53 protein-coding genes, 3 pseudogenes and 1 riboswitch (2 of these 57 cut by a window edge) are annotated in these 57,098 nt (G+C 68.7%); of the genes and pseudogenes, 18 read left to right on the forward strand and 38 right to left on the reverse strand.

Annotated features, from left to right (window positions below; translation table 11 throughout):
* The 4 genes in view from SK803_RS21770 to SK803_RS21785 are tightly spaced (each overlapping or abutting the next) and all read right to left on the reverse strand, a layout consistent with a single transcriptional unit that may run on beyond the window.
* Positions 1-119: the start of a CbiQ family ECF transporter T component gene (locus SK803_RS21770; protein WP_319967882.1), read on the reverse strand. The gene continues 913 nt to the left of window position 1, outside the view; only the first 119 of its 1,032 coding nucleotides appear in the window; its start codon is at positions 117-119; its stop codon lies off the left edge, out of view.
* Positions 116-880, reverse strand: coding sequence for a hypothetical protein (locus SK803_RS21775; protein ID WP_319967883.1), 765 nt, complete (start codon positions 878-880; stop codon positions 116-118). Before SK803_RS21775 ends, SK803_RS21770 begins: the two co-directional genes overlap by 4 nt.
* Positions 877-1,293: a hypothetical protein gene (locus SK803_RS21780; protein ID WP_319967884.1), complete on the reverse strand. Its 417-nt coding sequence runs from the start codon at positions 1,291-1,293 to the stop codon at positions 877-879. Before SK803_RS21780 ends, SK803_RS21775 begins: the two co-directional genes overlap by 4 nt.
* Complete coding sequence (locus tag SK803_RS21785; RefSeq protein ID WP_319967885.1) at positions 1,293-2,465, reverse strand: prenyltransferase/squalene oxidase repeat-containing protein; 1,173 nt, start codon at positions 2,463-2,465, stop codon at positions 1,293-1,295. The genes SK803_RS21780 and SK803_RS21785 overlap by 1 nt, the downstream gene beginning before the upstream one ends.
* Positions 2,466-2,512: 47 nt before the next feature.
* A riboswitch (adenosylcobalamin-variant (AdoCbl-variant) riboswitch) is annotated at positions 2,513-2,584 on the reverse strand.
* Between the two features lie 1,328 nt (positions 2,585-3,912).
* On the opposite strand from SK803_RS21785, the gene SK803_RS21790 reads away from it, so the two are divergent.
* Entirely contained in the window at positions 3,913-4,236 is a 324-nt protein-coding gene (locus tag SK803_RS21790) for a DUF6461 domain-containing protein (protein WP_319967962.1), read from the forward strand.
* On the opposite strand, the gene SK803_RS21795 is transcribed toward SK803_RS21790, so the two are convergent.
* The 8 genes from SK803_RS21795 to SK803_RS21830 all read right to left on the reverse strand — a co-directional run bounded on the left by SK803_RS21795 (position 4,230) and on the right by SK803_RS21830 (position 20,052).
* Positions 4,230-5,318 (reverse strand): FAD-dependent monooxygenase, encoded by a 1,089-nt coding sequence (locus SK803_RS21795; protein ID WP_319967886.1) that lies wholly within the window; start codon positions 5,316-5,318, stop codon positions 4,230-4,232. The two genes, SK803_RS21790 and SK803_RS21795, sit on opposite strands and share 7 nt — an antisense overlap.
* A gap of 100 nt (positions 5,319-5,418) precedes the next feature.
* Positions 5,419-7,599 carry a terpene synthase family protein gene (locus SK803_RS21800; protein ID WP_319967887.1) on the reverse strand — a complete coding sequence of 727 codons (2,181 nt, stop codon included), beginning with the start codon at positions 7,597-7,599 and terminating at the stop codon, positions 5,419-5,421.
* A 144-nt stretch (positions 7,600-7,743) separates the two neighbouring features.
* Positions 7,744-8,292 (reverse strand): Uma2 family endonuclease, encoded by a 549-nt coding sequence (locus tag SK803_RS21805; protein WP_319967963.1) that lies wholly within the window; start codon positions 8,290-8,292, stop codon positions 7,744-7,746.
* 360 nt (positions 8,293-8,652) lie between these two features.
* Positions 8,653-10,683, reverse strand: coding sequence for a tetratricopeptide repeat protein (locus SK803_RS21810; protein WP_319967888.1), 2,031 nt, complete (start codon positions 10,681-10,683; stop codon positions 8,653-8,655).
* Between the two features lie 24 nt (positions 10,684-10,707).
* Complete coding sequence (locus SK803_RS21815; protein ID WP_319967889.1) at positions 10,708-13,608, reverse strand: AfsR/SARP family transcriptional regulator; 2,901 nt, start codon at positions 13,606-13,608, stop codon at positions 10,708-10,710.
* A 346-nt stretch (positions 13,609-13,954) separates the two neighbouring features.
* Entirely contained in the window at positions 13,955-16,888 is a 2,934-nt protein-coding gene (locus tag SK803_RS21820) for an AfsR/SARP family transcriptional regulator (protein ID WP_319967890.1), read from the reverse strand.
* Positions 16,879-17,466: a nitroreductase family protein gene (locus SK803_RS21825; RefSeq protein WP_319967891.1), complete on the reverse strand. Its 588-nt coding sequence runs from the start codon at positions 17,464-17,466 to the stop codon at positions 16,879-16,881. The genes SK803_RS21820 and SK803_RS21825 overlap by 10 nt, the downstream gene beginning before the upstream one ends.
* Positions 17,467-17,499: 33 nt before the next feature.
* Positions 17,500-20,052, reverse strand: a complete 2,553-nt coding sequence (locus tag SK803_RS21830) for an ATP-binding protein (RefSeq protein WP_319967892.1) — start codon at positions 20,050-20,052, stop codon at positions 17,500-17,502.
* Positions 20,053-20,124: 72 nt separating this feature from the next.
* On the opposite strand from SK803_RS21830, the gene SK803_RS21835 reads away from it, so the two are divergent.
* Positions 20,125-22,923 carry an AfsR/SARP family transcriptional regulator gene (locus tag SK803_RS21835; protein ID WP_319967893.1) on the forward strand — a complete coding sequence of 933 codons (2,799 nt, stop codon included), beginning with the start codon at positions 20,125-20,127 and terminating at the stop codon, positions 22,921-22,923.
* 181 nt (positions 22,924-23,104) lie between these two features.
* On the opposite strand, the gene SK803_RS21840 is transcribed toward SK803_RS21835, so the two are convergent.
* The 5 genes and pseudogenes from SK803_RS21840 to SK803_RS21860 form a co-directional block, all read right to left on the reverse strand.
* Positions 23,105-23,635 carry a DUF742 domain-containing protein gene (locus SK803_RS21840; RefSeq protein ID WP_319967894.1) on the reverse strand — a complete coding sequence of 177 codons (531 nt, stop codon included), beginning with the start codon at positions 23,633-23,635 and terminating at the stop codon, positions 23,105-23,107.
* Positions 23,632-24,030, reverse strand: a complete 399-nt coding sequence (locus tag SK803_RS21845; protein WP_319967895.1) for a roadblock/LC7 domain-containing protein — start codon at positions 24,028-24,030, stop codon at positions 23,632-23,634. The genes SK803_RS21840 and SK803_RS21845 overlap by 4 nt, the downstream gene beginning before the upstream one ends.
* A complete protein-coding gene (locus SK803_RS21850) occupies positions 24,027-26,138 on the reverse strand; it encodes a sensor histidine kinase (protein WP_319967896.1) in 2,112 nt (703 codons plus the stop codon). The genes SK803_RS21845 and SK803_RS21850 overlap by 4 nt, the downstream gene beginning before the upstream one ends.
* Positions 26,138-26,263: an MFS transporter small subunit gene (locus SK803_RS21855; RefSeq protein ID WP_319967897.1), complete on the reverse strand. Its 126-nt coding sequence runs from the start codon at positions 26,261-26,263 to the stop codon at positions 26,138-26,140. Before SK803_RS21855 ends, SK803_RS21850 begins: the two co-directional genes overlap by 1 nt.
* 125 nt (positions 26,264-26,388) lie before the next feature.
* A pseudogene (locus tag SK803_RS21860) lies at positions 26,389-27,714 on the reverse strand (OFA family MFS transporter); the annotation flags it as partial.
* A 299-nt stretch (positions 27,715-28,013) separates the two neighbouring features.
* On the opposite strand from SK803_RS21860, the gene SK803_RS21865 reads away from it, so the two are divergent.
* Complete coding sequence (locus tag SK803_RS21865; RefSeq protein ID WP_319967899.1) at positions 28,014-28,430, forward strand: DUF485 domain-containing protein; 417 nt, start codon at positions 28,014-28,016, stop codon at positions 28,428-28,430.
* Positions 28,431-28,433: 3 nt separating this feature from the next.
* Entirely contained in the window at positions 28,434-30,014 is a 1,581-nt protein-coding gene (locus SK803_RS21870; protein WP_319967900.1) for a solute symporter family protein, read from the forward strand.
* Positions 30,015-30,028: 14 nt separating this feature from the next.
* Here SK803_RS21870 and SK803_RS21875 read toward each other — a convergent pair whose 3' ends face one another.
* From SK803_RS21875 to SK803_RS21885, 3 genes are read right to left on the reverse strand one after another with little or no spacing between them, the layout of a single operon-like run.
* Positions 30,029-30,676, reverse strand: coding sequence for a response regulator transcription factor (locus tag SK803_RS21875; protein WP_319967901.1), 648 nt, complete (start codon positions 30,674-30,676; stop codon positions 30,029-30,031).
* Positions 30,673-32,142 (reverse strand): sensor histidine kinase, encoded by a 1,470-nt coding sequence (locus SK803_RS21880; RefSeq protein ID WP_319967902.1) that lies wholly within the window; start codon positions 32,140-32,142, stop codon positions 30,673-30,675. Before SK803_RS21880 ends, SK803_RS21875 begins: the two co-directional genes overlap by 4 nt.
* A gap of 8 nt (positions 32,143-32,150) precedes the next feature.
* The gene (locus tag SK803_RS21885) at positions 32,151-32,630 is read right to left on the reverse strand and encodes a phosphatase PAP2 family protein (protein WP_319967903.1); all 480 of its coding nucleotides are present in this window, start codon (positions 32,628-32,630) and stop codon (positions 32,151-32,153) included.
* A gap of 121 nt (positions 32,631-32,751) precedes the next feature.
* Here SK803_RS21885 and SK803_RS21890 point away from each other — a divergent pair.
* Positions 32,752-32,985, forward strand: a pseudogene (locus tag SK803_RS21890) (YeeE/YedE thiosulfate transporter family protein); the annotation flags it as partial.
* A 355-nt stretch (positions 32,986-33,340) separates the two neighbouring features.
* Here the strand turns inward: SK803_RS21890 and SK803_RS46560 are convergent.
* Positions 33,341-33,448 (reverse strand): annotated as a pseudogene (locus SK803_RS46560) (hypothetical protein); the annotation flags it as partial.
* A 39-nt stretch (positions 33,449-33,487) separates the two neighbouring features.
* Here SK803_RS46560 and SK803_RS21895 point away from each other — a divergent pair.
* Positions 33,488-34,615: an MFS transporter gene (locus SK803_RS21895; RefSeq protein WP_406601560.1), complete on the forward strand. Its 1,128-nt coding sequence runs from the start codon at positions 33,488-33,490 to the stop codon at positions 34,613-34,615.
* Here SK803_RS21895 and SK803_RS21900 read toward each other — a convergent pair.
* Both SK803_RS21900 and SK803_RS21905 read right to left on the reverse strand, forming a co-directional pair.
* Complete coding sequence (locus tag SK803_RS21900) at positions 34,546-35,115, reverse strand: DinB family protein (protein WP_319967905.1); 570 nt, start codon at positions 35,113-35,115, stop codon at positions 34,546-34,548. The two genes, SK803_RS21895 and SK803_RS21900, sit on opposite strands and share 70 nt — an antisense overlap.
* A 9-nt stretch (positions 35,116-35,124) precedes the next feature.
* Complete coding sequence (locus SK803_RS21905) at positions 35,125-35,844, reverse strand: hypothetical protein (RefSeq protein ID WP_319967906.1); 720 nt, start codon at positions 35,842-35,844, stop codon at positions 35,125-35,127.
* 57 nt (positions 35,845-35,901) lie between these two features.
* Here SK803_RS21905 and SK803_RS21910 point away from each other — a divergent pair, with 57 nt between their 5' ends.
* The gene (locus tag SK803_RS21910) at positions 35,902-36,819 is read left to right on the forward strand and encodes a prenyltransferase/squalene oxidase repeat-containing protein (protein WP_319967907.1); all 918 of its coding nucleotides are present in this window, start codon (positions 35,902-35,904) and stop codon (positions 36,817-36,819) included.
* 145 nt (positions 36,820-36,964) lie between these two features.
* On the forward strand, positions 36,965-37,477 hold the full coding sequence (locus SK803_RS21915; protein WP_319967908.1) for a DinB family protein: 513 nt from the start codon (positions 36,965-36,967) through the stop codon (positions 37,475-37,477).
* Here the strand turns inward: SK803_RS21915 and SK803_RS21920 are convergent.
* Entirely contained in the window at positions 37,474-39,048 is a 1,575-nt protein-coding gene (locus SK803_RS21920; protein WP_319967909.1) for an alkaline phosphatase family protein, read from the reverse strand. The genes SK803_RS21915 and SK803_RS21920 overlap by 4 nt on opposite strands.
* 83 nt (positions 39,049-39,131) lie before the next feature.
* On the opposite strand from SK803_RS21920, the gene SK803_RS21925 reads away from it, so the two are divergent.
* Positions 39,132-39,794: a RibD family protein gene (locus SK803_RS21925; RefSeq protein WP_319967910.1), complete on the forward strand. Its 663-nt coding sequence runs from the start codon at positions 39,132-39,134 to the stop codon at positions 39,792-39,794.
* On the opposite strand, the gene SK803_RS21930 is transcribed toward SK803_RS21925, so the two are convergent.
* Positions 39,775-40,179 (reverse strand): DoxX family protein, encoded by a 405-nt coding sequence (locus SK803_RS21930; protein ID WP_319967911.1) that lies wholly within the window; start codon positions 40,177-40,179, stop codon positions 39,775-39,777. The genes SK803_RS21925 and SK803_RS21930 overlap by 20 nt on opposite strands.
* Complete coding sequence (locus SK803_RS21935) at positions 40,172-40,906, reverse strand: CDP-alcohol phosphatidyltransferase family protein (RefSeq protein WP_319967912.1); 735 nt, start codon at positions 40,904-40,906, stop codon at positions 40,172-40,174. The genes SK803_RS21930 and SK803_RS21935 overlap by 8 nt, the downstream gene beginning before the upstream one ends.
* 41 nt (positions 40,907-40,947) lie before the next feature.
* Between SK803_RS21935 and SK803_RS21940 the strand changes: the two genes are divergently transcribed.
* Both SK803_RS21940 and SK803_RS21945 read left to right on the forward strand, forming a co-directional pair.
* Positions 40,948-41,943, forward strand: a complete 996-nt coding sequence (locus tag SK803_RS21940; protein ID WP_319967913.1) for a zinc-dependent alcohol dehydrogenase — start codon at positions 40,948-40,950, stop codon at positions 41,941-41,943.
* Positions 41,930-42,628 (forward strand): creatininase family protein, encoded by a 699-nt coding sequence (locus tag SK803_RS21945; protein ID WP_319967914.1) that lies wholly within the window; start codon positions 41,930-41,932, stop codon positions 42,626-42,628. The genes SK803_RS21940 and SK803_RS21945 overlap by 14 nt, the downstream gene beginning before the upstream one ends.
* Here the strand turns inward: SK803_RS21945 and SK803_RS21950 are convergent.
* From SK803_RS21950 to SK803_RS21965, 4 genes are read right to left on the reverse strand one after another with little or no spacing between them, the layout of a single operon-like run.
* Positions 42,536-43,504, reverse strand: a complete 969-nt coding sequence (locus SK803_RS21950) for a lysylphosphatidylglycerol synthase transmembrane domain-containing protein (protein ID WP_319967915.1) — start codon at positions 43,502-43,504, stop codon at positions 42,536-42,538. The genes SK803_RS21945 and SK803_RS21950 overlap by 93 nt on opposite strands.
* Positions 43,504-44,283 (reverse strand): class I SAM-dependent methyltransferase, encoded by a 780-nt coding sequence (locus SK803_RS21955; RefSeq protein WP_319967916.1) that lies wholly within the window; start codon positions 44,281-44,283, stop codon positions 43,504-43,506. The genes SK803_RS21950 and SK803_RS21955 overlap by 1 nt, the downstream gene beginning before the upstream one ends.
* Positions 44,280-45,251 (reverse strand): glycosyltransferase family 4 protein, encoded by a 972-nt coding sequence (locus tag SK803_RS21960; RefSeq protein WP_319967917.1) that lies wholly within the window; start codon positions 45,249-45,251, stop codon positions 44,280-44,282. Before SK803_RS21960 ends, SK803_RS21955 begins: the two co-directional genes overlap by 4 nt.
* Positions 45,229-45,639, reverse strand: coding sequence for a 6-pyruvoyl trahydropterin synthase family protein (locus SK803_RS21965; RefSeq protein WP_319967964.1), 411 nt, complete (start codon positions 45,637-45,639; stop codon positions 45,229-45,231). The genes SK803_RS21960 and SK803_RS21965 overlap by 23 nt, the downstream gene beginning before the upstream one ends.
* A 74-nt stretch (positions 45,640-45,713) precedes the next feature.
* Between SK803_RS21965 and ribA the strand changes: the two genes are divergently transcribed.
* The gene (gene ribA / locus SK803_RS21970) at positions 45,714-46,364 is read left to right on the forward strand and encodes a GTP cyclohydrolase II (RefSeq protein ID WP_319967918.1); all 651 of its coding nucleotides are present in this window, start codon (positions 45,714-45,716) and stop codon (positions 46,362-46,364) included.
* Between the two features lie 297 nt (positions 46,365-46,661).
* On the forward strand, positions 46,662-47,933 hold the full coding sequence (locus SK803_RS21975) for an amidohydrolase family protein (protein ID WP_319967919.1): 1,272 nt from the start codon (positions 46,662-46,664) through the stop codon (positions 47,931-47,933).
* Here SK803_RS21975 and SK803_RS21980 read toward each other — a convergent pair.
* From SK803_RS21980 to SK803_RS21990, 3 genes are read right to left on the reverse strand one after another with little or no spacing between them, the layout of a single operon-like run.
* Entirely contained in the window at positions 47,891-48,835 is a 945-nt protein-coding gene (locus tag SK803_RS21980) for an NAD(P)-dependent alcohol dehydrogenase (RefSeq protein ID WP_319967920.1), read from the reverse strand. The genes SK803_RS21975 and SK803_RS21980 overlap by 43 nt on opposite strands.
* On the reverse strand, positions 48,832-49,053 hold the full coding sequence (locus SK803_RS21985) for a helix-turn-helix transcriptional regulator (RefSeq protein WP_319967921.1): 222 nt from the start codon (positions 49,051-49,053) through the stop codon (positions 48,832-48,834). Before SK803_RS21985 ends, SK803_RS21980 begins: the two co-directional genes overlap by 4 nt.
* Entirely contained in the window at positions 49,050-49,472 is a 423-nt protein-coding gene (locus tag SK803_RS21990) for a hypothetical protein (RefSeq protein WP_319967922.1), read from the reverse strand. Before SK803_RS21990 ends, SK803_RS21985 begins: the two co-directional genes overlap by 4 nt.
* A 149-nt stretch (positions 49,473-49,621) precedes the next feature.
* Between SK803_RS21990 and SK803_RS21995 the strand changes: the two genes are divergently transcribed.
* Complete coding sequence (locus tag SK803_RS21995; RefSeq protein WP_319967923.1) at positions 49,622-50,500, forward strand: serine hydrolase; 879 nt, start codon at positions 49,622-49,624, stop codon at positions 50,498-50,500.
* A 104-nt stretch (positions 50,501-50,604) separates the two neighbouring features.
* The gene (locus tag SK803_RS22000) at positions 50,605-51,294 is read left to right on the forward strand and encodes an AfsR/SARP family transcriptional regulator (RefSeq protein WP_319967924.1); all 690 of its coding nucleotides are present in this window, start codon (positions 50,605-50,607) and stop codon (positions 51,292-51,294) included.
* Here the strand turns inward: SK803_RS22000 and SK803_RS22005 are convergent.
* The 5 genes from SK803_RS22005 to SK803_RS22025 all read right to left on the reverse strand — a co-directional run bounded on the left by SK803_RS22005 (position 51,291) and on the right by SK803_RS22025 (position 54,141).
* The gene (locus tag SK803_RS22005) at positions 51,291-51,695 is read right to left on the reverse strand and encodes a peptidase inhibitor family I36 protein (RefSeq protein ID WP_319967925.1); all 405 of its coding nucleotides are present in this window, start codon (positions 51,693-51,695) and stop codon (positions 51,291-51,293) included. The genes SK803_RS22000 and SK803_RS22005 overlap by 4 nt on opposite strands.
* 129 nt (positions 51,696-51,824) lie before the next feature.
* On the reverse strand, positions 51,825-52,184 hold the full coding sequence (locus SK803_RS22010) for a VOC family protein (RefSeq protein ID WP_319967926.1): 360 nt from the start codon (positions 52,182-52,184) through the stop codon (positions 51,825-51,827).
* On the reverse strand, positions 52,181-52,528 hold the full coding sequence (locus SK803_RS22015; RefSeq protein WP_319967927.1) for an MmcQ/YjbR family DNA-binding protein: 348 nt from the start codon (positions 52,526-52,528) through the stop codon (positions 52,181-52,183). The genes SK803_RS22010 and SK803_RS22015 overlap by 4 nt, the downstream gene beginning before the upstream one ends.
* 68 nt (positions 52,529-52,596) lie before the next feature.
* Positions 52,597-53,136 carry a DUF6939 family protein gene (locus SK803_RS22020; RefSeq protein WP_319967928.1) on the reverse strand — a complete coding sequence of 180 codons (540 nt, stop codon included), beginning with the start codon at positions 53,134-53,136 and terminating at the stop codon, positions 52,597-52,599.
* Positions 53,137-53,226: 90 nt separating this feature from the next.
* Positions 53,227-54,141, reverse strand: coding sequence for a DMT family transporter (locus SK803_RS22025; protein ID WP_319967929.1), 915 nt, complete (start codon positions 54,139-54,141; stop codon positions 53,227-53,229).
* Between SK803_RS22025 and SK803_RS22030 the strand changes: the two genes are divergently transcribed.
* From SK803_RS22030 to katG, 3 genes are all read left to right on the forward strand, one after another.
* Complete coding sequence (locus SK803_RS22030; protein ID WP_319967930.1) at positions 54,140-55,534, forward strand: aminotransferase-like domain-containing protein; 1,395 nt, start codon at positions 54,140-54,142, stop codon at positions 55,532-55,534. The two genes, SK803_RS22025 and SK803_RS22030, sit on opposite strands and share 2 nt — an antisense overlap.
* A 67-nt stretch (positions 55,535-55,601) precedes the next feature.
* Positions 55,602-56,036, forward strand: coding sequence for a Fur family transcriptional regulator (locus SK803_RS22035; protein WP_319967931.1), 435 nt, complete (start codon positions 55,602-55,604; stop codon positions 56,034-56,036).
* Positions 56,037-56,055: 19 nt separating this feature from the next.
* Positions 56,056-57,098, forward strand: the beginning of a protein-coding gene (gene katG / locus SK803_RS22040; RefSeq protein WP_319967932.1) for a catalase/peroxidase HPI. It continues 1,189 nt past the right edge of the window; only the first 1,043 of its 2,232 coding nucleotides appear in the window; it begins with the start codon at positions 56,056-56,058; the stop codon falls past the right edge of the window.

The raw sequence follows: 57,098 nt of genomic DNA on the forward strand, positions 1-57,098 counted from the left end.
ACGACGACCACTCCGGCCACGGCGAGGATCAGGCCCAGCATCAGCGGGTTGGTGGTGCGGCTGGCGGCGGTGGCCAGGCCCAGAGCCCAGAGCCACCACGCGCCGGAGTGAAGCCTCACTCGGCTTCCGCACCACGCCGACGGCGTGCGACCACCAGCCCTGCCACGACGAGCGCCGCGATCAGCACCACGCCGATCACCGTCCACAACCAGCCGGACCCGGACTTCTCCTCAGCCTGCTGCGCCTTCTCCTCAACAGCCGTCGACGTCTCCCCCACCGACGACGACACCGCCGACGAAGGCGTCGAAGAAGAAGCCACCACCGAGGACGACGTTGGAGCTGCCGAAGAGGTGGGCGGTGCGGTAGTCGTTGTCACCGCAGGCGGTTGCTGGGCCGGAGGTTGCCCCACCGGCGGCGGTTGCGGCGCGGGCGGCTGAGGCTGGGGTGCCGGAGCCGCGGGCGGGGCGATGCCGGGTTGTTCTCCAGCCCCGAACGCCCAGCCCTCAACGGTGCCGCGAGCGGGCACGTAGGTCGCGGCGCCCTGGTTGCTGTACGACCAGGCGCCACCGGCGGGTGCGTGCCAGTACGACCAGTAGGCCGTGGCGGGCGAGGTGTTGACGCACTTGTCCGCGTCCGCGCCCGGCTTTCCGTTGATGCGGCAGACAAAGCCCTGCTGCCGTGACGCGTAGGTGTAGCCGAACCCGGCCGCCGTCAGCGCCGCCACCCCCGACGACGGACTGCCCGGCGCGCACCCCTGCCGCACGCCTCCCCCGAGACCGCGGTAGTCCACGACGACCGTCACGCCGTCGCAACCGGCCGCGTGCGCCGGCACCGGTACGAACGCGGCTACCAGTGCCAGCGCGGCGAAAAGCCTTTTCACGGAGTGGCTGCCGGGGCCACGCCCGCGCCGAACGCCCAGCCCTCGACGGTGCCCGGCGCCGGGTTGTAGCTGCCCGCGCCCGAGGTGCTGTAGGTCCAGGTGCCACCGGGCGCGGCGTGCCAGTACGACCAGTACGCGCTGGTGGTGGGGGCGGTGCACGGGTTCGGCAGCAGGTTGATCCGGCACACGAAACCGGGCTGACGCGGCACGAACGAGTAGGTGAAACTGGCGTCGGTCAGCGCCTGGAGGCCGGTGGCCGGGTCGGTCGTGGTGCATCCGGTCTGGACGCCGCCGCCCAGCGCGGCGAAGTCCACCACCACCTTCACGCCCGCGCACTGGGCTGCGGAAGCAGCGGGCGACGTGACCACGAACGTACTCGCGACGAGGGCGAGGACGGCAAGCATGCGGCGCATCAGGCACCAACCTTCCGACGACGGGAAACGACGAGCAGGACGGCACCGGCGAGCACCGCGAAGGAACCGAACAGGGTCAACGGCACGACCTGGTCGGGACCCGTGACGGCGAGCGGCGGGTCAGCCGGGGTCCCGGGACCGGCCGGGGCGGGCACGGTGGGCGACGGAGAAGGCGTGGTCGTGCAGTCGATCGCAGGCACACCAGCGGAAGCGGAGGACGCCGACACGTCGGCGAGGCTCACCCGAGCAAGGCCGAGCATCGCCTGGGTGGTGGCGCGCACCGCCGGGTACAGCTCGAAACCGGTGCTGTCGTAGGAGACCGCACCGCGTTGCGCCTCAGGTCCGGCACATCCGACCTGCAACGACTTCAGGTACGCCACGGCCTTGTCCGCGACCTCCGCACGGCCACCGGCGACGAGCGCGCCGACCGCGAGCCCGGTGCTGTTGGCGTTCGCGCCCGCCGTCGCCGACGGGAACCCGCCGTCCGCCTTCTGCTGCGCCACGAGCCAGGCCAACGCCTTCGGCGCGGCGGACTTCTCGCCCACCGCCAGCAGTGCCTGCAGCACCATCGCGGTTCCGTCCACATCGGACCTGCACGTCGGCTGCCCGAACGCGATCGGGAAACCGCCGTCCGGGCACTGCGTGGAAACCTGGTACGCCAGCCCCTTGTCGAACGGCAGCGCCGCGCGCTTCAGCACGATGATCGCCAACGCCTGCGTGAACGCGTTGGTCTGGTCCCACTCGGGATCGGTCTTGTCGCGGTACCGGCCCGATTCCTCCTGCAGCGCCGAAAGCCGCGCCAGCAGGTCGACGCCCGCGAACTTGTGCGGATCGGTGCCGAGCGTCTGCGCGACCAGCGCGAGCTTCGCCAGGCCACCGACGTACGACTCGGCCTCACCGTCACCGACCAGGAACGCCAGCTGCTCCGGCTGAGCCAGCCAGGCAGCGGCCTTGGTGGCGGTGGACTTGCCGACACCGGCCGCCGCCAGCGCGTACACGCCGTCCGCGGTCAGCCCGGGATCGACGAGATCAGGCCCCTTGAGCAGGTGGTCGCCGCCGGCGAACTGGCTGGCCAGCCACGTTCCCGCAGCCGGCGCCTCGGCCGCCTGCGCCCGCGGTGTCGCCACGAGCGCGGCCGCGATGATCGCGACCAGCACGGATGTCCGTCTCACTACGCCTCCCTGCCCCGCGGTCCTCGACGGGGTTGGTGGAGCTACCGCGCGCCACGGGCAGTCGGACTATCACCGTTGCGGGTCAGTGCCGGAGTTTCACCGGCTTCCCCCGCGGCGTGCGGATGCTGTTGTCAACCAAGGATCGTGCGGGAGGGATCAATCCGAGTCAAATGGCTGTGAGCTGGGCCATCCACCGGCACAATCGTGGTGTGGGGGAATTCGAAAACATGATCATGGCGGCCGTGCCGTCGATCGAGGCGCTCATCCCGGCCGCTCCAGCCGCCGAACTCGGCAGGTACGAACCGCGCCAGTGGACCGGTCGTCCCGACTACGGCACGCCCGTCCAGCGAGCGCTCGACGACTTCGCGGGGCTGACCGCGGAGCGGTTGCTCGGCGCGCTGGAGTTGGGCGTGGCCGGGCTGACGCTGACGGCGCCGGCCGCGGTGGTGACCGGCCTGCAGCCGCTCCCGGACGGCAGCCTCTTCTCGCTCATCTCGTCCAACGGCCAGAGCGCGCTCAAGACACCGGTCTCCATGGTCACGGCTGTCCACCGCGGCGCGACCGAACTGGTCACCGAACAGGTGCGGTCGATGGCGGGGCTGCTCGACCTCAGTGAGGTGAGCGGAGACGAAGCCTCGATCATCGCCAAGCACGGCGCGGCGCATCTCGCACTGGCCGTGGCGGTGTCGGCGGCGGTGCTGCGGGCGATCGGCACGCCGACCGCGACCGACCCGGTGGCGATCATCGGTGTCGCCATCGGCGTGACCGCGCTGCTGTTGCCGTCGATCCCGAAGCCTCCCGCGTACGAGCAGGCGGTGCTGGAGAAGCGGAGGGCCGAGTACATCGGCTCGTCCTGGCCGACGAACGTTCCGGTGTTCGCCCACGAGTTCGTGTTCGTGGAACAGCCGAGTCTCGACAATGCGGACTTCGGGGCCACCGGACTCGTGGCAGCGATCAGCACCGGGTTCGCGGTGCGCACCGGGATCGCGGAGGGCACGGTGCCGGTGTCGGTCCGGGTGGTGCTCGACGTCCCCGGTGAGGAGGAGATCACGCACTGGGACGAGGTGGCCGAGGCGAGCTTCACCGCCGAGCAGGGTGACGCGCGGCTCGGTCACGGTGGAATGCCGCCGTGGCCAGGAGAGTTCCGCGTTCGAGTGCATGCGCGCGGGCGGGACGGGGACGACGAGGAGCACTACGAGCTGTTGATCTGGCCGGAGCCCCACTCGGAACCGTTGGTGCGCAAGAAGACGGATCGCGTCGGCCATCTCCTGCGCGGTGAACCCGCCCCCGAGGTCAGGATCCCGCCGGAGGCCGGGCTGCGGTGGCTGCCCGCGCTGCTCGGGGAGGCAGCGCCGTCACCGTCGTCAACGGTCTCGACGTCGACGACGTGGTCGACGACTTCGAAGAGGACTCCATCGCCGTGGAGATCGACGGCGGAACCGTGGTGGTGGAGTGCAACAACTACGTCGGCTCCCAACGAGAAGTACTGGAACGCTTGTCCCGCAACGGAAAGGCGGCCAGCCTCTTCTGGAACGTCAACGCCGTCAGGCGGCTGTCGTTCGCCCGCGACGGGCAGCTGATCTCGTCCGAGGAACCGTGGGAGGAAGCCGACTTCGGCGACGACCCGGAGGTCGCCGCCGCACTCGACGGACTCGACTTCGGCGACTGGCGGCACACCAACGCGAAGGGGATCACGGCGGTCACCCGCTTCACCGGCAGGGTGCTTCCGGAGGACGATCTCACCACCGCGATCCAGGACATGTATCAGTAGCTGGGAAGACTGAGGCTGTTCACCACTTCGGTGAAGTCGTCGCCGGGCGCCCCGCCCCGTTCCTGGTTGCGCAGCGCCATGTCCTGGTTGGCCGTCACGTACGGCCGCAGGATCTCCTCGTAGCGCTGGAAAGCCGTGGAAGGGTCGTCGCGGAGTTCGCCGGCGAGCACGTACGCGCCGACCAACGCCATGCTGGTGCCCTGACCGGACAACGGCGAACCGCAGTAGCCGGCGTCACCGAGCAGCACGACGTTGCCGCGCGACCAGGAGTCCATCCGGATCTGGCTCATAGAGTCGAAGTGGAAGTCGGGCGCCTCCCACATGTGCTTCAGCGCGGTCGGCCACGCCCAGCCGGCGTCGGCGAACTTCTCGGCGAGCAACGCCCGTTGCGCGTCGACGTCGCGGTGGTCGAAGGAGACCTCGCCGTTGAAACCCATGTAGACACGGCATTCCGCGTTCGAGCGGGCGCTCATGATGCCGCCGCCGACGACGTCGCCCTGCTGGAAGGTCTGCCAGTGGTCGAGGTTCAGGAAGTTCGGCGCGGTGAAGACGGCCAGGTTCATGCCGAGGTGGCTGATGAACTCCGATTCCGGGCCGAAGGCGAGCCTGCGGACGTTGGAGTGCAGGCCGTCGGCGCCGACGATGACGTCGAAGTCGCGGGGCGCGGCCTTCTCGAACGTGACGCGGGTGCCGTCGATCGAGGTGATCGTGTCGTCGAACAGGTACTCCACGCCGTCGGCCGCTTCGAACAGCATGTTCGCGAGGTCGTCGCGCAGGAGCTCGACGTCGGGGCTGTCGAGGTCGCCGCCGCTGAGGGTGTGCGTGGTGGAGCGGAACAGCTCGTTGCCCTCGGCGTCGACCATGTTCATGCCGCGCATGTTGGTGTCGAACGACCTCAGCCGGTCGCCGAGGCCCATCCGCTCGACGACCTCCAGCGCCGGGCCGCGCACGTCGATGGCCTGGCCGCCGGGCCGCAGACCGCGCGCCCGCTCCACCACCGTGACGGTGCAGCCGTAGCGGCGCAGCCAGTACGCGAGCGCGGGTCCGCCGATGCTGGCGCCGGAGATCAGGACGTTCTTCATGGTGTTGCCCCCTGTGAGTCGATGGTGCCCACAAGGTGCCGACCGGTGCTGACCGTCCACTGACCGAACGTGGTCAGCGACGGTCAGCCGCGGTCAGGGCTCAGGTCCGGGAGGTGACCCTGGCCGCCGAGGTGCCGAGTCCCGACGGACCGCGGTGGAACGCTCCCGTCAGCAGGTGGGCGTTCACCGGCGTCTTCAGCTCCTCCTCGCCGTAACGCGAGGTTTCCTTGTGCCAGTTGACGATCCCGACGATCCAGTCCTTCAACTCGTCCGCGTACCGGCTCAGCGACACACGGGTGGCGTCGTCGAGCGACAGGTCGTCGCAGAGCTTCGGCAGATCGGTGTCGGCGGACTTGACGAACTGCGCGAGCCGGGCGTCCATGAGCTTGTAGGTGATCTCGAACGCCCGGGACTGGGACACCCCGAGGAAGCTCTCGATCACCCTCACCATGTTGTGCACCTCGCCCTCGTACTGGATTTCCTTCAGGTACGAGGTGACGTCGTTGAGCATGCAGCAGTAATCCATGGCCGACCGCTCCATGGTCTGCACGACCCGCGTTCCCCAGATCTCCGGCGGAACCGTCGTCGAATGCGAAAAGCGGCTCAGCGACGTCGTCAGTTCGGAACCGAACGTGGACCGGCGCATTTCCAGGTAGTCGACCGGGTCCGGCACGCGGTTCTGCTGGATGTTGACGACTTCCCACACCCACGCGTCGAGCATCGCGTCGAGGGTCTCCCGGAACGTCGCCCGGAAATGCGCGGGCATCGGCGCCGCGGTCTTGAGCCACAGGTCCGCCAGCGCGCGCTCGGTGGCGTTCGCCGGGACGAGCTGCGGGACGAGGTCGAGCGGCATGCACTGCTTGAGCCGGATGGTCTGCGCCTTCAGCCCGGCGAGGTCCCTCAGCCGTCCGAACACCCACGGGTAGACGTCGTCGGCGTAGGTGCCCCAGGTCAGCCAGGCCCCGGAGACGAACAGCTCGAACGGCGTCGCGTCCGGGTCGAGTCCGGCCGAGCACAGCGGCAGGTCGAAGCCGCGGTGCTTGGCCTCGTCCCAGATGCCCTCGCTGTGGAGGCCCATCTCCCGGCCCCAGGCGATGACCTCCTCGCGCGCCTGGTCGAGGTGCGGGGAGAGCGTCAGCGGGAACGGGAAGTGGAACGGCACCTCGTAGGGTTCGACGATCTTGGGCGTGCCGGCGAACTGCTTCAGCCGTTGCGGCATGGTCTTGACGTACGAACCGAGGATGTTCGCCGCGGACATGCCGAGCGGAGTGTCCGCCTGAACGAGGCCCTTGTTCATGTACCGCGACGACCGCAGGTGCCACTCGTGGCCGCCCGCCTGCCAGTCCTGCAGGCCCTTCGCGTAGCCCAGGACGGCCGCGCGGCCGATGGGGTCGATGGCGTGCTCGTCGAGCAGGATCGGGACCTCGGTGACGGCCGTGTGCTCGAACTGGTGCAGCCGGGACGTCAGCAGGTCGTTGACGGCCTCTGCGGCCTCCTGGGTGGGGAGGTCGAGGAACTTCTCGAACACCAGCACGCTGTTCGACAGCTCGCCCTCGTCGAGCACCTCACGCTCGTAGGAGAACAGGTCGTTGCGCAGGTGCACGGCGTCGCTGAACGTGTCCCTGAGGACTCCGATGGGGCGGGAGAGGGCGATCTGCGCTGGCACCTCAAGACCGACCGCGTGCTCGACCAGGTTCGCGCTCCACGGCGCGCCACCCACCTTGCGGCGCATCTCGATGTACTCGATGGGGTTGGAGAGCCGCTTCGCGCTGATGTTGTGCAGCTCCCACATCGACTCGTCGAGCAGGTGCTTGGTGTTGTAGGCGAACCGCTCGCGCCAGTCGACCGAGTGCGACGGGACCGTGCGCCGCCAGAGGTCGGCGAGGCCCTTCTCGACCGGGTTCGTCGGCTCCTCGGTGATGACGCCGCTGACCGGCATGAACAGCGGCAGCCGGTCCAGGTACGCCTGGGCGCCCTTGATGTCCGGGTTGCGCTTGTAGAGCTCGACGAAGTGGTCGTCGAAGTAGAAGACCCACACGTACCAGTCGGTGATGAGGTCGAGCGTCTCACCGTCGCAGTCGGGGTGGGTGTACGCGCAGAGCAACGCGTAGTCGTGCGACTCGAGGTCGTCGTCGGTCCAGATCACCGTGCCGTGCTGCGGTACGTCGATCATGTCCATCTCGTGCGCCCAGGCGCGCGTGTGGACGCGGGCGCGCTCGAGGTTCGGGTTCAGCCGGGCCGGGTAGGGCGTGTAGAACTCCGGCAACTGGAACGGCTGCATGTGCGTTGGACCTCCGCGCGTTGGACGTATCGCGATGCACGCAACCAGCCCAACGCACGGGCACGCCAGATGGTGAAACCTTGATCTACACGTTCGTAGGGCGGCATCGCCCGTTCAGCCCAGCCGATCTCGATCGGCAGGCACTCAGCGCACCAGTGACTGGGCGCTCAGTTTCACCGCGAACGGGAATTGCAACTCGACGATCTCTTCGCCGTCGGAACGGGCCTGCTCGACGTAGACGCCGTTTTCGAGGTGCAGGCACCGCATCCACGGACTGTCGTAGTCGATCATCCAGTAGTTCTCGCAGCCGACTTCCTGGAACTTCGCCCGCTTGAGTTCCAGATCCACGTGTCGCGTCCGGGGCGACAGGACCTCGACCGCCAGCACGGGCGGTCCCATCAGCGCCTGCTTCGTGAACTGCTCACGCCGGCCCACCACCAGGTCCGGGATGAACACCGTGTCGTCCGCGAGCACCACGTCGACCGGAGCGGGAAGGACCTCCAGCTCCGGCGGGCAGACAGCCGTCAGCGCCACCAGCAGCCGGGCGACGACCCGCTGGTGCACGGGACGGGGTGAGGGGCTCATCACCAACACCCCGTCGACAAGTTCGAAACGGTGCCCGTCATCAGGCATCGCCTCCAGGTCCGCCCACGTCAATGGCCTGCCGTGGGGAAACGTCGGGACACCACCCATGGTGCGTTCCACCCCCGCGTCGAGGCCACTGTCCGCCGGACGGACACCGGCGATGCCATTAGACAAGACTGGTCCGATTCTCACGACTCACAAGCCCCTTTTGGCCGACCTCGCACCACTGCACGCACACATCTCCGTCACGCCCGTCCCGCTGGGTGAGCGTCCAGTGGTCCTGCCGTGGAAGGCGCCACCCGGACGGAGCAGCGGTTTGGTTGCAATCGAACAAGTGGCTAATTTTTGATCAATTTTCGGGCGATTTTCGGTAACACCGTCGCCTCCGCCAATTGCTCGCGAATGCGACCCTAACGGAATCTTACCGGCCAGCCAAGCACTCGGTTGGAGCAATACTTCACAGGTACCCTACATCTGGAAGATCAAATCCCCCCGGACCGGTTTCAGTCCGAATTCCGAGTAAACCGCACGAGCCGCTGCCTCCAGTTCGGAAGCGAGTTGAGTTTCGCCACACGCGAGATGCACGCGGGACAGTTCCATCCGGGCCCTGGCCGCGCCGACGACGTCGAAGTTGGTGTCACAGATGGCCGCGGCCTCGCGCAGCAACGTCAGTGCGGAGCCGCGTCGATCGCGCGCGAACTCGTTGCGCCCCAACGCATACAGCACAAAGCTCTCGCCACGACGATCCCGTGCGGCGCGTGCCAGGTCCAAAGCCGTTGTCAACACGTCGAAAGCCTGGTCGTGCCGTCCCTCGGCGGCCAGCAGCTTGCCCCGCCGGTAGTTGATCTGCGCCAGCACGCGAGCCGGCCCCACCCCGCCGCACACGTCCACCGCGGCGTTGAGCCTCGACAGGGCACCGGCGGGGTCGCCGTCGTACAGGTCGATCTGGGCGAGGAGCTGCAACACGGACGCGTGTCCGATCGGGTCCCTCAGCCGTTCGTACACCGCCAAAGCCCGCTGATACCACTGCCGGGCCTGTGCCAGCTCACCCGACGACCGCGACACGATGCCGAGGTTGCGGTAGACCAGCCCGAGCCCGGCGAGATCATCGAGGTCCTCGAAGACGTCCTTGGCGAGCACGGTCATCTCTCGCGCGGTGTCGTAGCGGCTCTGGCTGATGTGCAACGACGCGAGCGAGCACCGCAGCACGGCCGAGCCGCGCAGGTTGCCCGCCGCCTCGCACGCGGCCAGTGCGATGTCGTGCGTGCGTTGCCAGCCGTCGTAGTCGGTGCGGGTCTCGAACAACGTCACGAGCCGGTGTGCGAGCTCCCAGCTCAGCTCGTCCAGGCCGGCCTCGGCTGCCAACAACACCGCCTCGCACAGGTTCGCGTGCAAGGATTCCAGCCACGCCAACGGGTCGGACCGCAGCAACGGGTCGAGCCGCACCACCTGACGCACGGACGAGCCGCGCACGACCGAGAACTCGCCGCCGTACACCGCGGCCCGCGCGTGATCCACCAGGTACAGCCAGCCGCCGAGCACGCGCCGCAGGGCGTCGGCGGTGGATGCCTGCCCCTCCGCGAACTCCCGCACCAGTGCGGGCACGACATAACCGGAGCCGTCGGTTTCGACGAGATGCGCGGACACGAGTTCGTCCACAGCGGACTGCCCGCGCACGTCACCGAAAGCCGCGACGGGCGCCCACGACGGCAACCGCCGTTCTCCGAGCGCGGCCAGCAGACCCAGCAGCCGGCGTGCGTGCAGGCTCAGGTCGCCGGACGTTTCCTCCAACCGTTCCCGGATGGACAAACCGCCGTGTGCCAACACGTCCAGCCGCGGGCCACGGAGCTGGTCGACCAGCAGCGAGATCGGCCAGTGCGGCCGCGCCGCGAGCCGGGCGCCGGCGATCCGCAACGCCAGCGGCAGGCAGTCCGTGGCAGCCACCAGGGCTTCCGCATGGTTTCCGGACAGCCGTGCGGGACCGATCTGGTTGCCCAGCAACGTCATCGCCTGTACGGGTTCCAGCGCGCCGACCTCGACCACGTGCGGCAACCGCAACCGGTGCCGGGACGTCACGAGCACCGCGCACCCAGGACTGTGCGGCAGCAGCGGAGTCACCTGCCCGACGCTCGTCGCGTCGTCCAGGACGAACAGAAGTGATTGGCGCGCAACAGCGTCTCGATAGGCGCTCAGGCGTGCGGCGAAATCCGCCGGAACGGACATCCCGAACGAGGCGAGGAATCGGCCCAGCACTTCGTACGGGGTCGTACCACGCAGCCGGACGAACAGCTGGCCGTCCGGGAAGAAGCCGTTCGCCACCTGGTGCGCGGCGTGCACGGCGACCGTCGTCTTGCCGGTACCGACCGGCCCGGTCAGCAGCACCACCTGCGGAAACGGGGCGATCAAGTCCACTGCGGACTGGACCAGCTCCTCCCGTCCCACGAAGTCGGAGATCGCGGCGGGCAGCTGGTGGGGGCGTGGGAAGAGGTCGGTCCGCACAACCGCTCCCTCCGCCGGAGACCGTCAGTCGAAATCAGTCTCACACAGAACGCCCGCCGGATCACCGCCGTCGACTCCGGTCACCCGTGCGACGATCGCTCGCATTTCCCGCAGGTGCGCGGCGGAATCCGGGTCGTCCGCGCGGCTCAGTGCGAGCAACGACTCCGCCTGCCCCAGAACGAATCCGGTCTCCCGTTGCACCGCCAGTGCTTCCACAGCGAGTTCGTGCGCCCGTTCGACCTCACCCGCCTTGAGCCGCAGCAACGAGAGCGTCGCCAACGCCCTGCCGCGCTGCATCAGGAACCCGAACGACGTGGCCTGCACGAGCGCACGTTCCGCCAGTTCGAGGGCGGCCCCGTCGCCGGACGCGTGCAGGACGCGCGCCAGGTCGACCAGGCACTCGGCCTCCTTCTCCTCCCGCCCCAGCGATTCGGCGAGCTTCAGCCCGCGCCGCAGCGCCTCGGCCGACTCGTCCAGCTGCCCCAGCCGGTGCCGGGTGGTTCCCACGATCACAAGGCCCGGCAACACGTGAATCTCGCCCAGCGCGAAGTCCACTCGCTCGCAGTGCTCCAACGACTCACGGAGCCGGCCGGACCGCGCCGCGGCCAGGCCGAGGTTGAGGTGCACGGCGGCAGCTTGCCTCGGGTCGTCCGTCAACAGCAGAGCCTGGCGCAGCAGGCCGATCGCGTCCTGGGTGCGGCCGAGCGCGACTTGGAGCACGGCGAGGTTGTTGAGGCAGTGGAACTTCCCCGTTTCGTCGTCGATCTCCTCGTACAGCCCCAGCGCCGCTTCCAGGTGCGGGAGGCCCTGCCGCCCGTCGAGCTCGCAGTGCAGCGTGCCGAGCGAGAGGTGCATCGCCGCCCGGCCGCGCCGGTCGTCCTCCTCCTCCGCGGCGGCGAGCCCGGCCGACGACGTCTCGTGCCACCGGTCGAAACAGCGGCGCAGCCGGCACCAGCGGCGCAACGAGTCCGCCAGCTCCCAGCGGTAGCGCGCGGGCTCGGCCCGCAACGCACAGGTCGCCACCGACTCGCCTTCACCGTCCAACCAGGACAGTGCGGCCTCCGCGCTGTCGAACGAGAACCGCGAAGTACCGTTCCGGTCGAGCCGGTACATCTCCGGTGCCAGCAGGTCGAGTGCCGCGTCGGTGGTGTGCAGGTAGTGGTCGAGCAACCGCAGCCGCGCCTTCTCGGCGTCTTCCTCGGCGCTGACGAGATCCCGTGCGTAGAGGTGCAGCAGGTCGTGCACATGGAACCGGCCGCGGGTGTGCGGCTCGATCAGGCTCGCGCTCTCCAGCATCGAGATGAGCCCCCGGACGTCGTGCACGCCCATCAGCGCCGACGCGGTGCGTGCCGTGAAGTCCGTGCGGGGTAACAACCCCAGCAGCCGGAACAGCCGCGCGGCCTCGTCCGGCAACGACTTCAGCGACAGCTCGAACGCCGCCGTCACCGCGGCCCGCCGGTCGCCGCTGATCACGAGCTGCGCGAGCCGGTCGCCCCGCGCGAGATCCGCGACGGCGTCCGCGATCCGGTCGTGCGGCCGGCACGCGAGGTTCGCGGCGGCGATCCTGATCGCGAGCGGCAGGTAACCGCACAACGCGGCGAGGTCCGCGACCGCGTCCGGTTCGGCATCGGCGCGTGCGGAACCCAGCACGCGGTTGATCAACGTGTGCGCCTCGGCCGGTGCCAGCAGGTCCAACTCGACCCGGCGGGCGTCGTCCAGCGCGCTCAGCCCGCGCAGGTCGTTGCGGCTGGTGACGATCACCGCGCACCCCGGCGTGCCCGGCAGCAGCGGCCGGACCTGGTCCTCGTTCGCCGCGTTGTCCAGCAGGATCAGCACCCGCCGGTTCGCGAGGACCGAGCGGAACGTGCTCGCCTGCTCGTCCACCTCGCCGGGGATCTGGTCCGGCTCGACGCCGAGACCGCGCAAAAGCTGGGTCAGCGCCTCGGCCGGGGTCGCGGCGGGGGCGTCGTCGTAGCCGCGCAGGTTCAGGTAGAGCTGGCCGTCCGGGAACCTGTCCCGCACGCGGTGCGCCCAGTGCACGGCCAGCGCCGTCTTGCCCACGCCCGCGGTGCCGGCGATGGACGTGATCGCGACGGTGGGCGCCGCCAGACTCGCGTCCAGTTCGTCCAAAGAGGACTGACGGCCGGTGAACCGCGCCAGGTCGGCCGGCAGCTGCGCGGGACCTTTCCGGGAGACGGGAGCGGACTCGCTGTCCTGGTTGAGGATCGCCTGGTACGCGGACCGCAGGCTGCGACCGGGATCCACGCCCAGTTCGTCGGCGAGCAGTCGACGGGTGCGGTCGTAGAGTTCCAGCGCGTCCGCCTGCCGGTTGGACCGGTACAGCGCGATCATCAGCTGCTCGACCAGTTGCTCGCGGAACGGGTTCGCGGCCACCAGCGCGGACAGCTCGGTGATCACCTGCTCGTGCTGCCCGAGTTCCAGCTGCAGTCCGAAACACTGCTGGGCGACGGCGATCCGGCGTTCGTCGAGCCGCTCGGCCTCGACCCGCAACGCCTGGCTGTTCAGGCCCGCCAGCGCGGGGCCGCGCCACAACGACAACGCCGTGCGCAACAACCGCACGGCCTCAGCGGGTTCCACGGTCTGCGCGGTCGCCACGTGCCGTTCGAACGTGACGACGTCGAGCGCCGCCGCACCGAGGACGAGCCGATAACCCGGCCCGTCGGTGACGATCATGCCGGGCGCCCCGAGCGCCGCCCTGAGGTCGCCCACCGACTTCTGGATCTGGTGCTTGCCGGTCGACGGCGGTTCCCCGTCCCACGCCACGTCGACCAGGTGGGTCAGCGACACCACCCGGTTCGGCGCGAGCAGCAGCGCGGCGAGCACCTTCTGCCCGCGCGCGCCGCAGAGCTCCAGCCGCACGCCCCCGTCGCGTGCCTGGACAGGGCCCAGAATCCCGAATTCCACCGCGCCACCGTAGGGCCATTTTCGCTGGTTGCGGCAGCGGTAGTGAGACGGTGGCGAGACGGGACCGGCGGCTGCCCTCAGTGCTTGTGACGTGCTGTGACCTGCCGTTCAGAGCACTCTTGATCGATGCTCGCCGGGTGCTGCGCGGACTCCATTTCCGAGCAATTCAGCGCATCTCCGGAATTTCGCCGTTCACCGCATCTCAGGACGGTGTGATCGCGGTGGGGACGATGTGTGGACGCACTCCCACACCCTCGGTGGCACCACCACCGAGGGGAGCCGGGGATGCGCAGGACGAAGGACAAGATCGCCCAGTACGTGGCGTTCGCACTGGTCGCGGCGGTCGTTACGACGCTGGTGCTGCTGGCTCTGTCGCTGTAGCGAGGATCCGCTTCGCCACGGCCACCGCACGCGGCTGACGCAGGCGCTCGGCGCACTGGACCGCCTCCTCGCCGTAGCGGATGGCGGTCTCGCGGTCGCCGAGCGCCAGGTGCAGCCGGCACAACTGACCGAGCACTCGGTCCCCCATCCACCGGCGCCTGGCTTTCTTGATCCCCCGCAGGCTCCGCTCGCCGTATCGCACAGCCTCGGCGAGCCGACCCTCCAGCTCTGCGCGGATGGCCAGCACGAACGCCACCTCCAGTTCTCCGGCATGGTCCTCGATCTGGTCCATGGTCCGGAGAACCTCGTCGTCGTCGGCCAGTCCCACGTTGGCCCGGCACAATTCCGCTGCCACGCGAGCCATCTCCAGCGCCTTGCCGGGCATGCCGAACTCCAGCGCTACATAGGCGAACTCTGCCCGCGCAATTGCCTCGCCCCGCCAGTCTGCGCACTCTTGGAAGGCCGGCAGTGAACGTTCGAGGCAGGCAACACATTCGTCGTCACGAGCCAGGTAGTAGTGGGTGAAGGCGATGTCCTGCAACGCTATTGCCGACCGCGGCACGTCATCGTGCTCTTCGAACAACGCGAGCCCTGATTCGAGGTGTGCGAGTGCCTCGTCATTCTGACCCCGAAGCACGTACACGAGGCCCAGGTGGTGCAGTACGTTCGCCTCGTCTGTCGGCGCTCCCGCGACCCGCATCAGCTCCAAGCTGCGTTCGAAGTGTTCCTGCGCCTTGTCGAGCTCGTTGGATTCCCGCGCGATGATGCCGAGCAGCCGGAAAACGGATGCTTGCCCTCGCCGATCACCGATCTGGCGCATCAACTCCAGCGCCTCGTGCAGATGTCGGGCCGGCTGGGCGTCATGGCGGGCTATGTAGGCAGATCCGAGGCCCCGCAAGGCCTCCGCGCGTGCCTTCAGGTCACCGAGCTGGTGTGTGGCAGCCAGCGCGACGTTCTGCAGCTCGATCCGTTCGCGTCCGTGACCGCGCAACAGCAGAAAGATCGCGAGGTGGTGCGGCAACTGCCAGGCGTGCGCGTAGTAGCCTCGGTAGGCCGCCAGGTACACGGCCGCCCTGAGGTTTCTGCGCTCGGTGTCCCACCACTTCACCGCCTGCCGGCCTGTCGCGAGTGGCGGCGGATCGAACGGCCGGTACCGCACGACCGAATCGATCTGTGGGCGGCCCGGCGACATCCGGAACTCCGCCAGGGCCGCGGTGTGCAAGTAGAAGTCGAGGATGCGCAGCACCGCCTCCTCAGCCTCCTCCTGCTCGGCACTGGCCTTCGCGTGCTCGGCCAGGAGGTCGTGGCACCGGTAGCGGCCGTTCTCCATCTGCTGCACCAGATGCACGTCGAGCAGTTCGTCCAGCAGGCGTTCGGCTTCCGCACGCGTCGAACCGATCACCGCGGCCGCGAGGTAGGCGTCCCAGTCCTCGCCCGTGTGCAGGCCGAGCCGCCGGAACAGGCGCTGCTGATCAGGGGTGAGTTGCTGGTACGACAACGCGAACGCCCCCGCGACGCTGCGTTCGCCCGCGGTCAGCTCGGTCAGCCGGTGTTCGGTGAGCCGCCGGGTGACGTCCTGCGCCGTCCACGCGGGCCGGGTGCGCCAGCGGGCACCGACGATCCGCACCGCCAGCGGCAGGTAACCGCAGAGCCGGACGATCTCGCGAGAGTCATCGAGATCCGCCCTCTTCCCGACGATGCCGGTGAGCAGGTCGATCGAGTCCTTTTCGGACAGAACGTCGAGCGAGACGGTGTGCGCGGCGTCCAGGTCCACGAGCCGGCGCCTGCTGGTGACCAGCACCAGACCGGTGCCGGGAAGCAGCGGACGGACCTGGGCGGCGCTGCCCGCGTTGTCCAGCACCACGAGTGCCTTGCGGTGGGCCATTTCCGCTCGCCACCGGGCGGCGCGGGCGTCCAGGCCGTCCGGGATGTCGTAGGCCGGCACGCCGAGCGCGGTGAGCAACGCCAGCAGCGCGTCCGACGGGGTTCGCGGTTCGACGCCCTCGGTGTAGGAGTGCAGGTCGACGAACAGCTGCGCGTCGGGGAACTTCCGGGCGAGCCGGTGGGCAGCGCGGACCGCGAGCGTGGTCTTGCCGATGCCCGCCATGCCGTCGATCGCGGTGATCGCGACGCATCCGGACGGCACTGCGGCGAGGATCTCGTCGAGGTCTTCCGCGCGGCCAGCGAAGTCGGGGATGTCGCCGGGCAGGTCGTTGCGGGACTTCGGCCGGTTGTCGGCCGTGAGCACCTGCTGGTGGGCCTTCTGCAGGTCCTTGCCGGGGTCGAGGCCGAGCTCCTCGGCGAGCCTGGTGCGGATGTCCTCGTAGGCCTGCAACGCCTCGGTCTGCCGGTCGCAGCGGTGCAGCGCCACGATCAGCTGCGCCCACATCCGTTCCCTGGTCGGGTTCTGGCCGGTGAGCGTGCGCAGTTCGGGGACGAGCCGCTCGTGCTTGCCGTTGCGCAGATCGGTCTCGATGCGCGCTTCCAGTGTCGCGAGGTACTTCTCGGTCAGCGCGGGCAGGTGGTCGCGTTCGAGCGCGTCGCTGCCGATGTCGGCGAACGGGCGGCCGCGCCACAAAGCCAACGCCTGCGGTGGTTCCAGCTGGTCGAACCGGTGGACGTCGACCTCGTCCGGCCGCACGTCCAGCAGGTAACCGCCGGGCTTCGTGCGCACGAGGTCGGGCCGGCCGAGGTCCTCGCGCAGCCGGCCGACGGTGGTCTGCAGGGCGTTGCGCGAACCACCGGCCAGCTCGACCAGTTCGTCGATCCCGACCACCTGACCGGGACGCAGCAACAGCGCGGCGAGCACCACCCGCCGTTTGCCGGGCGGGACGTGGACGCGGTGCCCGTCGAGCACCACGTCCAACGGCCCGAGCAGGCCGAACGATCTCACTTCCACTGACCCCAGTGGACCATCTCGTCGAACGGCAAGCGCTTGCGCGTCCGCGGCGAAGCACCCTCGGAGACGCCTTCCTCCGCGGGGTGGCCGATCGCGATCATGCCGATCGGCGAGTAGATGTCCGGCACGCCGAACTCCGCCCGCAGCGCCGGCCACTCGTCCTTGCTCGTTCCGAAGAACACCGCGCCGAGGCCCTCGTCCACGGCGGTCTGCAGGATCAGCAACGACGCCATGCCGGTGTCGATGTCCCAGTACGGCACCGGCCAGTTGTCCTCGGCCCGGTCCGTCCAGCCCTTGTCGGCCTGCGCGTACCGGTCGAGGTAGACGTCCTTGGCCGAGAACGGGATGACGACGACCGGCGCCGACTTGACCTCGTCGGCGGCCCACCACTCGAACTTCTCGGCGAGCCGCTTGAGCTGTTCGCCCTGCAGCACCAGGAACCCCTGCCCCTGCGAGAACCCGGCGGACGGGCCACGCACGGCGTTGCGCATGATCCGCTGGATGCTCTCGTCGCTGACCGGTTCGCTGGTGAACCTGCGCACCATCTTCCTGCGCCGGACGACATCTTGGAACTCCACGTCAACCTCCCCCAGATAGAGACCTCGACCGTATCAGCGACCGAGGCGTCCTACCTGGGCTGCCACCCCGGCCCTGGACCGCACCTCCAGCTTGGCGAAGATCCGCGACAGGTGTCCTTCGACGGTCTTCTCGGCCATCCGGAGCTGCCGGGCGACCTGGCGGTTCGTCAGGCCCTCACCGACGAGCTGGGCGACCTGGCGTTCGCGTGAGGTCAGCGCGTCGAGCCCGTCCTGGGCCGGGATCGGCGCACCGCAGGCGGCCAGCAACTCCTGTGCGCGGCGGAGTTCGGCCTCGCCCTCCGCCCGTGCGCCGAGGGAGACGAGCGCGGCACCCCTGGTGAGCCGCGCTCGTCCCTCCTCGAGTTGCTGACCTGCCGCGTCGAAGTGGCGCACGGCCTGGGCAGCTCGTTGCCCGGCTTCCGCGTGCTCGCCGCGTGCCTGGTGCACCTGGGCCCACGCCAGGTCCGCGAACCCGAGGCAGCCCGGCAGTCCGGCCCGCTCGGCACTTGCAGAGGCGTGCTCGGCCCATTCGGCGGAACCTGTTGCCTGCACGAGAAGTTCGTACATCTCCGGGCGGTAGGCGGGCGGCACCTTGGGCAGTTCCGCGCCGCCACCTGCCGAGAGGATCTCGAACGCCGCCGCGTCCTTCTCCCCCGCCGCGAGCAGTGCGTGGCCAACGCGGATCCGGGCGATCGTCGGATGCCAGCCCTCGATCGCGCGAGCCACGTCGACGGCTCGGCGCGCCACCTCCAGCCCGGTGACGTAGTCGCCTCGCAACGTGAGCAGCCACGAGTGCACCGACAGCGTGAGAGCGTGCAGGTCCTTGCTACCACTGAGAAACGCCGCTTCGGCCGCCTCCGCCGCGCCCTCGCAGGCTTCTTTCAGGCATCCGAGCCAGCGCAACGCGTTCGCCGCGCCGAGCAGCAGGTTGCCGAGCACGTGGTGCTGCCCGGTCGAGTGGGCGACGGCGAGAGCGCGTTCGTAGTGCCTCAAGGACTCTCGGAAGCGGCCGAGCCGCAGTTCGCTCCACGCCAGCCAGACCACGGACTCCAGTCTGCGGGCCACGTCCTGGTCCGTCGCACCGTCCACAGCGGACGCGGCGGAGGTGAGCCGGGACGCGTCGCCGTCCGACAGCGAGGCCACCGCGGCCGCGCCGGCTTCCAGGACCGCGTCGCCCTCGCGTTGCGCGATCTCACGAACGTCCGCCAGCAGGGAGGCGATCGTCTCGGCCGATTCCATGACCTGCAGCAGTGACACCGACAGCACGAGCTTCAGCACCGCGTTGTCCTGCGCGGATTCCAGCTCCCGTGCCGCCAGCGCCCTGACCTCGGCGTGCAGGCCGAGCGCACGTTCGACGTGGGCGCAGAAGGCCACGACGTCGAGCCGTTGCGGATGGTCCTTGGGCAAGACGTTCAGCAGGTCGTGGACTGCGGTACGACTGTCGTTGAGACGTCCGGAAAGGCCGAGCGCGCGGGCGTGCCCCCAGCGCAGTTCCCACTCGTCGTCGGTGCTCAACGCCAGCGCCGTCGCGTACCACTGGGCCGCGGTCGCCGGAGCCTTGTGCATCACGGACTTCGCGGCGGCCGACAGGATGCCGACGGCGTGCCGATCCCCTGGTGTCGCGGCCAGTTCGACGTGGTGGGCACGGGCTTCCGCTGGTGCGCCAAGGCGTTCGAGCACCTTCGCGGCTCTGATGTGGGCCTTGTGCCTGGTGGCGACCGGGGCCGAGTGGTAGGCGGCGTTGCGGACGGTCGGATGCCGGAAGTGGTAGGCGCGCTGGTCGTGCCGGACCAGGTCGGCGGCGATGAGGTCGTCCAGCGCGGTGAGGGCGTCCTCGACGTCCAGGTCCGCGATCTCCGCCAAGACACCGGCATCGAACTGGTCGCCCATGACGGCCGCGACCTGCAACAACCTGGCCGTTCGCGGTGCCAGGACGGACATCTCGCCTCTCAGCGCGGCCTGCAGCGCCTCCGATCCACCCGCGAGCGTCTCCAGGTAGAACGGGTTGCCGCCGCTCTCCTCGTACAGCGCCTTGCTGACCGGCGCTTTCAACAGTTCCGCGGCTTCCGGCCTGGTGAGCGGGCCGAGTTCGACGACCGGCAGACACTGCATCTGGAGCTGCCGCGGCCGGAACCCGCAGGCGATCTTGGTGTGCGGCGGCCGATGCCGGATCAGGTGGTGGAGCAGGTCCATCGACGCCGCGTCCGCCCAGTGCAGGTCGTCGAGCACCAGCAGGACGTCGCCGAGGTCGTGCAGCAACGACCTGATCTCGCGGTGCAGCCGGTGCCTCCCGGTCGCGGTGAGGTCGGCGCCCAGGTCGAGCGTCCAGTGTTCGCCGAGCGCGTCCACGAACACGCCGAACGGGATGCTGCGCTCGAACTCGCCGATCCGCCCGGCGAGCACGCGCGGGTGGTGCGCGGCGAGGGCGCCGAGCAACGTGGACTTGCCCATGCCCGGATCACCGGCCAGGGCCACGGCACCGTCGTTCAGGTGCCGGGTGAGCTGCTGCCATTCGCGGTCGCGGCCGACCCGAGGGGTTTCCCTCGTTGTGGCCGCGATCGGGTCGCTGACAATCTGAGCCGTCACGGTCCGCAGCCTGCCGACGGCGTGCACCGTTTCCGCACCGTCGGCGCATTTGCGCTGCTAGTGTCGTTTTTCGTGCGATTTCGTGTGCTGGGTCCACTCGACGTCTCCCCTGGTGAGGTCGTGGGCCCGCGCAAGCGCAAGGTCCTCACCGCGCTGCTGCTCAACGCCGGCCGCGTGGTGAGCGTCGACCAGCTGACCGCCGCCGTCTGGGACTCCGAGCCACCGCGGACCGCCGCCCGTCAGATCCGCAACACGACCACGTCGTTGCGCCGCGACCTGGTGGCGGCGGGTGCTCCGGACGGGGTGATCACGGCCGGCGGGCCGGGGTTCGTGCTGGACCTGGCGGGGTGCTGGTTCGACCTGGCCGAGTTCGACCGGCTGGTGGTCTCCGATCCGGCCGGCGCGCTGGCGTTGTGGCGCGGTCCCGCGTTGGACGGGCTGGGCAGCGCGGCGCTGGCCCCTGCCGCCGAAGCCCTGGACGCGCGGCGGCTCGCGACCCTGGAACTGCGCATCGGCGCGGATCTCGACTCCGGTGAGGACGTGCTGGAGGAGGTTCGCGCGCTCGTCGCCCTGCACCCGTACCGCGAGACCCTCGTCGCTTTGCTGATGCGGTCCTACTACCTGGCCGGGCGTCAGGCCGATGCGCTCGCCGCCTACCAGCGCCTGCGTGATCTGCTGGACGCCGAGCTGGGTGTCGTTCCTTCTCCGGCTGTCCGCTCGCTCTACGAACAGATCCTGCGCCAGGACCTGGACACCGGTGTGTCCGGTCCACGTCAGCTCCCTCCGCCTTCAGACCTGTGTGGACGGTCGGCGCTGATGGCCGAGGTGGTTTCCGCGCTGCCGGTGGTGGTGCTGACCGGGCAGGGCGGCGTCGGGAAGTCCGCGCTGGCCGTGCGGGTGGCGCATGATCTCGCTGCTCGCTACCCCGGCGGTCAGCTGTACGCCAAGCTGCTGGGGACTTCCGCCTTCGAGGTGCTCGGCCGGTTCCTTCGCGCGCTGGGCGTGCCGCCCGCCGAGGTGCCCGCTGATCTGGACGAACGCGCCGCCGTCTACCGCTCGCTGCTGGCTTCGCGCCGGGTGCTGGTCGTGCTGGACGACGCCCTGGACGAACGTCAGGTCCGCCCCCTGCTGCCCGGTTATCCCGGCTCTGCCGTGCTGGTGACCTCACGCCGGTCGCTGGCGGCGCTGCGCGAGGCCCGGCACATCGTCGTTCCCGTGCTGGACCTGGACGACGCGACAGAGATGCTCGCGGAGTCCGGTGACGTCTCGTCGGCCCGGTCACTCGCTGTCCTTTGTGGACGCCTGCCGCTGGCCTTGAGCGTGATGGCTGCCCGCCTGACCCGCCCGGACATGACCCCGGCCCGGTTGCTGACAAGGCTCGTGGGCCAACGCGCGTTGCTCGACGAGCTGGCGGTCGGCGATCTCGACGTGCGCGGCAGCATCGCACTGAGCTACCGGGCCCTGTCCCCCGCCGCCGCGCTGGCGTTCCGCCGCCTCGGTCTGCTGGGCGGCGTGACGATGCCGGCGTGGGTGCTGGCCGCGTTCGCCGACCAGCCGTGGGAGGCCGGCGAACGCCTGCTCGACGATCTGCTGTCCTGCCACCTGGCCGAGCCGGCGGGTGTCGACGAGGCAGGCCAGTCGCGTTTCTTCCTGCACGACCTGGTGCACGAGTTCGCGTCCGAACTCGTCGTCCAGGAGTCCGTGGCCGACCGGCGCGCCGCCGTGACACGCCTGGTCCACGGCCTGCTGGCGTTGGCCGCCACCGCCGACGACCGCCTGGGCCACGGAACCGTGCTGTCCCACGCCCTCATCCCGGGCAACGCCCCCGGCACGGCGCTGGAGCTGGCGAGCACCCGCCCGTTCGACTGGTTCGAAGCGGAACGCGAGGTCCTCGTCGCCGTCATCCAGCAGGCCGCGTCCTTGTCACTGGCCGACGAGGCCTCCGAACTGGCCGTGCGCACCCGCTCGTTCTTCTCGGTGCGCCAGTACTTCGCCGAGGGCGAGGCCGTCACCCGCGCGGTGATCGACTGCCTGCCCGGCCCCGATCCGCGCAAACTCGTGAACATCCGCGCTTTGTTCGCCCTGTACACGCAGCAGGACCGCAACGCGGAACTCCCGGCCCTCGCCGCCGAGGCGCAGGCCATCGCGGGGCAGGTCGGCGATCCGCTCGGGATCGCGGAGGCGCGCTGGCAGGTGGCCGCGACCGCTGCCCGATTCGGTCAGCTCTTCGAGGCTGTCGCTGCTTTTCGTGTGTGCGCTGGGGAGTTCGCTACTTGCGGCACTCCGGTTCACGACGCTTTGACGCGGTGGGGGCTCGGGATCGCGCTGGCCGATCTCGGTCTGCCTGAGGCTTCGGTGGTCTTGAAGTCGTTCCTGGCTGATCCGCCGTCGCGCCTCACGTCGATGGGGTTGAAGGAGTACGCGGAGCTGTTGATCGACGCCGGTCGGCCCGGCGAGGCGGTGGAGACGCTGGAGGTCGCTCGCTCGGCGATCCTGGAGATGGACGATCGGCCTGGGCTCGCGCACCTCGACGTGGTGCACGGGTACGCGGACTTCGTGGCGGGGCGCGCTGATGTGGCGGTTTCCCGGCTCCGGTCCGCTTTGGAGGTGCTGCGGGAGCACCGTGATCCGCAGGGCACGGCGGTGGCCCTGCGGCGGCTCGGTGACGTGACGGGGGATCGCGCCTGCTGGGAGGAGGCAGCGGAGATCTTCCGCCGGATCTCGCTGCCGTTGGAGCTGATGCGGACGTTGGTGCGGCTGGGCGAACCCGAGGGTGAGCGGCTGCTCGCGGAACTCGGGCTGCCGCGGGCAAGCTTGCGCAGGAGTACCCCCGAAAGCCGCGCTGCTGCCCGAAACTGGGGCCAGGGTTGAAGGCAAGGGCGTCTGCAAGTACCACCAACCTGACGTCAGCAGGCCTCCAACTACACCCAACTCGCCGACGCACCGCCGACGCACCGCCGCCGGCGGCGTCAGTTGGGTGTAGTTACGGGCGATCTGATCAAGTGTTGGTGGTACTTGCAGATGCCCGACAACCACGGTGGGCCGCGGCCGGTCAGAGTCGCCGCAGCCCCGCCAGCACCCGCTCCAGCAGCGCGCTGTCCGGCCGAACCTCCCCGTAGGACGACGCGGTCCGGTGCACATCGATCAACCCGTGCGAGGCCATGTCACCGAGCAGCACCTTGGTGACCCCCAACGGCAGCCCGCGCAGGGCCGCGACCTCGGCCACCGACCGCGGCGAGTGGCACAGGGCCAGCACGTCCTGGTGTTCCGGGCGCACGGCGGTGGCCGAGCGCTCGTTCACCGACACCAGGGTTTCGATCTCCAGGTGCACGTCGGACGTGGTGCGGCCGCCGGTCCACGCGTAGGCCCGCACGATCGAGGACGACGTTTCCATCGACGTCTCGATCGACGGCAGTGGCGGGACCGGCTCGAAGGGCAGCGTGGCGTACGGGTCCGGTTCCGGTGGGGGTTCCGGGGCGCGCTGGGCCTTCTTCTTGCCGCGCTTGCGGATTCGTTCGCTGTCAAAGCTGAAACCGCTGATCAGGTCGCCGAAGTTGACCTGCTCGTCGGGATCTCCGTTCATGCCAGCTCGGCCCGCAGTTCCGGCGTGAGCAGCTGGCCCACTTGGCGCACGACCACCGTCATCTCGTACGCCACCTGTGCGACGTCAGAAGAAGAGGACGCCAGCACCGCGAGGACCGAGCCGTCGCTGATCGACGACAGCAGCATGACGCCGCGATCCATCTGCACGACCGTGCGGACCACTGCCTCGCCGGCGAAGCACTTGGAGGCCGACTCCGCGAGGGAGACCACGCCGGCCACGATCGCCGCGAACTGCGGGGCGACGTGTGCGGGCAGCTTCGTGGACGAGATCAACACCAAGCCGTCGGCCGAGATCACCACGGCGTGCTCGATGCCTGGTGTGCGTTCGGCGAAGTTGGTGACCAGCCAGCCGAACTGGTCCACCTGCGTGCTCATCGACTCTCCTGGTGGTCGGGAAGGCCTCGCTGCACACCGCGCTGGAAGGCGTCGAGGAAGCCTCGGGCCGATTCCGGCGTCTGGCGTGCGGGCGCGGGGGGAGGCGGCGGTGTGGCGGCGGGAGTCTGCTGGAACCAGGACGCCTGCTGCCGCTCGATCGCTTCCCCGCGGAAAGACTCCCAGGACTCCTCCCGTCGTGGTGCCAGTTCGGCCGGAACCAACACGATCGCGCGAGTCCCCTTGCCCTGTTGGGCATCGAGACGTACCACGATCTGGTGGCGTTCGGCGAGCCTGCCGACGACGAAGAGTCCCATTTCACGAAAGACCTGGACGTCCGCGCCCTCGCCGGCGGCCTCGAGACGGTGGTTCACGATCGCGAGCGCCTCTGGGTCGATGCCGATGCCGTGGTCGACCACGTCGATCTGCACGATGTCGCCCGCCTCGATCGACGCGCTGATCGAGACCTGGGTGTGCGGCGGCGAGAAAGCCGTTGCGTTGTCAAGAAGTTCGGCCAGCAGCCGGACGAGGTCGCTTGCCACATAACCGACAACTTCGGCACCGGGCGCCGTGTGCACCATCACCCGTTGGTACTGCTCGATCTCCGCGGCCGCCGCGCGCAGCACGTCGGTCAGCGGGATCGGCCGGGTGAACCGCCGCGCCACGTCGCCGCCGGAGAGCACCATGAGGTTCTCGTTGTTGCGGCGCATGCGGGTGGCGAGGTGGTCGAGCTTGAAGAGGTTCGCGAGCTGGTCCGGGTCCTCCTCGTACTTCTCCAGCTCCTCCATCAGCTTGAGCTGGCGTTCGACGAGGCTCTGGCTGCGCCGCGAGAGGTTCACGAAGATGTTGCGCATGTTCGCGCGCATGCCGGCCTGCTCGATGACAGACCGGACGGCCTGCTGGTGCACCGCGTCGAACGCGCGCGCCACCTGGCCGAACTCCTCGGTCGTCTCCACCGGCACCGGCTCGATCTCGGTGCTGCCGCGTCCGGTTGCCACCATTTCGGGAAGTTTGTGCCACGCCACCTCGAGGGCGGAGCGGCGCAACGCGTTCAGCGAGCGCAGCAGGTAGCGGCCGACGACGAACCCGATGGTGCCGGCCAGGATCAGGCTGGCGAACAGGATCGCGGACGCGGTGCCGGCGGCGTCACTCGTCTCGTCGCGCAGACGGTCGGCGGTGGCGCGCAGGTCGTCCTGCAGACCCGTCACCACGGTGCCCATCGACGTCACGACAGCGCCCGTCGCGTTGCTCCAGTCCGCCGCCGCGATCGGCAACGGCCTGGGCTTGGCCGCGTTGTTGTTGCCGGAGTTGTTGCCCGAGTTGTTGTTGCCCGCGTTCGAACCGTCCGAGGTCGGGTGCAGCACCGCGGCGGCCAGCATCGTGCGCTGCGCCTCGATGTCCGGGCCGTTGAAGTTCTTGCCGTAGGTCTTCATCTGCTCCGGCGTCGCGAGCGCGGCGAACTCGCCCGCGATGTAGCCGAGCTTGACGTTCGACTCGACCAGCGACCGCACCTCGGCGTTGGTCAGCTGGCCGCGGGTGAGCCCGGACAGCACGACCGCCTGCTGGTAGAGGACCTGGTCCCGCACGTGCACCACGTGGTGCAGGCCCATCGCCGTGCGCAGCAGCGCCGCGTCGCCGAACTCGCTCGCGATCACCTCGTCCACGTCGAGCATCGAGTCGGTGAGCTCGCTGTACGCCTTGATCACGGCCGGCACGTCGTCGGTCCGCTCGCGCAACGCGCCCAGATCGCCGACCCTGCCCTGCACGTCGTTCATGCGGGCGGTCACGACCTCGCTGAGCGAGGTCTTCGCGATCTGGTCGCGCAACGCCGCGCGGGCGTCGTCGGTGCGCTTGACCTGTTCGGCGAGCAACTGCGGGCCGACGCCCTCCGCGACGATCCGCCGTTCCGACTGCACGCCCTCGATCACGGGGATCAGGGCGGCGCGGACCTTCACCAGTCGCTGGAGCGCCGCGTAGGACTCGGCGCGTTCCATCTGGGAATTGATCTGCAACACGCCGGAGCCCACCGCGATGGTGACCGGAACGATCAACACCGCGGCGAGCTTCACCGGCAGGCGCCAGTTGCGCCAGTTGACGAGCGCGTTGAACATCAGACGAAGAGCTTGGCCGCGTTCAGGAAGAGCCGGTACAGGCCGTACGCGAGCGGGAGACCCACCCACAGCCACGCACCGATCAGCAACAACGTGCTCGATCGGCTTTCTTGGGGTGAGCTCACTTCTTCACCACGCCTTCCGCCTCTTCCTTGTCGGCCGACTCTGCGACGTCCACGGCCTCGGCCTCGTTCCACTTGGCGACCGTGGCCTCGTCATCGCCCTTGGGCGAGGGCTTGTCGGTCTCCTCGACGGCCTTCGGCTCGTGGAACTTCGGGTTGACCGGGCGGATCAACTCGTTCGCGACGAAACCAACGACCAGCAGCGAGATCATGATGTAGAACGACGTCGCGTACAAGTCAGGCCCGACATGTCCGGCCTTCTTGCCCGCGTCCGCGATGGCGTTGACGATCAGCGGCCCGAGCACGCCGGCCACCGACCACGCGGTCAGCAGGCGACCGTGGATCGCGCCGACCTGGTAGGTGCCGAACAGGTCGCGCAGGTACGCCGGCACGGTCGCGAAGCCCGCGCCGTAGAACGACAGGATCACCATCGCGGCGACCACGAACAGCGGGGTGCTGCTCGGGCCGAACGTCAGCAGCACCAGGTAGAGCAGCGCGCCGACACCGAGGTAGAGGCGGTAGATGTTCTTGCGCCCCACGATGTCCGAGGTGGACGACCAGACGAACCGGCCGGCCATGTTGGCGGCGCTGAGCAGTGCCACGAAACCGGTGGCCGCCGTCGCGGCGACCGGCGTCGAGGACTCCTTGAAGAAGTCGACCAGCATCGGCGCGGCCTTCTCCAGGATGCCGATGCCCGCGGTGACGTTGAAGCACAGCACGACCCAGAGCAGCCAGAACTGCGGCGTCTTGATCGCGTTGTTCGCGGAGACGTTGAAGGAGACGGTGCCCTTCGGCTTGTCCTTCAGCAGCGCCGCCTTCTCCTCCGTGAACTCCTTGGAGGGCAGGCGGATCAGCAACACGCCGACGCTCATGAAGACCGCGTAGACGATGCCGTGGATGAGGAAGGCCTTGCCGATGCCCGACGTCGAGGTGTTGCCGAACGCCGTCAGCATCGAGGTCGACCACGGTGACGCGATCAACGCTCCGCCGCCGAAGCCCATGATCGCGATGCCGGTCGCCATGCCCGGCCGGTCGGGGAACCACTTGATCAGCGTGGACACCGGCGAGATGTAGCCGATGCCGAGACCGATGCCGCCGATCAGGCCGTAGCCCACGACGACGACCCAGTACTGACCGGCCCACACGCCAACGGCCGAGATCAGCAGGCCGGAGCAGAAGGCGATCAGGGACATCAACATCGCCCAGCGCGGACCCCTGCGCTCGACGGTCGTGCCGAGCACCGCCGCCGACAACCCGAGCATCACGATGCCGAGCTGGAAGGGCAGTGCGGACTGCGTTCCCGTGATGCCGAGCGATTTCTCCAGCGGCGTCTTGAAGACGCTCCAGGCGTAGGCCTGACCAATGGAGAGATGAATCGCCAGTGCAGCGGGCGGAACGAGCCAGCGGTTCCATCCGGGAGGCGCGACTTGGCGTTCGCGCGCTAAGAACCCCACTTTATCCCCAACCGTCACCAAATACGCGGACCGATCGATCCTAGGCCAGGTGCACACGTGCGACAACGGCCTGGACCAGCTCAACTCTGTTGCACTGCTCGCAACAGAACCTCAAGTTCAGCTCAAACATCGTGCTACAACACCTAAGACGTACCATTTGAGACAAATGCAGTGTCCGGTTTTGCCCGTTTCCCGGTACTCGGGCACCTCCCGGTCACGGTGCCGAAACGTCGAACGCACGTTGACTGCACACGTGAGAGCGCTACAGTGGTCGCCGCACGCATGAGGGGCGGGAGTACATGACCAAGGCGATGCGGTCGCCTGGAGAAACACAGCACGAGTACCGGGAAACACGGGGTTTCGCGTCCTTCGACGACCCCGAGGCTTTGTCGTACGTCGATTCCGACGGCAAACCGAACTTCGCGCTGATTCAGCAGACCGACGAATTCCGCTCCTTACGCCGCCGACTCACAACGTTCATCTTCCCGATGACCGCGCTTTTTCTCACGTCCTACTTGACGTTCGTGCTGCTGTCCGCGTATGCGAAAGAGTTCGTCAGCATCAAGGTGATCGGCGTCATCAACCTCGGCATCCTGCTGGGCTTGAGCCAGTTCGTGACTTCGATCGCCATCACGCTCGGTTATGCCCGTTACGCAAAGCGACGGCTGGACCCGCAGCGCAAATTGCTCGCCGAGAAGACAGGCGTCGAGGAGTAAGTCATGCCCACCACCGGCAACCCGGTGCTGAACCTCAGCGTCTTCGCGGTGTTCGTCCTGATCACCCTCTACATCGTCTACCGCGCGAGCAGCCGCAACGTCACAGCGTCGGACTACTACGCCGCGGGCAGCTCGTTCACCGGCGCCCAGAACGGTGTGGCGCTGTCCGGCGACTTCCTGTCCGCCGCGTCGTTCCTCGGCATCTCCGGCGGCATCGCGGCGCACGGCTACGACGGGTTTCTCTACTCCGTCGGCTGGGTGGTCGCCTGGCTCGTCGGCCTGCTGCTGATCGCGGAGGGCCTGCGCAACACCGGCCGCTTCACCGTCGGCGACGTGCTGGCGTTCCGCATGAAGCAACGCCCGGTCCGCGCGGCCGCCGCCAACGCCACCCTGGTGATCTCGTTCTTCTACATGATCGCGCAGATGGCGGGCGCCGGCGGCCTGATCGCGTTGCTGCTCAACGTGTCCTCGAAGTGGGGCCAGGCCCTGCTGATCGCCGTGGTCGGCATGGTCATGGTGCTCTACGTGCTGGTCGGCGGCATGAAGGGCACGACCTGGGTGCAGATCATCAAGGCCGTGCTGCTGCTGCTCTGCGTGACGCTGATGAGCGTCTTCCTGCTCGGCAAGTTCGGCTTCAGCCTGTCGGCGATCATGCAGGAGGCCACCGAGAACAACAAGCTCGGCGAGGCCGTCCTCGACCCCGGCGCGAAGTACGGCTTCAGCGCGATGTCCAAACTGGACTTCGTCTCGCTCGCGCTGTCCCTGGTGCTCGGCATCGCCTCCCTGCCGCACGTGCTGATGCGCTTCTACACCGTGCCGAACGCCTCCGAGGCCCGTCGTTCGGTCGTGTGGGCGACCTGGACGATGGTCATCTTCTACCTCTGCACGCTGGTGATCGGCTTCGGCGCGATGGCACTGGTGGGCACCGACACGATCGCCGCCGCACCGGGCGGCGAGAACTCCGCCGCGCCACTGCTGGCGTTCCGGATCGGCGGCGCCGTGCTGCTGGGCATCGTGTCCGCGGTGGCGTTCGCGACGATCCTCGCGGTCGTCGCCGGCCTCACCCTGGCGGCCTCCGCCTCGTTCGCCCACGACGTCTACGCCAACGTGATCAAGCGCGGCAACGCCGAACCCCGCAGGGAGATCCGCGTCGCCCGGCTGACCGCGGTGGTCGTCGGACTGCTGTCGATCATCGGCGGCATCGCGGCGAACGGGCAGAACGTGGCGTTCCTCGTGTCGCTGGCGCTCGCGCTGGCCGCCTCAGCGAACCTGTCGACGATCCTCTACACGATCTTCTGGCGCCGCTTCAACACCACCGGCACCCTGTGGAGCATCTACGGCGGCCTGGGCTCGTGCCTGACGCTGATCATCTTCTCGCCGGTGATGTCCGGCGCGAAGACGTCGATCTTCCCGGACGTCGACTTCGCGTGGTTCCCGCTCGGCAACCCCGGCCTCGTCTCGATCCCGTTCTCGTTCCTCTGCGGCTTCCTCGCGACGATCTTCTCGAAGCGGGAGCCGGAGATGGCGGCCAAGTCGGCGGAGATGGAAGTCCGCGCGATCTCGGGCATCGGCGCCCGCACCTGATCAGTTCGGGATGATCAGTTCGGGATGATCCCGGACTCGTGGGCGATGATCGCGGCCTGGACGCGGTTCTTGACGCCGAGCTGGCGGAAGATCGTGCTCACGTACACCTTCACGGTTCCCTCGACGACGTGGATGCGGGCGGCGATCTCGGCGTTCGACAGCCCGGAGCCGACCAGCCCGAGCACCTCGCGCTCCCGTGCGGTCAGGACCTCGATCCGTTGCGTCGCAAGGGGTCGCGGATGCGCCCTGGACAGTTGATCGACGACTCTCCTGGCCACCAACGGCGACAGGAACGCGCCACCGCTCGCGACGGCGCGCACTCCGGAGATGATCTCCTGCGGGTCACCGGTCTTCAGCACGAACCCCGCGGCACCCTCCCCCAGCGCCCGGCTGATGTACGCGTCGTCCGCGAACGTCGTGAGCACCAGCGTCTTCGTGCCCGGATGGCACTCGCGGACCACCTTTGCCGCGTCCAGCCCGTCGAACACGGGCATGCGGATGTCGAGCACGGCGACGTCGGGCCGGTGCCGGGCGACCAGGTCGATCGCCTCGCTGCCGTTCTGCGCCTCCGCGATGACCTCGATGTCACCGGCGGTCGCGAGCACGGCCTTCACGCCGAACCTGACCACCGGTTCGTCGTCGGCGAGCACGACCCTGATCAACCGCTCCTCCTCGCGAGCCACTCCTTGGACACGAGCCGATCATCCCGGAAGCACAGCTGGTGGAGGTCGTGCCGGGTGTTGTCGAACGGGTTGGCGTGCGTGCTGTAGTAGCGGCACTCGGTGCCGGCCGGTGCACTCACGCCGAGCGGGTTGTCGACGCGGGTGCGCAACGGCAGGTCCAGGTCGTCCTCGTACTGCCCAAGTCCTGCCTGGTTGAACTGCTGCGGCGTGAGCACCGAAGTCGTCGCATCGAACACCATGTACCCCGGCACACCGATCGCGATCCCCGCACACACGACAGACGTGATCAGCATTGTCCGTTTCGCGCTCTTGCGGATCTCCTCTTCCGTGCGTTCGCGACGCACGTGCGTGGGCGTGGTTCTCGCTCGCGGGCGTTCCGGGAGCTTGGCCCTGACCTCGAACCCGCCGTCGTCGGTGGGCGCGGCTTCGAACCAGCCGCCGACGAGCGCGACGCGTTCGGCGAGCCCCACCAGTCCTTTGCCGCTGCCCACCGCGAGCGTTTTCGGCGCCGGACCGTTGGTGATCCGCAGTTCGAGGTTCGCGGTCAGGCTCACCGTGACCTTCGCGCCGGGAGCGTGCTTGATCACGTTCGTCAGCGCCTCGGCGGCCACCCGGTGCACGGTCCGGGCGATGATGCCGTCGATCGCCGTCCTGCGCCCGTTGCTCAACTTCACGTCGAGGCCGCTCCTGGCAACGACTTCCTCGATCGTCGCGACCGGTTCGTCCTCGTCGGCCCGCAGCACCTGCATGACGTCGGCGAGCCGTTCCGCCGCGGCCGTGACGCTGGCTCGCGCGGTTTTGGCTGCCTCACGTTGTTGTGCGGTCAGGGTTGGTTCCAGTTCCAGCGCACCAACGAGCAGGGCGGCGCGCGCCAGTTCGTGGCCGACCAGGTCGTGCATCTCACCGGCGAGGCGCGCGCGTTCGGCGTTGCGGGCGTTGTCGACGTCCCGTTCCAGCAGCGCCGCGTGCTCCCAGCCCACCTCCTGGAGTTCCGCGTACCGGCGCCGGAACCGCCCGAACGCCCACGGCACAACGCCGAGCACACCGATGCCAGAGGTGACGGCGAGCGCGGTGTCCGAGCCGCCGCGCTCGGTCAGTGCCACGACCACACCGGCTATCTCGGCGATGGTCAGCGCGACAGCGGTCGCCCGCGGGTCTCCGGCGTGCCGCCCAGCGAGGAAACTCGTGATGGCGAGCGCGGGCGCCAACGCGATCACGCCGGTGACGCTGTCGGACTCGACGCGGACGAGGTAGCAGACGAGCCACGCGCCGAGCGCGAGGCCGAGCGCCACCGCGGGTCGCTTTCTCACCACGACGAACGCCACCGCGAGCACAGCCAGGTAGAGCACGATCTCCCACACCGCGAGCCGGCCGGGCCGCGAGGTCGCCGCCGCGGCCACCACCAACATCGCCGCGCACACCCACAGGATCAGCCGCACCCACACGGCTCCCATCATCGCAGCCGGCTGAGCACGACCGTCGGCGCGTCGTCCTGACTCCGTTGCTTCTTCTTCAGCAGTAACGCGATTCCCCACGACACCAACGCCCCGAGCAACAACCCGGCCAGCACGTCGTGTACATAATGGACACCGACAACCACCCGCGACGCCGCAGCCGCGAGCGCGCAGACCGCCGCCACCCAGCCGAGAGTCCGGTGCAGCACCCAGATCGCCATCGCGGACGCCCCGGCGATCACCGAGTGGTTGCTGGGAAACGACCAGTCGCCCGGCTCCGGGCACTCCGCCAGCGAAGGCGTTGTGCGGCAGGGCCTTTCCTCCTGCACGACGAGCTTGACGACCTCGCTGACCGCGTAGGCCACCACCACACCCGCCCCGGCGAGGAAAGCCCTCAGCCGGAACCTGAACCACAGCGCCAAGAACATCAACGCGAACACACCCAGCACCGCATCGGTGCCGATCACCAGCCAAGTCACCCAGCCGAAGCTACGAAGGCCCCGGCTTGCGCACCTCTGCCGATCGGAACCGATCAGCCTTTACTTTCGACAAGGTCGGCCTCGGGTCCGCGGACGATCGGCAGCCTGCCGCGGCCGACGTGGTGCGAAGGTCGTGCAGTTGCTCGGGCTGATCCCGGAGGCGTGGGAGTGCTGGCAGGCGCCGGCCGGCGCCAAGGCTCTCGCCGCTCCGATCTGGACGGACAGGACATCGCTGACGAACATCGGCATTCATGGTCGGCGCGGCGATCGCTGCGGCGGTGGCCAGGGCGTGGAAGATTCACAGCACGATCCGTGGCGTACGGCGCCGGCCGCCGTGCTGGGAGGTGTGCTGATGAGAACATGTGCGCCCCCTCGCGACCTTCCGCTTGCGCGATGAAGATGACCATGGTTTGCGTACATCTACAGGACGGCGCCAGGCGTGGATCCGGACGAGCTTCACCCGGTCGAGTGATGCCACCGCACCGAACCAGCGCGCCGTTCCGAACCAGTGCACGGTGCCTAACCGGCGCGCCGTGCCCAACCAGCACGCCGCGCCCAACCAGCACACCGCGCCCAACCAGCACACCGCGCCCAACCAGCACACCACGCCCAACCAGCACGCCGGACCGAACCAGCACACCGGACCGAACCAGCACACCGGGTCCAACCAGCACACCGGGCCCAACCAGCACACCACGCCCAACCAGCACGCCGGGCCCAACCAGCACACCGGGCCCAACCAGCACACCGGGTCCAACCAGCGCGCCGCACCCAACCAGCACACCACGCCCAACCAGCACACCGGGCCGGACCAGCACACCGGGCCCAACGAGCGCGCCAGACCTAACGAGCGCGTCGTGCTGATCCAGCGCGCGGCCATCGCGCTCGTCCAGGTCCTCGGCCTGGCCGTGTGGTTCTCGATGTCCGCGGTCGTCCCCTCGCTCCGCGACGAGTGGGGCATCAGCGCGGGCGCGGCGGTGTGGCTGACCGCGTCGGTGCAGCTCGGGTTCGTCACGGGTGCGGTCGGGGCCACGGTGCTCAACCTGGCCGACCGCGTCCGGCCGCACCTGCTGCTCGCGATGTCCGCGGCGGCGGGTGCGGTGCTCACGCTGGTGCTCGGGCTCACCGTGGACGGGCTCGGCGCCGCGATTCCGTTGCGGTTCCTCACGGGGGTGGCGCTGGCCGGCGTTTATCCGGTGGGCATGAAGTTGATGGCGTCATGGTCGGAGTCCAGGAACCGCGGCCGGGCGCTCGGGGTGTTGATCGGGGCGTTGACGCTCGGCAGTGCGCTTCCCCACGTGTTCGGGCAGCTGCCGTGGCGCGAGGTGCTCGTGGCCGCCGCGGCGATCGCGTTCCTGGGTGCGTTGACGGCGTTGTTCTTCGTGCGGCCGGGGCCGTTTCTCACGGCCACGACCGCGCAGCTCAACCCGCGCTACGCCCTGCAGATGTACCGCGAACGCAAGCCGCGGCTGGTGAACCTCGGCTACTTCGGGCACATGTGGGAGTTGTACGCGCTGTGGACGTGGCTGCCGACGTTCCTGCTGAGCTCGCAGGAGTCCGTCGGCGTCACCGTGTTCCTGACGATGGGTGTGGCCGGGTTCGTCGGCTGTCTCATCGGCGGCTGGGCGGCGGACAGGTTCGGCCGCGCGCCCGCCGCCGTGGGGGCGCTGACGGTGAGCGGACTCTGTTGCCTGCTCTCGCCGCTGGTCTGGGGCACGCCGCTGCTGATCGCGTTCTGCGCGGTGTGGGGTGCGGCGGTGATCGCCGACTCCGGGGTGTTCTCGGCGTCGTTGAGCGAGGTGGCCGACCCGCGCTACGTCGGCACGGCACTGACCGCGCTGACCGCCGTCGGGTTCGGGCTGACGGTGGTCAGCATCCAGCTCGTGCCGCTGCTCGCCGACGTGGTGACCTGGCGTTACGCGTTCCTGCTGCTCGTGCCGGGGCCGGTGATCGGCGCGCTCGCCATGCTCAGGACCAGGTCGTAGTAACCCTCGGGGTTGTCCGCGCCGGACCGTCCGTCGATCAGCTCGCGCACGACGTCGCAGTGGCCGGCGTGCTGCGCGGTCTCCGCCACGACGCGCACGAGAAGGTGCCCGAACGTGGTCTGGCGCCGGTGCTCCGGCCACCACCCCACCGAAGCCGGTGCGTCCAGCGGCAACGAGGCGATCGACTCGTCGGAGTGCTGCCAGGCCATGCGGTACAGGCCGACGATGTACTCGCGGGTCTCGGTGGGCTTGACCCACATGTCGCCGTTCTCCCAGACCGATCCGTCCTCGTTCCACGGCAGCGACACCGGTGCGGGACGGCCGGAGGAATCGCCGAGATAACCGAACTCGATGCCGGTCAGGTGCTTCACCAGGCCGAGCAGGTTGGTACCGCTGGGCACCAACGGCCGGCGCGCGTCGTACTCGCTCAGCCCGTCCAAAGTGGACAACACGGAGTCGCGTGACTGTTGCAGGTACCGCTGAAGATCCTCCGCAATCATGGCCCGACACTAACGTTCGCGGACACTGACTTCAGCCGGTTTCGCGACGATCTCCCGCGTCGGGCGCAGCACGTCCGGAGCGGTTCCCCACTGGCTGTACTCGGCGACGCGGTGCTCCCGCTGCCGGTCGACCGACGGACCGCTGCGCTCCGCCCTGACCACGCGGCCCTCGTCGTCCACCTCGACGACCAGCCGCACGTCGCCGTTCACGTAGCTGCCGGAGTGCGGCACCCCGCCCGCGCTGAACACGTACCGGTTGTCCGCGTGCTCGACGAGCCGGAGCGTGCCGCGGTCGAGGTCGCCGAACACGCTGCCGGGGTGGTAGTCGTTCTCGTTCAGGGACAGGTTCGTCAGGTAGCTCCACGTCCAGGTCGCGCCCTGGGTGTCCAGCAGAGCGAACGTCTTGCCGGGCGGCAACGTCAGCTCGTTGTGCTGAAGATAGGTGTCGTCGCCCAGGATCAGCGCGCGGTAGTCCGTGATGCCCCAACGGCTCTCGGAGTGCGCGGTGACGTCTCGCTGTGTCGTGGCACCGCCGCCCATGTTGATGTGCTGCACGCCCGCATACGTGCGGCGCCGCGGATCGTTGCCCTCGATCTTGATCTCCACGGTGAACCGCACCGACTCCTGCCGGCGAACCACGTCCAGCCACTCGTCGAGCAACGCCACCGGATCGGCGGGCACGGGCGCACACGCGGCCAGGACCAGCAGCAGCGACAGGGCAAGACGCATGCGACGAGTCTCGCAAAGCGTGTCGGTCGGACGGGCCGGAATGAGAAGGTCGAGTACGTGCAGAAACTGATCATCGCCGCCGTGCTCGGCGCCTCTCTCGTAGCCACGGCCGTTCCCGCTTCCGCCGGCACCGCGCATCGCGTCGACGCCGCCGCGGGCTGGCTCGCCGGACAGATGGCCGACGGCGAGCGGCTGGAGACCGAGTTCGGTGGCGTGAAGTACCCGGACCAGGGCCTGACCATCGACGCGATCTTCGCGTTCGCGGCGGCGCGCACCGCCGGCGACCACTCGGACCGCGCCATCACGTGGCTCGCCAAGCCCGAGATCTCCAGCGCCTACCTGGGCAGCGACGGCGAGTCCTACGCGGGCGCGCACGCCAAGCTGGCCGTGGCGGCGCGGGTGAAGGGCAAGAACCCGCGCTCGTTCGCCGGTATCGACCTGATCAGCGGGCTCAAGGCGTTGCAGGCGCCGTCCGGCCGGTTCTCCGACCGCTCGCAGTTCGGTGACTTCTCCAACGCCTTCACCCAGTCCTACGCACTCATCGCCCTCGGCAAGGACACGTTGGGCGCCGCCTACCTCGCCGGCAGCCAGTGCCCGGACGGCGGCTTCCCCGTCACGTTCGAGACCTCGCCGTGCGTGAGTGACGTCGACGCCACCGCGATCGTGGTCCAGGCGCTGCGCACGCAGGGCAAGCCGACCGGTCAGGCCGTCACGTGGCTGAAGTCGAAGCAGCAGGCCGACGGCGGGTTCCCCAGCGCGCAGGGCGGGTCGAACGCCAACAGCACGGGTCTCGTGGCCCAGGTGCTGACCGGCAAGCCCGCCGTCAGGGCGCGCGCCTACCTGCAGTCGCTGCAGGTCCGCACCGGACCGGACGCCGGCGCGATCGCGTTCGACGCGTCGGGCTTCGACAAGGCCACCGCTCCTCGCGCGACGGCGCAGGCCGTGCTGGGGCTGACCGGCGTCTCTTTCGGCTGATTCACCGAGCGTGATCCCAGGTCAGCGCCGGATCGCTTGAGTTCCGCTCAAGTTTCACCGGAGCGGCCGAGCAACTAGGACACAGGCTGACCGCAAGTGGTCATACAGTCCTTCGTGTCGGGACAAACGAGCGAAGGACTGGACGATGACCACCACCGAGACCCTCACCGGCGAGCGCGCGGACCTGCTCGAGACCTTGCAGCAGCACCGCTGGTTCCTCACGTTCACCGCGCAGGGTCTGACCGACGAGCAGGCCGCGTCGACCCCGACGGTCAGCGCCCTGTCCATCGGCGGGCTCATCAAGCACGTCACTCGGGTCGAGGGGAACTGGATCAGGTTCATCGAGGAAGGCACCTCGGCGATGGAGCCGAACGCCGACACGGCCGAGAACCACCTGAAGAACTTCCACATGCAGCCCGGTGACACCCTGGAGAGCGTCCTCGCGCGTTACCAGGAGGTCGCCGCCTACACCGACAAGCTGGTCGAGACGGTGGACCTGGACCTGGCGCACGAGCTGCCGGAAGCGCCGTGGTTCCCCAAGGGCAAGACGTACACGGCGCGGCGGGTGCTGATGCACATCGTTGCCGAGACCTCACAGCACGCGGGCCACGCGGACATCATCCGCGAGACGATCGACGGCCAGAAGACGATGGGCTAAGGCCTCGGCGGGGAGAAGGTCGAGAGGAACTGGTCCCGGAAGTCGCTCATCCGCGACACCGGGGCCGACCCTCCCGGCTTGATCCCGTCGTCCCACTTCCAGGCCTCGACGCGCTGGAGCACAGCGGGATCCTTGGCGACGATGGTGATCGGCACGTCCCGCGACGCCCCTTCACCGGTCACCATCTGCGCCGGCTGGTGGTCCCCCAGGAACACGAACACCAGGTTCTCGTCGCCGTACCGCTCGACGTAGGAGATCACCGACTCCAGCGAGTACGAGACGGAGTGCGCGTAGTCGCCGCGCACGGCCGCCGGGTCGCGGCCGAAGATCGACTCGGGCGGGTCGTTCGAGGCGGGCATGGTCGCGTAGATCGAACCGTCGCCCAGCTCGTCCCAGTCCACGGTGTCCGGCGTCGGCGACCACGGCGCATGCGAGGACACCATCGGGATCGCCGCCATCACCGGGCCCTGCTTCTTGGCGCGCTCGTTGCGCTGGAACGACTCCAACGTGAACTGGTCCGGCGTCGTCGCGTAGCCGAACCGCGGGCCGGCGTAGCCGAGGTCCTGGGCGGCGTAGATCTTGTCGTAGTGGAAGAAGTCGCCTTCCGGCCACGCCTGCGTGATGCCGGGGACGACACCGACCGAGCGCCACGACGCCTCGCGGAACGCCCGCGGCAGCGTCAGCCGGTCGCTCGCCACGAGGTTGCGGTAGCGCTGCTGGTTGTCGATCCACAACCCGGACAGCAGCGTCGCCTGCGCCATCCAGCTACCACCACCGGCGGTCGGCGAGGTCAGGTAAGCGGACTTCGCCGTGTACCCGGCCCCCTTCAGCCGTGAGTTGCCGTCAGCGAGCTTCGCGGCGACGTCCGGCAGGTCGAGCGCGGACTTGCCGTAGCTCTCCACGAACGTGAAGACGACGTCCTTGCCCTGCAACGAGGACAGCAGCCCGGGGTGGCCGCGGAACGCGTCGACCGAAGCCTCCTCCGCGAACACCTCCTGGTCCTTCAGCCCGACCTGAACGCGCCGCGCGTGATCGACCAACGACGTCGCCGCCGCGTCCGAGTAGACCGGAATCCCGGGCACCGCAAGCGAAACGCAGGCCACGGCCACCAGTGCGACCGCGCGGATCGCGACCGGACGCCTGCCGACGGCGACAGAACTGAGCCGCAACACCGAAACCGCGGCGAGGAACACGATCCCGCCGACGAGCGCCACCGCGGCCACCACGGCCAGGACCGAGGCGTAGCGACCGAACGTCACGTCCAGGAAGTCGATCGCGGGCACCAGCAGCGGCCAGTCCAGGACCAGGTCGAACGGCCGGTACAGCACCATGTCGAAGCCGATGTCCATGATCTTCACGATCGTGAACAACCCGAGCGCGATGCCGCCGACGATCGCGGCGGGCTTGCGGAACCGGTCCGGCAGCAGCACCAGCACCATGACGCCGACGAGGCCTTCGAGCGGCACCCGCAGGAACGCCTCCGGTGTGAACTTCTCCAGGTCGCTCGGTGCGATGAGCACGAACAACACGAACAGCCCTGCCAGCGCAGTGGCCGTCCGACGCAGCAACATCCTCACCGAGAATCCCCTTTCCTGACCTATGAGAGAAACGCACGGCGACCCGCATCCGGTTCAACTGCACTACCATCGGGTCCGTGACCCGCCCGCACGTTCTGCTGAGCGTCGCCGTCAGCCTCGACGGCCACATCGACGATCGCGGCACCGAGAGGTTTCCGCTTTCCAACGCCGAGGACTTCGATCACGTCGATCGGATGCGCGCGGAGTCGGACGCGATTCTCGCCGGGGCCGAGACACTGCGCCGCGACAACGCGCGCCTGCTCGTCTACAGCGACGAGAGGCGTGCGCGGAGAATAGCGGAGGGCAAACCGGAGTTCCCGCTGCGGGTCACCGTCACCAGGAGTGGCCAACTGGACCCTGAGCTGCGGTTTTGGCACTGCGGCGGCACCAGGCTGGTCTACACCAAGAGCCCTGCGACGACCGTCGATCACCTCGCCGAGACCAAAACCTTCAGCGAATTCTCAGAGATTCTCGATGATCTCGGCGCTCGCGGCGTGAGAAAGCTCATGGTCGAAGGCGGCACGAGCATTCACACGGCGTTCCTCGAAGCGGGACTCGCCGACGAGATCAGAGTTGCGGTCGCACCGATGCTGATCGGACAGGCGACGGCCCCGCGTTTCGTGAATCCCGCCGAATTCCCCGGTGGACCGGCACGCCGATTCCACCTGGAGGACGTCACGAAAGTCGGGGACGTCGCCGTGCTGCGCTACTTCCCGAAAATCAGCGCTTCACCAGCGTGAGCAGACCGAGGATCTGCTCACGGCGGTAGATCGCGATCACCAGCGCCCACACCATGAAGAACAACGGCATCGCCGCGTCGTCGAGGCCGCCGTTGGTCACCAGGAAGAACTCGGTGAGCGCGGCACCACCCATGATGCCGGCCAGGCCCAGCGCCGCGATGCCGCAGACGCGCGGGATGAGCAGGCCGATCGCGGTACCGATCTCCAGCACGCCGGTGAGGTAGCGGAACCACTGACCGAAGCCGATGTCGTCGAACTTCTTGACGAAGTCGTCGCCGAACAACGCCCAGCCGTTCTTCACGAACGTCACGGCGAGCAGGATCTGCAGGATCCAGACGACGATGTTGCCGATCTTGGCCGCGGTGGAGGTGGTCTGCTCAGACATGCCGGGATCCTCCCACCGAAACACTGGCCTCACGCCACAGCCAGAGCACATCGCGGCCGAACGACCACACCAGCGAGGCCAGTGCGAGACCGACGAGCACAGTCGCGAACGGGAGCAGGCCCGACGCCGCCACGACCAGGAAGATGCCCTGCACCGCGGCCACGACCTTGCGCGCGTAGCTGGCCGGCAGCGGTGCGTTCATCCAGCGGAAACGCCACGACGCGGCCACGAACGCATACCGCATGAGGCCGATCGCGAGCACCCACGGACCCATGTGCACGGCCACGTACGCGCTGAGCACCAGGATCAGGAAGGCGTCGACCTCCATGTCGAACCGCGCACCCAACGCGGTCGAGGTTCCGGTGCGGCGCGCGACCTGGCCGTCCACCCAGTCGAGTGACAACGCGACCGCGGCGAGCGTCACGACCAGCGCCACCGGCACGTCCTGACCTGCACGATCGGCGACCAGCGCGGTCACCGCGCCGACCATCAGGCCACGGGCCAGCGTGACGCGGTCAGCGGGCCCGAGCGACCTGGTGCGGTGACGCTGCATGCCGTAGCCGAGGAACGCCCACGTGGCGAACCCGTAAGCCAGACCGGCGGCCCAGCCCAGCGGCCCGAGACCGGTGGTGACACCGACCACGCCCAGCGCGAGGAACTGAAGCCCCGCCCAGATGGCAGGCTCCCGCAGGACGGGTGCCGTCCTGGTGTGCTGAAGTGTGATCATCAGGTGCCCCTAGTGGACTTCGTGCGGCGGAGGTGTTGTGAGTGACACGTACGGCGAGTGCCTTTTGGCTCAATGAATCCGGAAAAGGGGAGGTTCGGCAGGTCACCCTGGCCGAACCCGGTCCGGGTGAGGTCGAGGTGCGCACGCTGTTCTCCGGGGTCAGCCGCGGCACGGAGACCCTCGTCTTCCGCGGTGGCGTGCCGGAGAACCAGTACGCGGCGATGAGGGCTCCTTTCCAGGAGGGGGAGTTCCCGTGGCCGGTCAAATACGGGTACCTCAACGTGGGCGTGGTTGAACACGGACCCGAACAACTGCTCGGGCGCACGGTGTTCTGCCTCTATCCACATCAGACTCGTTACGTGGTCCCGGAAACCTCGGTCACGGTCGTGCCGGACGCCGTTCCCGCTGCTCGCGCGGTGCTCGCGGGCACCGTCGAGACGGCCGTGAACGCCGTGTGGGACGCGCATCCGTTGATCGGCGACCGGATCGCGGTGGTCGGCGGCGGCATGGTCGGGTCGAGCATCGCGGCGGTGCTGGCGACGTTCCCCGGCGCGCGCGTCGAGCTCGTGGACGCCGATCCCGGCCGTCGGGCCGTCGCCGACCGGCTCGGCATCGGATTCGCCTTGCCGGACAACGCTCTCGACGGCTGCGATCTCGTGTTCCACGCCAGCGCGACCGAACCGGGCCTCACCACGGCGCTCAACCTGCTCGCGCCGGAGGGCAGGGTCGTCGAGCTGAGCTGGTACGGGGACAGGAAGATCGCCGTACCGCTGGGCGAGTTCTTCCACTCGCGCCGGCTGACGATCCGCAGCAGCCAGGTCGGCGTGGTCGGCCGCCCGGACCGCACCTACGCCGAACGCATGGCGCTCGCTCTCGATCTCCTCGCGGACGACCGGTTCGACGCACTGATCACCGGCTCCAGCGCGTTCGAAGAACTGCCCGGCGTCATGCCGAAGCTGGCCGACGGCGAGATTCCGGCGTTGTGCCACCGGATTGACTACGGTCCCGAGAATGGTTCCAGCCATGTTTCCGAGTGACACCACGGTCGACGTCCGCGACCAGCGCGTGGCCGTGCTCCCGGTCGGCAGCACCGAGCAGCACGGCCCGCACCTGCCGCTCGCCACGGACTCGGTGATCGCGTGGACCATCGCGTCGGAGATCTCGAAGGCGCACCAGGTCCGGCTGCTGCCACCGATCCAGTTCTCGTGCTCGCAGGAACACGCCGACTGGCCGGGCACCGTCAGCATCTCCGCGCGCACGCTGATCTCAGTGGTCACGGACATCGCGGACTCCTTGCGGCGCAACGGGGTCACCGGCCTGGTCCTGGTCAACGGCCACGGCGGCAACTACGTGCTGTCGAACATCGTGCAGGAATCCACAGGCCTGGCCCTGTTTCCCGGCCGCGACGACTGGGCGTTCGCGCGGGAGAAAGCCGGCATCGAGACCTCGGCGTACAGCGACATGCACGCGGGTGAACTGGAGACCTCGATCCTGCTGCACGCCCACCCCGATCTCATCCGGCCCGGCTACGAGACTTCCGACCACCTGGCGGAGGACCGGCGGCACATGCTCACCCTGGGTCTGGCGCCGTACACGGAGTCCGGCGTCATCGGGCGTCCGTCCCTGGCGTCAGCGCGCAAGGGCGAGCTCCTGCTCGCGGGGCTGACCGAGTCGTTCCGCCACTACCTCGACCTGTTCGGTCCTGGCGGCGCGGCGACGTGAGGTGAACAGCACGACCGCGCCCGGCAGGCTCGCGATCAACGCCAGCACGCCGTAGACGATGCCGGTGGTGAAGCCCTGCTGCGCACCCAGCCCGGCGGCACCGAACGCCACCGCGAGGAACGCCTCACGCGGCCCGAACCCGCCGATGTTGACCGGGATCGCCATGATCAGCAGCGCCAGCACCACGACCGGTGCGAGCTGCGTGATCGTGGCGTCCGACCCGGCGGCGCGGGCGGCGACCACGAACATCGCCACGTACCCGGCGACCGTGGCGGCCGACAGCCCGAGAACAGCGGGCCAGGTCTTCAGCGACAGCAGCCGGATGCCGTCCGCCAGCGTGTTGACCAGCACCCTCCGCACCGGCTTGAGCTGCCAGCCGACGACCGCGGCAACGACCAGACCAGCGAGAACGAGCCCGACGGTGGTGTTGCTCAGTTCGAGATCGAGACCAGGCGCGGGGTGCACGAGCAGCACCGCGAGCCCGATCCCGATGAGCACCATCTGACCGGCGAAGCGCTCGAAGAACACGGCGCGCACGCCCCGTCCGACATCGCCCGACTCACGGCCGTGGTTGACCGCACGATGCACGTCGCCGAGCACGCCCGCAGGCAGCACGGCGTTGACGAGCAACGCCCGGTAGTAGTCGCTGACCGCGCTGCGCATGGTCAGCGACAGGCCGAGGCGGCGCGCGACGAGCACCCAGCGACCAGCGCTGAGCAACGTCGTCGCGAACCCGATCGCCAGCGCGGCGGCGACGGAGAACGCGTCGATCGCGCGCAGTCCGTCCAGGAACGCCCCGGTGCCCAGGCGCAAGCCCAGACCCACGAGGATCGCCACCGCCATCAGCAGGCGAAGCCACGGCCACAAACGCTTCATCACACAGCCCTCGGTATCGCTAGCAGGTCGACGTGGTGGACCACCGCGGAAGCCTCTGACCTGCGGCGCAGGTACTCCGATGCTTCCCCGGCGAGTGCGGGTTCCTGCTCGACCGCCGCGCCAACCCAGCCCTTGAGCCACTCACGCGTCAGCGCTCCGGCGTCCAGCCGCCACGGGCTGGATTCCGTGCGAACCGAAGCGCCCGCTGCCACGAATGCCTTTTCAGCGGCAGCCGGAGCGTCCGGCCCGAGGAGCCTGCGCCCGTCCACGACGCGGCGCTGGTGAGCGTTGAACGCGTCCTGGAAGACGGCGTCGAGCGGCTCGGCCGGTTCGAGTTCGATCCGGCCTGCCACCGAGAGCGTGAACAGTGCGGGCACATGTGCTTCTACGCATGCAACCGCCAGAGCGTTCATCTCGTCAGTAGTGAGCAAGTCGAGCAAAGCGGAGCAGGTGACCAGGTCAGCGCCCGCGAGGTCAGCGGCCTTCAGGGACGTGAGGTCACCCTCACGCGTCTCGACGGTGACGTCCTTCAGCTCGCTCATGCTGGCCTCCGCCAGCCCGAGCAGCCGGGGGTCGCGGTCGTGCAGCACCCAGTGCTGTACGCCGCCGAGCCTCCCGGCGAGCCATCGTCCCATCGATCCTGTGCCACACCCCAGGTCACGGATCGTCAGGGGGTTTCGGTTCACCAGAGTTGCGCGGACCACTTCCACGAGCTCGCCAGAGCGAGCCTCGGCGTCCGCATTCTCCCGCAGTGTCAGCCATTCCGGGGCGAAGGTCATGGCCGCAGACTAGCCAGCACCCTCCGCAGGTCCTCTGTGGATTCGTCCCAAGTGGACAGAACAGCCCGCCGCGCGAGCGCCTTGGCCCGCAGCTCTGCCCGAAATTCCTGATCTTGGAACCAGCGCGTCAGTGCAGCTTCCAGTGCATTTTCGTCCCCCGGCGGCAGCAGCAGGCCACCGTCTCCAAGGGCGTCCGGCACAGCACTGGCGATGACCGGCAAACCCCGCGCGAGCGCCTCGGTGACCACCATCCCGTACGTCTCGTTCCGGGAGGCGAGCACGAACAGGTCAGCCCGGCCATACGCGCTGGTCAACGCCTCGCCGGCGAGCGCCCCCGGAAAGCTGACACGATCATCTTCCGGCAACGTCCCGACGAACGGCCGCCGCGGCCCGACGCACTCGAGCCGCCAGTCGTGATCGATCTTCCGCAACGCCCTGACCAGCAGGTCATGCCCCTTGCGCGGTGTGATCGAGGCAACGCACAACAACCGGCTGACCCCGTCCGTCCCCACCGCGACCGGCGCCGGATCGGTACCCGGCACCACCACGTGGACGCGGTCCAGCCCATGCCTGACCCTGATGTTCTCCGCCGCCGTAGGACTGGTCGCGATGACCGCGCCAACGGCCCGCAGGACCTGCCCTTCCTTCGCCTCGAGCAGCGCGGCCACCCCAGCATCGAGCCCGGTCTCGTCCGCCAGCGGCAGGTGCACCAGCACGGCGATCCGCAACCTCCCGGCATGCGGCACGACCACCTCAGGCACACCGCACCCGACCAGGCCGTCGATCAGCACCACGTCCCCGTCCGGGATGCCCGCAAGCGCTTGCTCCAACGCACCGGCGTCACGCGGACGCGGCCAGTCACCAGCGACGGTCACACGCCTGAGGTTCGCACCAACCCTGACGTCGTAGACGTTGCCGCCGCTGGGACTGCCCGGATCGTCGACGTCAGCCGGCAGTACGAAGTGCACGTTCGTAGCCGGCCCACGCCACATGGGACTCGTGGAGTGTGACGGCGATCGCATCGATGCCGTGAGCACCCTCACCAAGAGCACCCTCGAGAACCTTCTCCGCGAGCTGGTCCGCGATGTACTTCGCGAGCCACTCCGTGGACGTGTTGATGCCCGCGAACTGCGGTTCTTCGTCCAGGTTGCGATAGTTGAACGCGGCCAGAACCTTGCCCAGTTCCTGCGTCGCGAGTCCGATGTCGACAACGATGTTGTCCGAATCGAGCTCAGCACGTTTGAACGTTGCGTCCACCAGGAACGTTGCTCCATGGAGACGTTGTGCCGGACCGAAGACCTCGCCGCGGAAACTGTGGGCGATCATCACGTGATCGCGGACGGTGATGCTGAACAGGGTGACCTCCGCTGTGCGGTCGGGTTACGGTGCGATCTCGCTCCGAGCGTAGTTGAACGTTCGGACGGAGCCTGGTGACGAGGGGACCCGAGATGTTCGAACAGGCCTTCAACGACGAAGACATAGCGGAGTCCGACCTGGTGACCCGCCGTGGCACCTTCCGCGCAGTCGCGTTCCGCGCGGACGGCCACGAACACATGGCCCTCGTCTACGGCAAGACAAAACTGCGCGAGAACGTCCTCGTCCGCATCCACTCGGAGTGCATGACCGGCGACATCTTCGCCGCCATGCGCTGCGAGTGCGGCGAACAACTGGACGCCGCCCTCAACACGATCGTCCGCGAAGGCAGCGGCATCCTCGTCTACCTGCGAGGCCACGAAGGCCGAGGAATCGGTTTGGTGGCAAAGATCCGCACCCACGTCCTCCAGGACCAAGGCCTGGACACCCTGGACAGCGCGACCTCCCTGGGCCTCCCGGTAGACGTCCGCGACTACGCCCCAGCCGCCCGCGTACTGCGCCACCTCCGCGTCCAATCCGTACGCCTCATGTCCAACAACCCGGACAAGATCGCGGCGCTGGAAAACCACGGCATCCCGGTCACCGCCAGAGTCCCCTCTCTGATGACCCCGAACGCCCACAACATCGCGTACCTCACCGCGAAACGCGACCGCCTGGGCCACGACCTCCCCCAGGTGGACAACTTCACCCTCCCGCACGCCAGATAACCCACGCCGAAGCCGCAGGCAAGGCCCCAAGCGAAGCCGCAGGCGAGCAGTCCCAATGGTGAAGCCGAGGCGCTCTTCGCTTGAAACAGCGCTCCGGGCGGGTCCCCGTCACGAGTCGTGCTTCAGCTCTCCCTGGTTGTGGCGCGCTCTGGCCCGACTTGTGACGGGGACCCGCCCGGACCGCACCACCTGCGCAACGCGCCTCCGCCCAACGCAACTGGCGTGCCATCAACCCACGCACGGCGGAGGACTCCCCAGATCAGATTGGCGGGGTCTGGGGCGGAGCCCCCAGGAAAGGTGACCACCCGCAACAGCCGCGAAACCCTGCGCAACCAGCCCGAACTCCCATTGCTTTCCCACCACCCGAAGCTCAAACTGTCCGACATGCTGGCGCTCCGAGCAGGTCGTGCCTTCAACGGCGAGCACACCCTCGCCGGCCCCCTCACGGTCGTAACCGAAAACGGCACCATAAAAGCGATCGAACAGGGCCACCCCGAAATCCCGAACGCCGAACTGATCGACCTGGGCCCAACCTCCACCGTCCTACCAGGACTGATCGACACCCACGTCCACCTCTGCGCGGACAGCGAGAACGGGGCCCTGGACCGCCTCCCCGGCTTCACCCCAGACCACCTGGACACTGTCATCAAAGACAGCCTCACCCGCCACCTGCACGCAGGCGTGACCACGGTGAGAGACCTGGGCGACCACCAATGGTCCGTGGTGAACCAACGCGGCAACCACACCCAGCACATCCAAGCCTCAGGCCCCCCGATAACCAGCAAATCCGGCCACTGCTGGTCCATGGGCGGCGAAGCAACCGGCGAGAACGCCCTCCGCAACTCCGTCCGCGAACGAGCCGAACGCAACGTGGACGTCATCAAGGTGATGGCCAGCGGCGGCTTCGCAACCCCGGGCACCAACGTCTCCGACTGCCAGTTCACCGAACAGGAACTCCGCGCAGTCGTCGAGGAAGCCCACAAACACGGCCTACCGGTGACCGCCCACACCCACAGCCTGTCCTCAGCCCAACGAGCCGTAGCCGCCGGCGTGGACGGCCTGGAACACCTCTCCTGCCTCACCGATCACGGCATGCGAGTCCCCCCAGACCTCCTGGACGCCTTGGCAGAAGCGGAGATCACCGTCTGCCACACGCTGGGCGTCACGCAGGAACCACCGCCCTTCATCAGGGAGGCCTGGGAGAAGATCGGCATGAGCTACGCCGGCAAGGTGAGCATGGCCGGCCAGATGTACGACCACGGCGTGAGAACAGTCGCCGGCACCGACGGCGGAATCTCCAACGGCAAGGGCCACGGGATCATCGCCTACGGGGTAGCCGACCTCGTGAAGGGCGGCGTGCCCAACGCCGGTGCCCTGGCAGCGGCCACCAGCCAGGCGGCCAGATCCCTCGGCCTCACCAAGGGCATGCTCAAACCGGGCTGGGACGCGGACATCATCGCCGTGCGAGGAGATCCGATGCGCGACATCACGGCCCTGCACAACGTGACCACCGTGATCATCGCCGGTCAGATCGTCACGACGACCTTGCCGACCGACCGCCGCGAATAGACGTGCTCAACCGCGTCAAGCGCCTCCGACAGCGGAAACTCACGTTCGACCGCCGCCCGCACAGACCCGGCTTCGATCATGACCCGCAGCTCGTCGAACACGTCACCGCGTTCCTCCGACATGAGCAGCGAAAGCTTCTGCGACACGAACGGATTCAACGCGGCCGCGAGCAACGCCCGCTCGAACCCACCTGTGATCGCTCCCCCGGTCTCGGCACCGACCAGCACCACCGACCCACGCGGAGTCGACGCCTCGCGCAGCCGGGACAACGACCTGTTGCCGCCGCAGTCGAGGATGAGGTCGTACGTACCGGTGAAGTCCGCCACCGTGTAGTCGACGACTTCGTCCGCGCCCAACGACCGCACCAGATCCAGCTTTCGCGTGCTGCACACGCCGGTCACATGCGCGCCAAGGGCTTTGGCGATCTGCACCCCGTAGGACCCGACACCACCGCCGGCGCCGAGCACCAGAACCCGTTGTCCCGGTTGCACTCCGCGCAGTCCCTGCAGCGCGGTCCCGCCCGAGATCGGCACCGCGGCCGCCTCCGTGAACGAGACGCCCTTCGGCTTGCGCGCCAGACGTGCGACCGGTGAGACGGCGTACTCGGCGAACGACCCCTCGCAGGTGCCGAACACCTCGTCGCCGACGGAGAACTCGGTCACGCCGGGACCGATCTGGGTCACCACACCGGAAACGTCGCGGCCCGGTACCGGTGACTTCGGTCCGCGGAACCCGAAACCGATGAACCGCACCAGGTACGGCTTGCCGGCGAGCAGGTGCCACGTGCCCATGTCGACGCCCGCCGCCCGCACCTCCAGCAGAACCTCGCCCTGCCCAGGCACAGGCACGTCCAGGTCACCTAGCACCGCCGATCCGTATCTTCGTTGCACGACAGCCTTCATGACTCCTCCTCCGGATATTGGAAGACCTCTTCGAGCGACACCTTGAACACGCGCGCGATCTTGAACGCGACCTCCAGAGAGGGCGAGTACTTCCCCTGCTCGATGGCGATCAACGTCTGCCGCGTCATGCCGATCGCCGACGCGAGATCGGCCTGCTTCATCTCGCCGTGCGCGAACCTCAACGCACGGATGGAGTTCGTGACCTTCGTCGGCTTCATGCCATCCCCCGCCGGTAGGCGAAGATCTTGGCCACCGAGCCGAGCACGGCGGACAGCACGAAGCACAGGTACAGCACGTTCGCGATCCAGAAGTGCGGAGCCTCGAACACCGCCAGCGCCATCGCGGAGACACCGCCAATCACACCGAACGACTGGCCGATGTGGTCACCGAACCGGCCGATCTCCCGGTCGCGTTCGTCGACCTGCATGCCGTCGTCGCGCGCGGCGATCCCGAACCAGATCCCGGACACGATGCCGACGACGATCCCGAACACGATCGTCCACAGCAGTGCGCCGGCGTACGGCGCCTCAACGAGCGGTCGTCCGTCCGCGCCAAGCAGGACGATCAGCACATACGCGGCATAACCGACCACCGCGGTGATCGCCATGGCCCACGCTCTCTTCTCCTCGACCGCCATGGTCCCACTCCCGATGTCAAAGAAACCTGACACGACCAAGGTAAAGCGAACCGGACACCGTGTCAAACATCTTTGACTTTTCCGAGACTAGATCGGCGCGTCCGTCTGGCGGTCGACTGCCTCCGATCGGACCCATTAGCGTGCGACGCATGCTCCGTCCGATCCTTGTTGCGTGCGCGCTTGCCCTCACGGCGTGCGGCCACGCTGTGACGGCAGAGCCACCCGCCCTCGCACGCACGCAGCCTTCGTCGTCGTCGCAGTCGTCCTCGCCGACCCCCGCTGCCGCGGTCGCCACGCCCGAGGTCTGCGCGCTGCCCGACAGCGGTTTCGAGTGCGCGTTCCAGAAGCGGATCGTGGACGCGAAGAACTACGCCGAGACCAGGCCGGGCAGCGTCGGGATCGTGCTGCGGGACCGCAAGACCGGGGTCACCTGGCGCAACGACCACGCAGGTGACATGACGTGGACGGCGTCGACGATCAAGCTCGCGATGGTGGTGAACCTGCTGGAGCGCAACAGGTCCGGCAAGATCAAGCTGACCGCCGACGACCGCAGGCTGATGACCGCGATGCTGCACAGTTCCGACGACGACGCGGCGGACACACTGTGGAAGCGGTACGGCGGCGCGACGTTCAACGCGGCGTTCCCCAAGTACGGGATGACCGATTTGGTCGCACAAAAGGGATATTCGGCCAGTTTCCCCTACTGGGGCTTTGAGAAGTGCACGACCAACGACCTCGACCGGCTGATCAACTACGTCCTCGACACCGTGCCCGCCGAAGATCGCGCCTACATCGTCGGCCAGATGCGCCAGGTCGGCCCCGAGCAGCAGTGGGGCGTCTGGGGACCGGACTCCGGCGCGAAGAACGGCTGGTCCGAGGAGGACGGCGGCTGGGTGATGAACTCGGTCGGGTTCGTCGGGACGGACGAGCGGTACACGGTCGCGATCATGAACAACCTCAAGGGCGAGGGCGACTACGACGACGGTCGCGTCACGGACACGGAGATCACCCGCATTCTCTTCCGCTGATTCGCCTGCGGTACTCCCCGTTGCCGTGTCACCCTGGGTCTCAGACACGATCTGCTTCGGGGGAACGCGGAATGTGGCTGTTCAGAACACTGGGGCCTGTCCGGGTGGAATTCCGAGGGGAAGAAGTCCCGCTCGGACCACCGCAAACGCGCGTGGTGCTGGCGATGCTGGCCGCCCACGCCAACGACGTCGTGACGATCGACGGCATCGCCGAGGAGCTGTGGGGCAGTTCGCCGCCCGCGTCGGCGAAGACGCAGGTCCACGGCATCATCTCGGCGTTGCGGCGCCTGCTCGGCCGCGACCGGATCACGACCACCCGCCCGCGCGGCTACCGGCTGCTGGCGCGTCCGGACGAGCTCGAAAGCCATCTGTTCCGCAACGACGTGGAGTGTGCGCGCGAGATGCTCGCCGAGGGCGCTGTCGCGGCGGGCGCGGCGAGGTTGCGCAGGGCGCTTGCCCGCTGGCGCGGCCCCGTTCTCGCGGAGCTGCGCGGACATCTCGGACGCGGGCTGGACGAAACCCACGTGCTGGCGCTCGAGGAGCGGATCGCGGCCGATCTGCAGCTCGGCCGCGGCGCCGATCTGGTCGGCGAGCTGGTGGAGCTCGTCGCGGAACACCCGCTGCGCGAACGGTTCCGCGCCCAGCTGATGACCGCGCTCGCGCACACGGGCCGGCTCGCGGAGGCATCGCGTGCGTACAGCGTCTACCGCACGACGATGGTCCGCGAGCTCGGCGTCGAACCGTCAGCAGGCCTGCGTGCGTTGCACACCAGGATCCTGCGGGGTAACTCCTAAGGGCAGATCCTCAGCGATGTCACGCGGTTGCGGTGCTCCGCCAGCAGGTTGCCCTGCGCACCGGCGGCGACGCGGAAGATCAGGTTGTTGAAGCCGCCGGCGTCGTAGTAGCACCACAGCTCGCCACGACGGTTGGAGAAGCTCTCCATCGTGTTGTTCAGCCCGGTCGGGCCGGACGAGTCGGCGAGGTCACCGTCACCGCTCGCGAACGAGCCGTAACCGTGGCCGCCGTTGAGCCCGGCGAAGATGCAGCTGCGGTTGGCCGGACAGTGGTCGAAGTGCTGCGCGCCCACATCGGACTTCGTGTAGGTGAACACCTCTCGTGCCTGTGCCTGCGGCGACATCAGCAGCGCCGCGGCCGCCGCGGTGGCCCCCGCCACCGCGAAAACCTTGCGAATCATCACATTTCCCCCTTCGGTCAGGCGTCTGTCTCTGCCTGCCGACGAGGCTTCCACGGCCCGCTAAGTGGTTTCTAAGAGCAACTGTCCGCACGGTAGAAGGTCCGCCGGTACATCGCCCACACTGCGCCGTCAGTCCTGAATCGACTCCCACAGGCAGAGCACGGTGCCCTCGCTGTCCTTGACGTACTGCGAGTACCCGAAGTCCCCCACGCGTTCCTTGGCGTTGAGGAGTGCACCACCCGCGTCCGCGACCTTCTGTGCCACGTCGTCGATGCTCGGCACGTCGATGATCAGCACCGGCCCCTGCACGAACTCGGTGCGCGGCGAGATCCCGCCGTCGCTGTCCTGGGGATCAACGGGTTCGCCGTCGGTGTCCACGAGCACGTAGTCGAACGGCAGCTGCTGCGTCGACCAGCCGAAGACGTCGCGGTAGAACGCTGATGCGCGGCCGAGGTCGTCCGCGGGCAGTTCGAACTTGACCCTGGTCATCGCGCGAGGTCCGGTACCTGGGCGACGAGCTCCTCCGGTGCCGACAACCGCCACGCCTCGAACACCAGCTCCGCGAGCTCGTCGGCCTCGACGCCCTCCAGGTACACGACGACCCAGCCGAAGCCGCCGGCCGTGAACTGCACCTCGAACACGTCCGGCCGTTCCGCGACCAGCGCCAGCTGCTCGGACAGCGTCTGCTTCAGCCCGACGGTCTGCGTGCGCGGCCAGTAGTAGCCGAAGTTCTTGCCCCGCACCCGGAACGTCTCGTACTGCTGCCCGGAGGAGCGCTGCACCTCGGCGAGCGCGTCCACGATCTTGAAGAGCTGCTTGTTCGATGTAGCCACTGCCGACCCCCAAAGCCGAAGGGCAGAAGTATAAATCGGGGCATTCCGCCCGGCGTGACGATCTCCCGTCAGACCGCCGGCGCGAACCTCCGCACGTGGTCAGCGATCAGGGCCGCGTGCGACAACGGGGTCTTGAGGTCGTCGGGGTCGCCGTTGGTCGTGTAGTCGAGCAGAACGACGTCCGCCGACCCGACTAACTCGTGCAGCCGCTCGACCTCGTCCCGCAGCCGGTTCTCCAGGACCCAGCGGTAGGTCGGCAGGTAGATCTCGTGGCGGGCCGTGCGGTAGTCGAGGAGGCGGTCGCCGGTCAGGCCCGCGCGGTGGCCGCGGACCTGACCGAAGCGGCGGACCGTGCGTTTCAAACCCTTCATGGAGGTCACCGCGAGCTTCGACGGGTCGACGTCGAAGTTCTCGAAGACCTTCAACGCCTGCCAGACACCCTCGACGGATGCGCTCGTGACACCAGGCGACATCGGGACCGGGATGTCGCCGTGCGGGTAGAACGGACTGAAGCGCACCCACGGGTCCGGGCCGCGGGAGGTCACGTCGACGACCACCACGTCCGGGCGGGTCACCTTGCGGCGCTTGCTCGCCACTTCGATCGGCATGGTTCGAGGATGGCAGGAGGGTCTGACAATTTTCGGCGAGCTCGGCGCGGCCTGGTGCCGTCGACGGCAGGATCAGCCTGCTCGCCGGCATCAACGAACTGGTTGACCCACGGCGACCGTCGTCGGTGTGACGCGGCTGCGTTGGGTCAGCACCACACACACGACCACGACCGCTGCTGTGGCGAGGGCGGGCCAGCCGACCGGCTCGCCCAGCACCACGGCCGACCACATGAGGGTCAGCACCGGTTGCGCCAGCTGGATCTGGCCGATCTTGGCGACGCCGCCCGCGGCCAGGCCCGCGTACCAGGCGAAGAAGCCCAGGAACATCGAGATCAGGGCCACGTAAGCGAAACTCAGCCAGACCACGGGCGTGGCGCGCGAGAAGTCCGCTGTGTAGAACGAAACCGGGATGGTCACCGGTAGCGAGACGACCAGGGCCCAGCAGACCGTTCGCGCACCGCCCAGTTCGCGGGAGAGCGCGCCGCCCTCGGCGTATCCCAGGCCGCACAACACCACCGCGATCAGCAGGTAGACGTCCGCGGTGCTCAGCGAACCGGAGAAGCCGCCGCCGGTGGCGACGAAGGCCAGCACCGCCAGCAGGCCGGCGCCGCTGGAGAGCCAGAACGCGAGGGGCGGGCGTTCGGAGGCGCGGACGACAGCCCAGATCGCCGTGGACATGGGCAGCACGGCGATCACGACGGCGCCGTGGGCCGAGGTCTGGGTGGTGAGAGCCAAGGACGTGAAGAGCGGGAAGCCGATCACGATGCCCACGGCGACGACGACCAGGCGGCGCACCTGCGTTACCGACGGCCGCGGTGCGCGCGATAACGCAAGGTAGGCGATCGCCAGGGCACCGGCGACGGCCGCGCGGCCGAACGCGACGAACCACGGGTCGAGACCCGCTACTGCCAAGCGGGTTGCCGGGAGGGAGAAGCTGAAACCCAGCACGCCCAGTGCGCCGAGTGTTACCCCCGCTGGCGCGATAACGTTACTCTTGGCTCTCATGAATGATGATAACGCAGCCGTCCGCGTTATCGAGGACCTGAGAGCCACCGCACTCGCCGGACGCGCGGGTGAACGCATGCCCTCGGTGCGCGACCTGATGGCGCGGCACAGGGCCTCACCCGCGACGGTGCAGCAGGCGATCCAGCGCGTGGCGGCCGAAGGACTCGTCGAGGTGCGGCCGGGGCGCGGCAGTTACGTCGCCCCGCACACGCCTGCCACCAGCCAGGACCTGTCGTGGCAGGCCGTCGCGCTCGGCGAGGGCAGGCCGGGCGAGGAACTCGTGGCGAACCTCGTCGCGGTGCCGAAACCCGAGGCCATCCCGCTGTCCAGCGGCTACCTCGACCCCGATCTGCAGCCCACGGACGCACTCGGAGCCGCGCTGAGCCGGGCGGCACGGCGGCCCGCGTCGTGGGGCCGCGTTCCGGTCGAGGGCAAGGAAGAGCTGCGCGCGTGGTTCGCGAAGGAGGCGGGCGGCGAGCTCCGGGCGGGCGACATGACGGTGTGCGCGGGCGCGCAGGAAGCGCTCGCGACGGTGTTCCGCGGGCTCGGTGACCGCGGTGACGCCGTGCTCGTCGAGTCGCCCACCTACCTGGGGGCGATCGCGGCCGCACGCGACGCGGGGCTCAAGGTCGTTCCGGTGCCGGCGGATCAGGACGGCGTGCGGCCGGACCTGCTCCAGGCCGCGTTCGAACGGACCGGCGCGAAGGTCTTCTACTGCCAGCCGTTGCACGCGAACCCGCACGGTGCCGTGTTGTCCGACGAGCGACGGTCCGAGGTCATGCGGATCATCCGCGGCATGGGCGCGTTCCTCGTCGAGGACGACTGGGCACGCGGCTTCACGATCGACGGCACCGCACCGCCGACGCTGGCCTCGCAGGACAGCGACGGTCACGTCGTCTACGTCCGCTCGCTGACGAAGGTCGCCGCTCCGGGGCTGCGCGTCGCCGTGATCGGGGCGCGCGGACCGGCCGGTACCCGTCTGAAGAACACCAGGTCGCGGCAGGACCTGTACGTGGCGGGGCCGTTGCAGGAGGCGGCGATCGACTTCGTGACGTCCCCGGTCTGGCGCCGGCACCTGCGCACGCTCCAGCAGTCCTTGAGGGCCAGGCGTGACTCTCTGGCGCGCACGCTTCACGAGCACCTGCCGGAGTTCGAGATCGCGCGGTCGTCCGGTGGCCTGCACCTGTGGGCGACGTTGCCGGACGGCGTCGACGACCTGGAGCTGACGACGGCCGCGGCAGCGAGGGACGTCGTGGTGTTTCCGGGACGGCCGTGGTTCGCCGCTGAACCGCCGGGCAGTTTTCTCCGTTTGACCTACGGCGGCGCACCTGAGCACGTGCTCGCCGAGGGCGTGCGGCGGCTGGCCGAGGCCGTGACCGCCGTGCGGCGATGACCGGGTCGAGTGAATTGCACGGTTCATTAACTTGACTCACTCAAGAAAAGACGGCAGGGTGAGGTCTGTGCCCACGGCTTCCGACTTCGAGCGCATGTTGCGTGGAGCGTCACTTCGAGTGACTGCTCCACGGATAGCTGTGCTGTCCGCGGTGCACGGTCATCCCCACGCCGACACGGACTCGATCATCGGTGTCGTGCGCCAGAACCTCGGCGCGGTCTCCCATCAGGCCGTGTACGACGTGCTCCGCGCGCTGACCGGAGCAGGCCTGTTGCGACGCATCGAGCCCCAGGGCTCGGTCGCGCGTTATGAGGCTCGCGTCGGGGACAACCACCACCACGTCGTGTGCAGATCCTGCGGTGCCATCGCCGACGTCGACTGCGCCGTCGGTGCCGCGCCCTGTCTGGACGCGTCCGACGACCACGGGTTCGTCATCGACGAGGCCGAGGTCATCTACTGGGGCACCTGCCCCGAGTGCACGACCGCCGCGAAAAGTTCCTGAACATCCCGGAAGGATTCCCGTGTCCGACAGCACTGACGCCAAGCTGAGCGAGCTGAACGTGGAGGAGGCGGGCGGCTGCCCGGTCGCGCACGGGCGACTCAGCCACCCCACCGAGGGCGGCGGCAACCGTGACTGGTGGCCGAAGCAGCTCAACCTGCGGATCCTCCGCAAGCACCCCGTCCAGGCGAACCCGATGGGCGGCGAGTTCGACTACGCGAGCGAGTTCCTCACCGTCGACCTCGACGAGCTGGCCCGCGACGTCGACGCCGTGCTGACCGAGTCGAAGGACTGGTGGCCCGCGGACTTCGGCCACTACGGCCCGTTCATGATCCGCATGGCGTGGCACAGCGCGGGCACCTACCGCACCCACGACGGCCGCGGTGGCGCCGGCGCGGGCATGCAGCGCTTCGCCCCGCTGAACAGCTGGCCGGACAACGGCAACCTGGACAAGGCCCGCCGTCTGCTGTGGCCGGTCAAGAAGAAGTGGGGCAGGAAGGTCTCCTGGGCCGACCTCATGATCTTCACGGGCAACCGCGCGCTGGAGACCATGGGCTTCGAGACCTTCGGCTTCGCCGGTGGCCGCGCGGACGTGTGGGAGCCGGACGAGGACGTCTACTGGGGTCCGGAGACCACGTGGCTCGGCGGCGACTCGCGCTACAGCGGTGAGCGGGACCTCGAGTCCCCGCTGGCCGCGGTGCAGATGGGCCTGATCTACGTCAACCCGGAGGGCCCCAACGGCAACCCGGACCCGCTGTCCGCCGCCCGCGACATCCGCGAGACGTTCGGCCGGATGGGCATGAACGACGAGGAGACCGTCGCGCTCATCGCCGGTGGCCACACCTTCGGCAAGGCGCACGGCGCCGGCGACCCCGAGCTGGTCGGCGCGGAGCCCGAGGGCGCGCTGATGGACTCGCAGGGCTTCGGCTGGATCAGCACGCACGGCACCGGCAAGGGCCGTGACACCATCACCTCCGGCCTCGAGGTCACCTGGACCCAGAAGCCCACCCAGTGGACGAACCTGTTCTTCCAGAACCTCTTCGCGTTCGAGTGGGAGCTCACCAA

The organism is Lentzea miocenica (assembly GCF_033949945.1).
Taxonomy (GTDB): Bacteria; Actinomycetota; Actinomycetes; order Mycobacteriales; family Pseudonocardiaceae; genus Lentzea; species Lentzea miocenica.

Coding starts and splice junctions, on each gene's coding strand:
- SK803_RS21870 (WP_319967900.1), top strand. CDS start 28,434: ATGCCCACCACCGGCAACCCGGTGCTGAACCTCAGCGTCTTCGCGGTG.
- SK803_RS22005 (WP_319967925.1), bottom strand. CDS start 51,695: ATGATTCGCAAGGTTTTCGCGGTGGCGGGGGCCACCGCGGCGGCCGCG.
- SK803_RS21990 (WP_319967922.1), bottom strand. CDS start 49,472: ATGGCGGTCGAGGAGAAGAGAGCGTGGGCCATGGCGATCACCGCGGTG.
- SK803_RS22030 (WP_319967930.1), top strand. CDS start 54,140: ATGAATGATGATAACGCAGCCGTCCGCGTTATCGAGGACCTGAGAGCC.
- SK803_RS21935 (WP_319967912.1), bottom strand. CDS start 40,906: ATGATCACACTTCAGCACACCAGGACGGCACCCGTCCTGCGGGAGCCT.
- SK803_RS21945 (WP_319967914.1), top strand. CDS start 41,930: ATGTTTCCGAGTGACACCACGGTCGACGTCCGCGACCAGCGCGTGGCC.
- SK803_RS21930 (WP_319967911.1), bottom strand. CDS start 40,179: ATGTCTGAGCAGACCACCTCCACCGCGGCCAAGATCGGCAACATCGTC.
- SK803_RS21920 (WP_319967909.1), bottom strand. CDS start 39,048: ATGTTGCTGCGTCGGACGGCCACTGCGCTGGCAGGGCTGTTCGTGTTG.
- SK803_RS21780 (WP_319967884.1), bottom strand. CDS start 1,293: ATGCGCCGCATGCTTGCCGTCCTCGCCCTCGTCGCGAGTACGTTCGTG.
- SK803_RS22025 (WP_319967929.1), bottom strand. CDS start 54,141: ATGAGAGCCAAGAGTAACGTTATCGCGCCAGCGGGGGTAACACTCGGC.
- SK803_RS21915 (WP_319967908.1), top strand. CDS start 36,965: ATGACCACCACCGAGACCCTCACCGGCGAGCGCGCGGACCTGCTCGAG.
- SK803_RS21840 (WP_319967894.1), bottom strand. CDS start 23,635: ATGAACGGAGATCCCGACGAGCAGGTCAACTTCGGCGACCTGATCAGC.
- SK803_RS21955 (WP_319967916.1), bottom strand. CDS start 44,283: ATGACCTTCGCCCCGGAATGGCTGACACTGCGGGAGAATGCGGACGCC.
- SK803_RS22020 (WP_319967928.1), bottom strand. CDS start 53,136: ATGCCGATCGAAGTGGCGAGCAAGCGCCGCAAGGTGACCCGCCCGGAC.
- SK803_RS21950 (WP_319967915.1), bottom strand. CDS start 43,504: ATGAAGCGTTTGTGGCCGTGGCTTCGCCTGCTGATGGCGGTGGCGATC.
- SK803_RS21905 (WP_319967906.1), bottom strand. CDS start 35,844: ATGCGTCTTGCCCTGTCGCTGCTGCTGGTCCTGGCCGCGTGTGCGCCC.
- SK803_RS21805 (WP_319967963.1), bottom strand. CDS start 8,292: ATGGGTGGTGTCCCGACGTTTCCCCACGGCAGGCCATTGACGTGGGCG.
- SK803_RS21980 (WP_319967920.1), bottom strand. CDS start 48,835: ATGAAGGCTGTCGTGCAACGAAGATACGGATCGGCGGTGCTAGGTGAC.
- SK803_RS21800 (WP_319967887.1), bottom strand. CDS start 7,599: ATGCAGCCGTTCCAGTTGCCGGAGTTCTACACGCCCTACCCGGCCCGG.
- SK803_RS21865 (WP_319967899.1), top strand. CDS start 28,014: ATGACCAAGGCGATGCGGTCGCCTGGAGAAACACAGCACGAGTACCGG.
- SK803_RS21795 (WP_319967886.1), bottom strand. CDS start 5,318: ATGAAGAACGTCCTGATCTCCGGCGCCAGCATCGGCGGACCCGCGCTC.
- SK803_RS22010 (WP_319967926.1), bottom strand. CDS start 52,184: ATGACCAGGGTCAAGTTCGAACTGCCCGCGGACGACCTCGGCCGCGCA.
- SK803_RS21900 (WP_319967905.1), bottom strand. CDS start 35,115: ATGATTGCGGAGGATCTTCAGCGGTACCTGCAACAGTCACGCGACTCC.
- SK803_RS21985 (WP_319967921.1), bottom strand. CDS start 49,053: ATGAAGCCGACGAAGGTCACGAACTCCATCCGTGCGTTGAGGTTCGCG.
- SK803_RS21850 (WP_319967896.1), bottom strand. CDS start 26,138: ATGTTCAACGCGCTCGTCAACTGGCGCAACTGGCGCCTGCCGGTGAAG.
- SK803_RS21845 (WP_319967895.1), bottom strand. CDS start 24,030: ATGAGCACGCAGGTGGACCAGTTCGGCTGGCTGGTCACCAACTTCGCC.
- SK803_RS21995 (WP_319967923.1), top strand. CDS start 49,622: ATGCTCCGTCCGATCCTTGTTGCGTGCGCGCTTGCCCTCACGGCGTGC.